Consider the following 57,671-nt stretch of genomic DNA (forward strand, 5'->3'; position numbering starts at 1 on the left):
CTAAACCATCCGGAACTCTTCGGGAACCGAAGTGGGAAAATACAATTCTCAGGAAAAAGCCTGGTGCCAAGGTATCTGACCTTACCTGTCGTGTTGAGTGTGTTATTATTCTGGAACCTTGAAGTTGTTCGTTATTATCAAGCCATGACCGTTGATAGGTCTTGGTATGGAGATAATGTTCCTCAGTCGATGCAGCCGCGCTTTTGGGCCCACGGGAATTTCCCAAGAAATCCTGAACTGATGCCTCAACGAGATGAGGAAGCGCCTTAAAGGTGAGGTGCTGATAAAGGGTATCCAGAGTTTATGAGAGATGTTGAGGCATCAGTCTTATCCACTACGTCTGCACATTAAAGTGGTTTTGCAACTTAAGTTTTGACAGTCTTTTTGCGTAAAGATAAATTCTGCACTGATAATTTCTGATGGAAGGGTTTAAGAAATGGGTAAAATCTCCACCTACTACGAAAAACAGAAAGCCGTAAAGCAACTTCAGGACGAACTCCAGAAGATGGAAGAGGATAAGGAGCTCAAGAAAGAGCTCGATTTCAAGGAGGAGTTGAACCAGTTGATGGAAAAATACGGTAAGTCCGGTAAGGACATGCTGGAGGTCCTGGCGACGCTGGATTCGAGTGTTAAGAACAAGCTGGAGCAGGGCGGTGGTTCGTCCAGTGGGAGTGATGGCCGCAAGAAGCGCCCGCTCAAGACTTACCGCAATCCGCACACCGGTGAAGTAGTCCAGACCCGTGGTGGTAACCACAAGACGCTGAATGCGTGGCGGAAGCAGTATGGCAAGGAAGAGGTTGCCCGCTGGCAGGAGAGCTGAGGCAGCTGCATTATGGCTGTGGGAGCGGGCTCTAAAGGCGGTCTATAAAAGATCGCGCGCGAGCGCGCTCCTACGGTCTGCATTTGATCCGGGATGGATTGTTTTCCCGGGCGTTTGGCTGCGGTACCCTTTGGGGCATCAGACAACAGGGAAGAATCATGCACGCAGTCATCCTTTCCGGTGGTTCCGGTACCCGTCTCTGGCCTCTGTCCCGTGAGGCTTACCCCAAGCAGTTCCTGGCACTGAACACCCACGAATCCCTTCTGGACGAGACCCTGCAGCGTGCCTGTGCGGTGTCCGGCTGTTCGAGTCTGTCCGTGATCACCAATGAGGCACACCGGTTCATTGTGGCGGCGCATCTGCAGCGCTACGGGCAGCAGGCGGAGGCCGGGCGCATTCTTCTGGAGCCAGTGGGGCGCAACACGGCGCCGGCCATTGCACTGGCAGCACTGCGGATTCAGGAGACGGATCCGGACGGTGTGATGCTGGTGTTGCCGTCGGATCATGTGGTCAAGGACACCCAGGCCTTTGCCCGCGCGGTTCAGGCGGGTGAGGAGGTGGCCCGCGAGGGTCGGCTGGTGACGTTCGGGGTTGTACCGAATTGTGCGCATACCGGCTATGGTTACATCCGGGCCGAGTCCGAGCAGGTCGCTGGCGGAGCACGGCCTGTGGCGGCATTTGTGGAGAAGCCGGATGCGGCTACGGCCCAGGGGTACCTGGATGACGGCCATTACTACTGGAACAGTGGTATGTTCCTCTTCCGGGCGAGTGACTACCTGGCGGAACTGGAGCGCCATCGCCCGGATATCCTGGAGGTCTGCCAGCGGGCCTGGGCTTCACGCCGGGATGATCAGGATTTCGTTCGGGTTTCAGATGCGGTCTTTGTGGAGTGCCCTGAAGAGTCCATTGACTATGCGGTGATGGAGCGGACAGAGCGCGCCGTCGTATTGCCGCTGGACGCTGGCTGGAGTGATGTGGGGTCATGGTCATCGCTTTGGGAACTCCAGGATCAGGATGACGATGGCAATGTTGTTCGCGGTGATGTGATCACTGAGGACGTCCATCAGTCCTATCTCCATTCCGAAGGGCGCCTGGTGGCGGCAATCGGCGTGGACAACCACGTCATTGTTGAGACGGATGATGTGGTGCTGGTTGCGGACCGCAGCCGGGTACAGGATGTGAAGAAACTGGTGAGCCGCCTGAAGGACCAGAATCGCGATGAGTACCGCTTCCACCGCAAGGTCCATCGGCCCTGGGGCAGCTATGAGGGCGTGGCCCGCAGCGAGCGTTTCCAGGTCAAGCGGATAACGGTGGATCCCGGAGCCACACTGTCACTGCAGAAACATCATCATCGCTCGGAACACTGGGTGGTTGTGAGTGGGAGCGCACTGGTTACACGTGGTAATGAGGAAACCTTGCTGACCGAGGATGAGTCCACGTATATTCCACTGGGCGTGACCCACCGTCTGTCCAATCCCGGGGTGATTCCCCTGGAGGTGATTGAGGTGCAGACGGGCAGCTATCTGGGAGAGGACGACATTGTCCGTTTTGAGGACAATTACAACCGCGTCTGACTGAGATTGACCCCGGGCGGCCGGATGCCGCCCCCACAGACCAGAGGGAATTGGTATGGAAGACTGGCATAACGCCACGGAACCCCTTCTCATCAACACCCCTAATGCTTATCCCGAGCGGATTGCGCCTGTTGGCGAAGCGGCACTGGCCCAGTCCCGGCGCCTTGCAGCGCTTGCCGGCTCCGTGCGCGGGCCGATTGAGCTGTGCCGTGGGGGCGCTCTTGCTTCCAGAGGCCTGGCGGAACACGCCCGTGAGGTGGCGGAAAAGGCCACGGGGTATGAGCATGAGCTCTGGGTAGTGCCCGTACTGGCGCTGATCCGCAATGGGGAGGCCGTATGCCGGACGATGGGGGAAATCCGGGCCGCCACTGATGCTGGTGTCTGCTGGTTCCTGCTGGAGTCCACAGGAGCTGAGCTGTTGGCATCCGTGGTTCAGGCGGAGGGACTTCTGGCGTGGTCGGAATTGATCGGTGACCCCTCGATTGCTTTGATGGTTGCCCACGACGGTCCTCCGGAGTCACGGGTGCCTGCCGGCACACCTCGAATGCGCCACAGCCTGCGGGTGCCTGCCTCCAGTGCGGTGGATGTACTGGCATGGTGCCGGCAGCGCCAGCCGGCGATGGAGGAGTGGCTTGGCATGCAGGTGGAGCAGTCGGCTATGGAGGTGGCGGTGAGCTCGGCAGCGACCTCCCAGGGAGAGCACAGAACCTTCGGCCCCATGGAAGAAGGACTTCTGGGCCAGGAAGCCGACCCGGGGCATGTGCTGTCCGTGCTCAGTGCCGCTGCGGCCATGGTCCGGTTTGAGTGGGCCTGTGGTCCCGTGCGGCTGGCCCATCTTACCCGCAGGCAGGCCATGGACGAGCAGGCGGAACTGGTGAGCCTGGCACGCGGCGATACCCCCGGGAAGGCCCTGAACCATGATGCCTCCGTGGAGCGTGCGGCTCTGGACGTGGAGTGGCATGAGACACCACCCGAGCTGATTCTGGATCAGGCTGCAGTGGTTTCCTGGCTGGAGTGTGCAGGGGCGGCTTCGTCAGCACAGGATGCGTTCTGGTATGATGCGCGCTGCCTGAACAAAGAGGTCACAAGAGAGTAACATCAACCATGCCAATCAATCGCAAAGCACTTTACGCATCACTGCTGGTCTCCCTGCCGGCGCCGCTCATCCTGGCGCTGATCCCCATGAACGGGAATATCGAGCTGTACCTGGAGACCTCAGCATCACTGGTGGACTACCTGCTCGCCTATCTTCTGTTTGTCATCGTGGCGCTGGTGGCGTCCGGTCTTGCCACACGCACGGGGAGCGGTCAGCAGAAGCAGGCCTCCAAAGGTGGTAAGAGTTCTGGTCGCAGGAAGGGCAAGGACTCGGAAGAAGGCACAGTCAAGTGGTTCAACGTCAAGAAAGGCTTTGGCTTCATCACCCGTGACAGCGGCGGCGACGTGTTCGTTCACTTCCGCGCTATCCAGGGCGAAGGCCGGCGGGTCCTCCGCCAGGGCCAGCGGGTGAGCTACACCGTGGTCGAAGCGGAAAAGGGCCTCCAGGCCAACGACGTAACGACCCTCGACGACGACTGATTCGTCTCCCTCCGCGGGTCAGGCTACCTGGCCCGCGAGCAGTTCCTCCAGAATCCCCTCGTAGATTCCTGAAAGCGCCTCCAGATCCGCAATCGATACACACTCATCCGCCTTGTGAATGGTGGCGTTGAGAGGGCCGAGTTCCATTACCTGGGCGCCGGTGGGCGCGATGAAACGACCATCCGACGTGCCGCCGCCGGTTGAAAGCGCGGGAGGCTGGCCTGTGGCCTGTTCGATCACGCGCACGGCCGCATCAATGAAGGCACCGCGTTCTGTGAGGAAGGGCTCGCCGCTGAGCTGCCACTCCAGCTTGTAGTCCAGCCTGTGACGGTCGAGCAGGGTGGTAACCCGTTCCCGCAGCCGGGCTTCGGTGACCTCCGTGGAGAAACGGAAGTTGAAGTCCACCTCCATGGAGCCGGGGACCACGTTGTTGGCGCCTTCCCCGGCTTCCACTCGGGTGATCTGGAAGCTGGTGGGCGGGAAGTGGTCATTGCCCGTATCCCATTCGGTGTTGATCAGATCGGCCAGCGCGGGGGCGGCCCGGTGCACCGGGTTGTCCGCGAACTGGGGGTAGGCCACATGGCCCTGGGTGCCTCGAACGCGCAGCTTGCCGGAGAGAGAGCCACGGCGTCCGTTCTTGATGGTGTCAGCCACCCGCTTGCTGCTGGAGGGCTCGCCCACCAGGCACCAGTCCGGGCGGATGCCCTTTTCGGAGAGGGCATCCACCACGCGGCGGGTACCGTCCCGCGCAGGGCCTTCCTCGTCACTGGTCAGAAGCAGGGCAATGCTGCCCCGGTGCTCCGGGTAACGGGCCACAAAGCGCTCCGTTGCCGTCACGAATGCCGCCACCGAGCCCTTCATGTCCGCCGCGCCCCGACCGTAGAGCATGCCATCACGCTCGGTGGGCTCAAAGGCCGGGGTGGTCCAGTCGTTTTCCGGACCCGGGGGAACAACGTCGGTGTGGCCTGCGAATACGAACAGCGGGCCGCCCCCGCCACGGCGAAGCCAGAGGTTGCGGACTTCCCCGAACGGGTAGTCTTCCCCTCTGAAGCCTGCCTCAGCCAGGCGTTCTGTCAGCATCGGCTGGCAGCCGGCGTCGTCCGGCGTGACCGAGGCCCGGCTGATCAGCTCCCGGGCCAGTTCGAGGGTGGCGCTGCGCGGCTCGCTCATTCGCTCACTCAGTTGTTGGCGTGGAGTTCTTCGTTCAGCGTAATCGCTGTCTTGTTGGTCCGGCACTCGACCGCCCCGGTCTCGGAGTTGCGGCGGAACAGCAGGTCAGCCTGCCCGGCCAGATCCCGCGCTTTAACGGTCTGAACATGCTCGCCACTGTCATCCAGCACCTGTACCTTGGTGCCGGCGGTGACATACAGGCCGGCTTCCACCGTGCAGCGGTCACCCAGAGGGATACCAATGCCGGCATTGGCGCCCAGCAGGCAGTTCTCACCCAGCGAGATGATGATGTTGCCGCCGCCGGAGAGCGTGCCCATGGTGGACGAGCCGCCGCCCAGGTCCGAGCCCTGCCCCACGACCACGCCGGCCGAGATACGGCCCTCGATCATGGACTTGCCTTCGGTGCCGGCGTTGAAGTTGATGAAGCCCTCGTGCATCACGGTTGTGCCTTCGCCCACATAGGCGCCCAGGCGCACGCGGGCGGTATCCGCGATCCGCACGCCTTTCGGGACCACGTAGTCGGTCATGGGCGGGAACTTGTCCACGGCCTTCACTTCCAGAACCCGGCCGGCGGCACGCGCCTGGAGCTGGCGCTGGGGGAGTTCCTCAAGGTCGATGGCTCCCTCGTTGGTCCAGGCCAGGTTCGGCAGCAGCGGAAAAATGCCCTTGAGGTTCACGCCATGGGGCTTCACCAACCGGTGGGAAAGCAGGTGGAGCTTGAGGTAGACCTCCGGGGTGCTGCTCGCCTCGGCGTCGGTGTCCAGAAGCGTTACAACCACTGGCAGCGAACTCTCACTGGCCTGATCGGCGAGCGCCCCAAGGTCCGCGTAGCCGGCTTCCTCCAGCCGGTCCGCCAGGGTCTGAAGCTGGTTGGCGTCGGCATCCGCGGCCGCGTTGCCTTCGCCCAGACCCTCAATGTTGTCGCGCACGATCCCGACCAGTGTACTGTCGGGGTCATGGATGGGCTGCTGGTAATACACCTCCAGCCATTCGTGTTTCTGGTTGCGGGTGCCGATGCCAATGCCGAATGCGAAGCTCATGGTCCTGGTTCTCTCCTGTTAGATGGATCCGTTCTGTGTCCGGCGTTCAATGAAGCGGGCGATGCGCTGCGCGGCTTCCACGCATTCCTCCTGAGAGGCGACCAGCGCCATGCGGACCCGGTTTTCGCCGGGGTTCACGCCGTCGCTGGTGCGTGACAGATAGCGCCCCGGCAGTACGGTGACATTTTCCTCGTTGTAGAGCGCTCTGGCAAAGGTCTCGTCGTCCATGGGCGTGCGTGGCCAGAGGTAGAAGCCGGCCTCGGGACGTGCCACGTCCAGCCAGGGCGCCAGGATGGGAAGTACAGCATCGAACTTGGCCCGATAGGCCTCGCGGTTGGCCTGGACGTGTGCTTCATCATTCCAGGCGGTGATGCTGGCCTTCTGGTGATGGATGGGCATGGCGCAACCGTGGTAGGTGCGGTAGCGCAGAAAGCGCGCGAGACAGTCCGCATCTCCGGCGGCGAACCCCGAGCGCAGGCCCGGCAGGTTACTGCGCTTGGACAGGCTGTGGAACACCACGCAGCGGCGGTAGTCGTCACGCCCGAGCTGGCGGCAGGCGTCGAGCATGCCCAGCGGTGGTTCGGCCTCCGGGTGGTGGATCTCCGAGTAGCATTCGTCCGCCGCAATCACAAAGTCATGCCGGTCCGCGAGTTCCAGCAGTTGGCGGTAGTCCTCAAGGCCCATGACGGCCCCGTTGGGGTTGCCCGGTGAGCACAGATAGACCACCTCACACCGGTCCCATATGCCAGACGGCACGTTACTGAACTCCGGCAGGCCCCCGCCATCCCGCGTGCTATTGACGAAATACGGCTGGGCGCCGGCCAGAAGGGCCGCCCCCTCGTAGATCTGGTAGAAGGGATTGGGGCTGACCACCAGTGAATCCGGGGTGCCGGACAGCATGGCCTGGGCAAAGGAAAAGAGGCCTTCGCGGGTGCCGTTGAGGGGCAGGAGCTGGGTGTCAGGGTCCAGGTTGCCCGTCCCGAGATTGAAGCGGCGCGTGGCCCAGGTCGCGATGGCCTCCCGCAGTTCCGGCAGGCCCTTTGTGGCGGGGTATCGGGCCACGTCCGCGAGGCTGTCACGCAGGGTATCCAGCACGGAAGCCGGCGCCGGGTGTTTGGGTTCGCCAATGGAAAGGGCGATGTGCGCCTGCTCTGGCGGTTGCGTCCCCTCAAACAGCTGGGCCAGCTTCTGGAACGGGTAGGGGTGGAGGTCGTCGAGCCTCGGGTTCATATCGTGATTTCCTGTTCGCTGTGGCCATTGAGACCGGCCACTTCGTCCAGCTGCTGGCACAGCGCCTGACGCACGGACTCACAGGCTTCCGGGTCTTCCACCGGGTTGCCGCGTTCATCGGTCACGAAGAAGATGTCTTCCACCCGTTCGCCCAGGGTGGCGATCTTGGCGCTGACCAGCCGCATGTGGTGGTCCAGCAGGATGCGGCCGATGCGCGCCAGAAGGCCGGGGCGATCCGGTGTGACCACTTCCAGCATGGTGCGGTGGTTGGCCGTGTCCGTTGAGATGGTCACTTCCGTGGGGAAGGCGAAGTGCTTGAGCTTGCGCGGCACACGGCGCTCGATGATGGCCGGGTAGTCGTCCGGGTCGTCCAGCTCCTCCACCAGCCGGTCCCGGATGTGGTCCCGGCGCTCCGGGTCCTTGCCCAGGGGCTGGCCCTGCTCGTCCACCACCACGTAGCTGCTCAGGTTGTAGGGGCCTTCGCCCGAGAGGATGCGGGCGTCGACGATGTTCAGGTGCAGCTGCTCCAGTACCGCCGTGGTGGCGGCGAACAGCGCGGCGCGGTCGCGCATGTAGATGATGATGTGGGTGTAGCCGTCCGTCGGGCCACCCGTGGTGTCCCGGATCATCACCAGCGGGTCCGGGTTGTCGCCGTGGCGGATGATGGCGGCGCTCTGCCAGACAATGTCGACCGTGGCGTCCTGCAGGAAGAAGTCATCGTCCAGGGTGTTCCAGACCCGGTCGATCTGCTCGTTGCTGTAGCCCTGGCTGCGCAGCATGTCCCGGGCCTCCTCGCAGGTCGCGCGGATCCAGTCGTTGCGGTCGAAGGGGCTGTCGATGCCCTGGCGCAGGACCCGGCGTGTCTCGATGTAGAGCTGGCGCAGCAGCGAATCCCGCCAGGTGTTCCACAGGTTCGGGTTGGTGGCGGCGATGTCGCACACGGTCAGGATGTAGAGATAGACCAGGTGCACCTTGGACGGGATCTTGCGCGCAAACTCGCGGATGATGGCCGGGTCTGAGATGTCGCATTTCTGCGCGGTGAGCGACATCAGGAGGTGGTTTTCGATCAGCCAGGCCACCAGTTTGGTGTCCCGGTCGCTCAGGTGGTGCTGTTCGCAGAAGCGGGCGGCATCGATGGCGCCGAGCTCCGAATGATCGCCGCCACGGCCCTTGGCGACATCGTGGAACAGGCCGGCCACGTACAGCAGTTCCGGCTTGGGCAGTTGGTGGCTCAGCCGTGAGGCCAGCGGGAACTGCTCACGGCCCTCGGTGGTCTGCATGTGCACCATGTTGCCGATTACCCGCAGGGTATGGGCGTCCACCGTGTAGACGTGGAACAGGTCGTACTGCATCTGTCCGATGATGTTGCCGAACTCCGGGAGGTAGCGCCCGAGGACGTTGTAACGCTTCATGTAGGACAGGGTGGTGTCCAGTTCGTGGGGCGTGCGCAGCAGTTCCATGAACAGCGTGGTGCAGGCCAGGTTCTGGCGGAAGGCATCGTCAATCAGGTGCCGGTGGGCCCGGATGGCCCGGATGGTCGGAGCCCGGATGCCTTTCACTTCCGGGTGCTGGGCCAGAACCACGAAGATCTCCAGCAGCGCGTAGGGCGCATAGGCGAAGACCTGGGTGTTGGTGGCCTCAAGATAGCCATTACGGATCTGGAAGCGGCGGTTGACCGGCTGGATCTGCTCCGGTTCGTCCGCACGCAGGATCTCTTCATCCAGATGCTGCAGGATCACATCCGTGAGCTCCGCCAGTGCCAGCACCCTGCGGTAGTAGGCCTGCATCATCAGTTCCACGCCCAGGCGCCCATGGTGTTCCTCGAAGCCGAGCATGCGGGCGAGATCCGGCTGATAGTCAAACAGCAGCCGGTTCTCGTTGCGTCCGGCGAGGATCTGCAGACCGAAGCGCAGCTGCCACAGGAACGTCTCACCCTCGCGCAGGATCTCGAATTCCTCGTCCGAGAGGATGGCGAAGTGCATCAGGTCGGATGGGTCATCCAGCCCGAAGTGGCGGCGGGCCACCCAGATGATGGTCTGGATGTCGCGCAGCGCGCCGGGTGAGGCCTTGAGGTTGGGCTCCAGATTGTATTCGGTGGCCCCGTACTTGCCGTGGCGCTGCTGCTGCTCGCGGCGCTTGGCGGCGAAATACGCACGGTCGGAGAGGGTGTCGCTCGAGTACACACGCTTGCGGAGCTGCCTGGGGAGCTCGGTGTTGCCGGCGATCAGCCGGGTTTCAAGCATATTGGTGAGGATGGTGGCGTCCTCGCGCGCGGTGGATACGCACTCTTCAATGCTGCGCACACTGTGGCCGATGTCCAGGCCCAGATCCCAGAGCAGGGTCAGGAAGTCAGAGAGGGCTTCTTCGTGCGCCTGGGCGCCGGCTTCCCCGGTCAGGATCAGAAGGTCGATATCCGACCAGGGGTGCAGTTCGCCACGGCCATAACCACCAACGGCCACGAGGGAAAGGTCCTGCGCTTCGCCCAGGGGGGAGTGCTCCCAGAGCAGTGCCAGTACGGTATCCATGATGCGGGCACGACCGTGCACCAGTGAGCGCACATCGGTACCGGCACGGAAAGCATCCGCCATGACCTTCTGAAGGCGCTCAAGATGGCGGCGTACCGGCACACCGGGGGAGGCCGCATTCTGGATTTCGTCCGCCAGCGCGGTGGCATCCAGGTGCTGGTCCGGATCGAAAACGGGCGCCGAGTGATCCATCGGTGACTGCCTCATGGGTCAGGGTAGGAGCGGCCATGGCCGCGATGGTCCTTTCACGGTGCTCTGATCGCGGTTCAGGCGCGGTTCGCGCGAGCGCGCTCCTACGGGATTATGCGGGCTCCTCACCGTTGCGCAGGGTAAGGATCTCATACCCCTCGGCGGTGACCAGGACCGTGTGCTCCCACTGTGCGGACAGTTTGCGATCCCGGGTAACCACTGTCCAGCCATCCGGCAGTACCTTGCTGTGGCGTTTACCCTGATTGACCATGGGCTCAATGGTGAAGGTCATGCCCTCCTGCAGTTCCAGGCCGGTGCCCGGCTTGCCGAAGTGCATCACCTGGGGCTCTTCGTGGAAGCCCTGGCCGATGCCGTGACCGCAGTACTCGCGGACGATGCTGTAGTGGTTGGCCTCGGCGTGCTTCTGGATGGCGGCGCCGATGTCGCCGAGCTTCGCGCCCGGGCGCACCATCTCGATGCCGCGGAACAGGCATTCCCGGGTGACCCGGTTGAGCCTTTCGGCCGCGGGGTTGGCCTTGCCGGCGACGAACATCATGCTGGTATCGCCGTGATAGCCGTCCTTGATGACGGTGACGTCGATGTTGAGGATGTCGCCGTTCTTCAGGGCCTTCTTCTCATTGGGAATGCCGTGACAGATCACTTGATTGACGGAGATGCACACGGACTTGGGGAACCCCTTGTAGTTCAGCGGTGCCGGGGTCGCCCCATGCTCAACGATGTACTCATGGCAGATCCGGTCGAGTTCCTCGGTGGTGACGCCCGGCTTCACATGCTCGCCGATCATCTCCAGAACACTGGCGGCCAGCCGGCACGCCACCCGCATCTTCTCGATTTCCTCGGCGGTTTTGATCTGAACGCTCATGCCGCTCCCGCAGTCTGTTGATTCAAAGGCAGCCTATTCTACCGGCTCAGGCCCGGAGATTGAACCTGCTCAATGCCACAGCTTAGCTTCTGTGGGAGCTTGCCTTGCAAGCGATAGGGCTGAGGGAATCGCGAGCAGGGCTCGTTCCTACAGGTATGGCCTCAGACCGGCCGCGCAGGCAACTCATTCGGCGGTGTAACTTCCTTTTGGGCGCGTTTTATGGTAAAAATTCGCGCGCCGTTCCGGGGAGTTCCAGGCGGATCCACCGGAAGCGGTAAAAACCAAATACACACACGTATCGGCACATTGTCCCGGGTGCTCCGGTGGCCAGGTGGCCCCAGAGTCGGATAATGGGATGCGTGGAGGCGTAACCCAACCAGACAAAGGTGATAGCAATGGCACAGGTGAGCATGCGCGACCTGCTCAAGGCGGGCGCACACTTCGGACACCAGACGCGCTACTGGAACCCGAAGATGGGCAAGTACATCTTCGGCGCGCGCAACAAGATCCACATCATCAACCTCGAACATACCGTTCCGGCACTGAACCAGGCGCTTGATCAGGTTCAGAAGATGGCCGAGAACAAGAACCAGATCCTGTTCGTGGGCACCAAGCGCTCCGCCAGCAAGATCGTGAAGGAAGAAGCGGAACGCTGCGGTATGCCGTTCGTTAACCACCGCTGGCTTGGTGGCATGCTCACCAACTACAAGACCATCCGCCAGTCCATCCGCCGCTACCGCGATCTGGAGCAGCAGGATCAGGATGGCACGCTCGACAAGCTGACCAAGAAAGAGGCGCTGGACCACCGGCGCGAGATGGAAAAGCTTGAGCGCCACATTGGCGGTATCAAGGACATGGGCGGTCTGCCGGACGCGCTCTTTGTCATTGACGTGGATCACGAGGACATCGCCATCAAGGAAGCCAACAAGCTGGGTATTCCGGTGATCGGTGTGGTGGATACCAACAGCGATCCCAAGGGCGTTGACGTGGTCATCCCGGGTAACGACGACGCCATCCGTGCGGTCCAGATCTACGTCCGTGCCGTGGCCGATGCCGTGATCGAAGGCACCCAGGCAGGTGGCGGTGCCGCTGATGAGTTTGTTGAAGTCAGCGAAGACGAACCGCAGGCGCCGGCGGCTGAATAAGCCCCGGCCCGCTCGAACGGCAACAACCGAATTGATTCAAGTGGGGAACCGATAATGGCTGCAATCTCTGCCGCACAGGTCAAGGAGCTGCGTGAGCGCACCGGCCTGGGCATGATGGAATGCAAGAAAGCGCTGGTGGAAGCGGAAGGTGACGTTGAAACCGCCATCAGCAACCTGCGCAAGAACTCCGGCCTCAAGGCTGCCAAGAAGGCGGGTCGTACCGCCGCTGAAGGCGTTGTACGCCTGAAGGTGACCGATGACGCCAGCGTCGGCATGATGGTCGAGGTCAACTCCGAGACCGACTTTGTCGCCCGTGATGAGGGTTTCCTTGCGTTTGCGGATCGGGTGCTGGACGCCGCGTTCCAGAACGGCGAAACCGACATCGAGAAGCTGGTCGTTGATGATCTGGAGAAAGAGCGCGAAGAGCTCGTCCAGAAGATCGGCGAAAACATTACGGCACGCCGTGCTGTCCGCCTTGAGGGCGACGTTGTGGGTGGCTATGTTCACTCCACCAACGGCATGGGCGCGCTGGTGGCGCTCAAGGGCGGCTCCGGTGAGCTGGCCCGCGATCTGGCAATGCACGTCACGGCCGTGAACCCGCGGGTTGGTACGCCGGACGACATGCCGGAAGAGGAAGTCGAGAAGGAGCGCGAGGTCATTCGCTCCCAGCCCGACATGGAAGGCAAGAAGCCGGAAATCGTCGAGAAGATGATGACCGGTCGGATCCAGAAGTTCCTGAAGGAGAACAGCCTGGTGGAGCAGGGCTTCGTCAAGAATCCGGATCAGGCCGTCAAGGATCTTCTCAAGGAGCATGGCGCCGAGCTCGTGAGCTTTGTACGCTACGAGGTGGGCGAAGGCATCCAGAAGGAAGAAACGGACTTCGCCTCCGAGGTTGCGGCGCAGCTCAAGGGCTGATCCCTACGCAGCCGGCGGGCATGACCCGCCAATAACTCGGGCCGCATCTCCCGGCGCATGGCGCGTTGGGGAGACTGCGGCCGGTTTGTATCCAGAACACCGGTCAGGAGGTCACAGGCCATGCCCACCCAGAGTACGACACAGACCCGATACAAACGCGTTCTGCTCAAACTCAGTGGCGAGGCCCTGATCGGTGATCACGAATTCGGGATCGATCCCAAGGTTCTTGACCGCATGGCGGTCGAGATCGATTCGCTTGTAAGCATCGGCGTGCAGGTGGCCATCGTCATCGGTGGCGGCAATCTCTTCCGGGGAGCCGTTCTGAACGAGGCCGGCATGGACCGGGTGACCGGTGATCACATGGGCATGCTGGCCACCATGATGAATGGGCTGGCCATGCGCGATGCACTCGAGCGCTCCAATATCCAGAGCCGGGTCATGTCGGCCATTCCCATGAGTGGCATCGTGGAGCACTACGACCGCCGTGAGGCCATGCGTGACCTCAAGGGTGGCGATGTGGTGGTCTTCACCGCGGGTACCGGCAATCCCTTTTTCACGACCGATTCGGCGGCGTGCCTGCGGGCCATTGAGATTGACGCCGACGTGGTGCTGAAGGCGACCAAGGTGGACGGCGTCTACAACGACGATCCGGTCTCCAACCCGGAAGCCTTCAAGTACGATCGGCTCACTTACGATCAGGTGCTGGAAAGCCGTCTGGGTGTGATGGACCTCACCGCCATCTGCCTGTGCCGGGATCACAACATGCCGGTCCGTGTGTTTAACATGGGCAAACCCGGTGCTCTGCGTGACATCGCACTGGGCGGCAACGAAGGAACACTCATTGAGGAAGCCTGAACAAGAGGGCGGAAACCGTGTTAGACGAGCTCAAGCAAGACGCTGAAGAACGCATGCAGAAGGCGGTGGATTCCGTCAACAAGGCCTTTGCACGTATCCGGACAGGGCGGGCGCATCCCAGCATTCTGGATGAGGTGACGGTGGATTATTACGGCATGGAGACACCGCTCAAACAGGTCGCCAATGTCTCCGTGGAGGACGGGCGTACACTGGCTGTATCGCCCTATGAGAAGAACCTGGCGCCCAAGATTGAGAAAGGCATCATGAAAGCCGATCTGGGGCTCAATCCGGCGACCACGGGCGAGGTTGTGCGTGTCCCCATGCCCACCCTGACCGAGGACAGCCGTAAGGAATACGTTCGCCATGCGCGCAACGAGGCTGAGCAGGGTCGGGTCGCGGTGCGCGGCGTACGCCGGGATGTGAACAGCGACATCAAGGATCTGCTCAAGGAAAAGGAAATCACCGAGGACGAAGAGAAAAAGGCTGAGGGTGATATCCAGAAGCTTACGGACAAGTACGTCGCCAAGATCGACGAGCTCCTCAAGAACAAGGAAAACGACCTGATGGCCATCTGAGGCCCGGGTTGCTGGGGCAAGCATGAGCGAGACGGATCAGGAAAAGGACATGCCGCCACTGGCGGGTTGCCCGCGCCACGTGGCGGTGATCATGGACGGCAACAACCGCTGGGCCCGGGCCAGGGGCCAGCGTGGTATCAGTGGTCACCGCGCGGGTGTGAAGTCCGTGCGCGCGGCCATCGAGACCTGCGGCAAGTCCGGTGTTGAGGTTCTTACCCTGTTCGCCTTCAGCAGTGAGAACTGGCGCCGTCCTGACGAGGAAGTCAGTGCCCTGATGACGCTGTTTCTGCGCTCGCTGCGAAAGGAGGTAAGGCGGCTCCGGGATAACGATATTCGTCTGTCCTTCATCGGCAGCCGCGAGCGGTTCAGCCATACGCTCCAGGAGCATATGGCCCGGGCGGAACAGGAAACCGCGCACTGTGGCAGCATGGAACTGGTGATTGCGGCGGACTACGGCGGGCACTGGGATGTGGCCCAGGCCAGCCGTCGCATTGCGCAGGAGGTGGCGGCGGGGCGTCTTAGCCCGGACGAGGTGGATGAAAACCTGCTCCAGCGTTACATCAGCCTGGGCGACCGGCCCATGCCGGATCTGCTGATCCGCACCGGTGGGGAGCAGCGCATCAGCAATTTCCTGCTGTGGCAGCTCGCTTATACCGAATTCTATTTCTCTCCCTTGTACTGGCCTGACTTCCAGCATACTGCCATGCGTGAGGCGCTGGCGGACTTCGCGGGCCGTCAGCGCCGCTTTGGGCGTACTGGTGAACAGGTTGCCGAGCCCACCATGCCCCAGAGGCAGTATGGATAAGGAGGCGCAGTGCTGAAGCAGCGGGTGATCACGGCTGTCATTCTGGCGCCCATTGTTGTGGGTGGTCTTTTTCTGCTGCCTCCGATGGGGTTTGCTGTATTTACCGGCGCTCTTCTGGCCATTGCCGGCTGGGAATGGGCCAACCTCTCTGGATTTGAGGGAAGGCTGCAGCGGTGGGCTTTCGCGCTGGTGCTGGTTGTTCTTATGGCCGTCTTCCAGGCGTTGCCGGTCGTGCCCCTTCTCGGGGTGCTGGCGATGTTCTGGCTGCTGGTGGCAGCCATGGTTGCCGCCTATCCCGCAGGTACAGGGCTCTGGCATCCGCGGCCGGTACGGCTGGTCCTGGGCATTCTGGCGCTCGTCGGGGCGTGGCTGGCGCTCAACCACCTGCGTGCTGGCGACCTGTCGCTGGGGCATACCGGCAACAACCTGCTGCTGATCCTGTACACCTTTCTTGTGGTCTGGGGCGCGGATATCGGCGCCTATTTCGCCGGCCGTGCCTTCGGGCGCCGCAAACTGGCGCCGGCCGTCAGCCCCGGTAAGACATGGGCGGGCGTCTGGGGTGGCCTGGCAGTGGTGGCGGTACTGGCACTGGCCGTGGCCCGGTGGCTTGACCTCGCCAGCATCGCGGTGATTCAGTTCGTCCTTGCCTCGGTGCTGACCGCGCTCGCGTCGGTGCTGGGGGATCTGTTTGAGAGCATGCTCAAGCGCCATCGCGGCATCAAGGACAGCAGCCAGCTGCTGCCCGGGCACGGTGGTATCCTGGATCGCATCGACAGCCTGGTGGTTGCGATCCCGGTGCTGGCATCCTGTTTTACCCTCCTGGGCTGGCTGACGCCGGTTCAGTAACGCTTCGATACGGACTGGAACCCGGATGGGTGAAATCTCACCACAGACCCTTACAATCCTTGGAGCTACCGGCTCCATCGGCACCAGCACGCTGGACGTGGTTGCGCGTCATCCTGAGCGCTTCCGCGTGCACGCCCTGAGTGCCCACGCCAACGTGCAGGAGCTGGCACGGCTCTGCCGACAGTTCCGACCCCGGATTGCGGTCATTAGTGATGCTGCCCGCGAGACCGAGCTCCGGGAGGCGCTCGGGGAGTTGGACATTACGGTTCTCAGTGGCGAGGCGGGGCTGTGCGAGGCCGCTTCGGATGCCGATGTGGATACGGTGATGGCGGCCATTGTGGGCGCTGCCGGCCTCGCTCCGACGATGGCGGCCATTGAGCAGGGTAAACGGGTGCTTCTGGCCAACAAGGAGGCCCTGGTGATGTCCGGAGGGCTCTTCATGGAGGCTGTTGAGCGCCATGGTGCCACGCTGCTGCCCATAGACTCCGAGCACAATGCCATCTTCCAGTGCCTGCCCCGGGCCGGTGCCGGCGTTGGGGAATCGGGCGTCACGCGTATTCTCCTGACCGCCTCCGGTGGCCCCTTCCGGACCACACCGGCCAGCGAACTCGAGCACGTGGGGCCGGATCAGGCATGCGCCCATCCCAACTGGGCCATGGGGCGCAAGATCTCGGTGGACTCGGCCACCCTGATGAACAAGGGGCTGGAGCTGATCGAGGCCTGCTGGCTGTTCGGTACCACGCCGGAGCATGTGCAGGTCCATGTGCACCCTGAGAGCATCATCCACTCCATGGTCGAATACCGGGATGGCTCCGTGCTGGCGCAGCTGGGCAGTCCGGATATGCGTACCCCCATTGCCAACGCTCTGGCCTGGCCGGAACGTATTGAAGCAGGGGTGGCACCGCTGGATCTTTTCGAGCTGGCATCCTTTCATTTTGAGCGCCCGGACCTGGAGCGATTCCCGGCCCTGCGCCTGGCTGCTGAGGCCTTCCGGGCCGGAGGCACGGCGCCCGCCATCCTGAACGCGGTCAACGAAGTGGCCGTGGATGCCTTCCTTGGTGGGCGCATCGGCTTTACCCGCATCGCCGGTCTCGTGGGCGAGGCTCTGGCGGAGCTGGCGCCGCGCCCAGCCGACTCCATTGAGGCGGTCATGGCCTGTGATGGGCGCGCCCGTGAATGGGCCATGAACCGACTCAACGTCGCGGAGAACGCCTCATGAGTGTAATCCAGACCATTCTGGCGCTGATCGTCACCCTGGGCATCCTGGTGACCGTGCATGAGTTCGGCCACTTCTGGGTGGCGCGCCGCCTGGGTATCCGGGTGCTGCGTTTCTCGGTCGGCTTCGGCAAGCCACTTTTCATGCGCCGCGATCGCCATGGCACCGAGTACGCCGTGGCTGCGATCCCGCTTGGCGGGTATGTGAAAATGCTGGATGAGCGCGAAGGCGAGGTGCCGGAAGAGGAGAAACATCTGGCCTTCAACCGCCAGACGCCTGCGCGCCGTATCGCCGTGGCGGCCGCCGGTCCCATCGCGAACTTCATCTTTGCGGTTTTCGCCTACTGGCTTCTGGCCGTGATCGGGTTCACAACGATTGCGCCTGTGGTGGGCGATGTGGAGCCTGGCACCCCTGCGGAGCGGATGGCGCTTGAGTCCGGCATGGAGGTGCTGGAGGTCGACGGGCGCCAGACCCCTTCCTGGCGCCATGTGGGCATGGCGCTGCTGCAGCGTGCCGGTGAGCAGGGTGAGGTGAGCCTTACCCTGCAACAGGAGGGCCGCCGTCTTGAGCGCAGTACGGCTCTGGACGGTTGGCTGGGTGGCGCCCGGGACCCGGACCCGGTCAGGGAATTCGGTATCGAACCGTGGCGGCCTGACATTCCTCCTGTTCTGGGCGAGATCCGGCCTGGATCTCCTGCAGAGGAGGCCGGTCTTCAGCCCGGCGATCGCATTCTGGCTGTGGAGGGCGAGGCGGTTGCGGACTGGTTGGCGCTGGTGGATCGCATCCAGGCGGCGCCTGGCGAGGCGCTTTCCATGCGCATTGAGCGCGATGGCAGCGAGCGCGCCATCACCGTGACGCCGGCCGCCCGGACGGATGGGGAAGGTGAGCGCATCGGCCGTATCGGGGCCGGTGTGCAGTCGGTATCCTGGCCTGAGGACATGCGGCGTCAGACCCAGCTGGGGCCGGTCCGGGCGGTGCCGGAGGCGTTTAACCAGTTCTGGAATGACACCCGAACCACTCTGGTGGCTGTGGGCAAGATGGCCAGCGGGCTGCTTTCCGTGCGCAATATAAGCGGTCCCATCACCATCGCACGTGTGGCTGAGACCACGGTTACCACGGGTTTCGAGTCGTTCGTGCGGTTCCTGGCGTATCTGAGTATCAGTCTGGGGATCATCAATCTGCTGCCCATTCCCATTCTCGATGGCGGTCACATCCTGTTCTATGCGTGGGAATGGGCGCGCGGACGCCCGGTTTCAGAGGCGGTCCAGGGGCTATGGCTGCGGCTGGGCCTCCTGCTGATCGCGATGCTGACAGTCCTTGCGCTTTACAATGACGTGCTCCGATTGTGAGAATTGCCCGGCTCTGTCGGCGCCCGGTCGCCATGACATTTTCGTAATGGGGCGGCGTGTTCGCCGAACTGATGGTATCCGTTAGGCTGTCAGCCCTGTTTTCCAAGTCACGAGATCAGAAGGCGTTTAGCGAATCCATGAAAGGCCTTTTACGGACGTTGCTGCCGGCGGTAGTACTGGCACTGGCCAGCCTGTCGGCTCCAGCCGAGACCTTCGAGGTTTCGGACATTCAGGTGGAAGGTCTTCAGAGGGTCTCGGCGGGCAACGTCTTCAGCGCTCTGCCGATTGAGGTTGGTGACCGGATCAACGACGCTACGGTCGCCGACGCCATCCGCAATCTCTTCCAGACCGGCCTCTTCGCCAACATCCGTCTTGCCCGTGAGGACAGTGTCCTCATTGTCTCCGTTGAGGAGCGTCCCTCCATTGCCCGGATTGAGGTCGAGGGGAACCAGAACATCAAGACGGAACAGCTCAAGGAGGGCATGCGCCAGGCCGGGGTGGAGGAAGGTCAGATCTTCCAGCGCGCCACCCTGGAGCGTCTCGAGCTTGAGATCCTGCGTTCCTATGTCGCTCAGGGCCGCTATAACGCCGATGTGAATGCCGAAGTTGAAGAGCTCGAGCGCAATCGCGTTGCCATCAACTTCAACATCAGCGAGGGCGAAGTCGCTGCCATCCAGCACATCAACATCATCGGTAACGAAGCGTTCACAGAGGAAGAACTGATCAGCCTCATGGAGCTGCGGGAAACGGGCTGGTGGAACTCCATCACCAACGCGGACAAGTACGCGCGCGAGAAGCTCTCCGGCGACCTAGAGAGCCTGCGTTCCCATTACCTGAACCGCGGCTATGTCGAGTTCAGTGTGGAGTCCACCAATATCTCACTGGCCCAGGACAAGAAGCAGGTATTCGTAACCCTTGCGGTGGATGAGGGCGAGCAGTTCAAGGTCCGTGAGGTCACGCTCAACGGCAACCTGATCGTGGACGAGGAGGAGCTGCGCGAGCTGGTGGTGCTCGAGGAGGGGGAACTCTTCTCCCAGGAACGTATGACCATGACCACCGACCTGATCACCCGCCGGCTCGGGCGCGAGGGCTACAGCTTCGCGAATGTGGAGGCCACGCCGCGCACCCATGATGACGGCACCGTGACGGTCGCCGTGGACGTTCAGCCCGGCAAGCGCACCTACGTGCGCCGCATCCGCTTCAAGGGCAATACGGCCACCCACGATGAGGTTCTGCGCCAGGAAATGACGCAGATGGAAGCGGGTGTGGCCTCTTCGAGCCGGATCGAGACTTCACGCAACGAGCTGGAACGCACCGGTTTCTTCGGACAGGTCAACGCCGATACATCCCCTGTGCCGGGCACGGACGACCAGGTGGATGTCACCTACTCAGTGGAAGAACAGCCAACCGGCAGTCTCTCCGCCAACATCGGCTTCTCCCAGACCTCGGGGCTGATCTTTGGTGCCAGTGTTTCGGAGAAGAACTTCCTGGGCAGCGGCCGGCGCGCCTCTCTGGGCCTGAACAAGAGTGATTCGGTGACCAGCGCCAATCTGTCCTACACCAACCCCTTCTACACTGTGGATGGTGTCAGCCGTGGTTTCAGCTTTCAGGCGCGCGAGACCGACTACGCGGAGGAAGAGGTGTCCTCCTTCGTTCTGGATACCCTCAGCGCGCGCATGAACTTCGGTTACCCCATCAGCCAGTACACACGGCTGAACTTCGGGCCAGGGTATGAATACAATCGGATTGATCCCGGGCGTTATCCGGCCCAGGAGGTCACCGACTTTATTGAGGAAGAAGGCAATTCCCAGAGCGCCTTCCTGCTTAGGGGTTCCATTGTACGCAATACCCACAACCGGGGGCGCATGCCCACATCAGGGTCACGCAACAGCCTGACGGTGGAGACCGCAGTCCCCGGCAGTGACCAGACGTACTACAAGATCACCCAGAGAACCGATGCCTACTACCCGCTGACCAGCAACCAGCGCTGGGTGGCACGGCTGCGGACCAAGTTCGGTTACGGTGATGGGTTTTCGGATACCGGCTCACTGCCATTCTATGAGCATTACTACGCGGGTGGTTACCACTCGGTGCGCGGCTTCGAGGCCAACAGTCTGGGTAATCGGGCGACTTCGACCGGTCCGTTTCAGGATGATCGCCCCTTCGGCGGCAACGTCCTCGCGGAGGCCAGCGCCCAGCTGATCTTCCCGGTGCCGTTCGCGGCGGACAGCCGCAGCATGCGCTCCTCGGTGTTCCTGGACGGCGGTAACGTCTTTGATACCGCGCGTGGTTTTGACCCGGCGGTCGATGAGATCCGCTATTCCGTGGGCATCGGTTTTGAATGGATCACCGCCATCGGCCCGCTGGGCTTCAGTTTCGCGGAGCCACTTAACAACGAGGCGGAAGACGACACGCGCCGCTTCCAGTTCTCACTCGGTCAGCAATTCTGAGTGGGGCTCTGGAAGAATCCCGCCCAGGCGGGCACAATGGGCGGCATTCATTCAGCATGACAAACATCAACATGGGGAGGCGATCCATGAAACGGACGCTGACAGTCGCTGCGGCTCTGCTGATGCTGGCAGCATCGGTGCCGGCACTGGCACAGGAACGCATTGGCGTGGTCAACCTGCGTGAGGCGGTATTCTCCTCGGATGCGGGCGCCGAATTCGGTGACGTGATTCAGGGCCAGCTGAAAGAGGAACAGAAGGCCATCAGCCAGCTCGAATCGGAAGCCAAGGAGATGCAGACTCGGCTGGAAAGCGATGGCGCCATGATGAACGAATCCGAGCGCTCAGACCTGCAATCCCGCTTTGAGAAGAAAGTCCAGGAGTACCAGCAGCGCCGAGCGCGCTTTCAGCAGGCTGTGAACCAACGCCAGCAGCAGTTCCTCCAGCAGTCCCGGCCGGCGGTGGATTCAGCAATGGAAACGCTGCTGGAAGAGCATGATCTGGACATTGTCATTCCGGCCGAGGCGGTCATCTACGCCAAGCCGGATATGGATCTGACCGACGAGATGATCGAGCTGCTCAATGAGCAGGCCGGTAACGGTGACACAAACAACAATTGAGCGGCGCTGATCCGCGGCGGGAGTGTGGATGCACAGCGTGGAACGACCCCTTTCCGAACTGGCTGACCTGCTGGGCGCTGAACTCCGGGGCGATGGCAGTAAACGGGTCACCGGCCTGGCGACTCTGGCCAGTGCCGGTGAAACCGACATCAGTTTCCTGGCCAATGAGAAATACACGCGTCAGCTTGGTACAACCCGGGCTGGCGCGGTTCTCGTTCGGCCGGCGGAGGCCGATCAGTGCCGGTGCAGTGCGCTGGTGACGGACGACCCCTATCGGGCGTTTGCCCGATTGAGCCACCTTTTCAATCCGGAGCCGGTACGCGAGGCAGGTATCGACCCCTCGGCATCCGTGGCGGAAAGCGCCTCTGTGGCCGATACTGCCTGGATCGGACCGGGTGCCGTGATTGATAGGAATGCAGAGATCGGTGAACGGGTGCGGGTAGGGCCGAACAGTGTTGTGGGTGCGGGGTCACGCGTGGGTGCGGATACCGTGCTGGCAGCCAACGTGACGCTCTACCACGGTGTCACCATGGGTGAGCGCTGCCGCATCAGCAGTGGTGCCGTGATTGGCAGTGATGGCTTCGGGTACGCGCACACCGGCAGGAACTGGGAGCGGATTGCCCAGATTGGCGGTGTCCATATCGGTGACGACGTGGACATAGGCGCCAATACCACCATCGATCGGGGCGCTCTGGACGATACCGTCATCGGCAATGGTGTGAAGATCGATAACCTTGTGCAGGTGGCCCACAATGTGGAGATCGGTGACCATTCCGCCATGGCGGCCCTGGTCGGCATCTCGGGCAGCACGCGCATCGGGCGGCACTGCGTTTTCGGCGGTGCCTCCGGAATCGGTGGCCACCTGACCATCGCCGATGGCGTGCAGCTTACCGGTATGACCATGGTTACCCGCAGCCTCAGGGAAGCGGGAGTGTATTCCTCAGGGACAGGGGTGGAACCCAATCGTGATTGGCGTCGCAGTGTGGTCCGGTTTCGTCAGCTCGACGATATGGCTCAGCGCCTGCGCCAGATTGAAAAAAAACTCAGTGAATGACGTCGAGGCTGTGGCGCATGCAGATTGAAGACATTAAACAGTACCTTCCACACCGATACCCTTTCCTCATGGTGGATCGGGTGACCGAGGTGCGCGCCGGTGAGTATATTGCCGGAATCAAGAACGTCTCCGTCAACGAACATTACTTTGAGGGGCATTTCCCCACCAAGCCCATCATGCCGGGCGTCATGATCGTCGAGTCGATGGCGCAGCTCTCCGGTGTACTCGGATTTGTCACGGTTGGGCGCTCACCGGCGGATGGCTTCACCCATTACTTTGCCGGCTGCAACAAGGTCCGCTTCAAGCGCCAGGTGGTGCCTGGGGATCAGCTCGCGCTGGAGGCCACGCTGATAGCTGACAAGCACAATATCTGGAAGTTCGACTGCAAGGCCTGGGTCGGTGACCAGCTGGCCTGTGCCGGCGAGATCACGACCGCCGAGGGAGCGATCTGATGACGGCCGATGCTCATCCGGGAGTGCATCCCCAGGCCATTGTTGATCCCGGAGCCCGGCTCGGGGAGGGGGTAACTGTTGGCCCCTGGACCTGGATCGGGCCTGATGTGGAGATCGGTGACCATACCGAGGTGCGCTCCCATGTGGTGATCAATGGCCCCACCCGGATCGGCGCCAGCAACCGCATCTTCCAGTTCGCCAGTGTCGGTGAGGAATGCCAGGACCTGAAGTATGGCGGTGAGCCCACCACCCTGGTGATCGGTGACGGCAATATCATCCGCGAGAGCTGCACCCTGCACCGAGGCACTGTGCAGGACCGTGGCGAGACGCGGGTCGGCAGTAACAACCTGTTCATGGCTTATGTCCATGTGGCCCATGACTGCATGATCGGCAACAACACCATCCTGGCCAACTGCGCCACCTTGGCCGGCCATGTGGACGTGGACGACCATGCCATTCTCGGTGGCGGCACCATGGTGCATCAGTTCTGTCATCTAGGGGCCCATGCCATGACCGCCGGGGGCAGCATCGTGCTCAAGGATGTGCCCGCCTTCGTCATGGCCGGTGGCCAGTCCGCCGGCGCCCATGGACTCAACATCGAAGGCCTCAAGCGTCGTGGTTTCAGCAAGAGTGCGCTGCATGAGCTGCGCCGTGCCTACCGCATCGTCTACCGTGAAGGCCTCACCCTGCAGCAGGCGATTGAACGCCTGGATCAGGAGTTTGAGGGCAGTGACGAAGTGGCGCTTTTTGCCAGTACCCTGCGGCGGGCGGAACGCGGCATCGTCCGCTGATTGGCCATGGACGCGTTGCTTCCCCGGGGCTCAGCCCCCGCGCCCGGCCCGGTCATTGTCCTGGTGGCGGGAGAGGTCTCCGGAGACCTTCTGGGCGCGGACCTCATGCTCAGCCTGAAACGCCATTTTCCCCATGCCCATTTTGTCGGTATCGGCGGTGAGCGCATGATGGCCGCAGGCCTCCACTCCATCGTCCCCATGGAGCGCCTATCCGTGATGGGACTGGTGGAGGTGCTGGGACGCATCCGGGAGCTGTTCGATGTCCGCGCCCGGGTGCGCGAGTACTGTCTGAACAATCGGCCTGCCGCGCTGATCGGGATCGACTCGCCGGATTTCACCCTGGGGCTGGAGCGCCAGGTGCGGGCAGCCGGCATCCCCACGGTGCATTACGTGAGTCCCTCCGTCTGGGCCTGGCGGCGCGGGCGCCTGAAAGGCATTGCGAAATCAGTGGACCTGATGCTGACGCTGCTGCCGTTCGAGGCCAGCGTCTATCGGGACCATGGCATTCCGGTGCGGTTCGTGGGCCACCCGATGGCCGACCAGATCCCCGAGGAACCAGACCGGCAGGCGGCCCGCAGGGAGCTGGAGCTGCCCGAAGCCGGCCAGATGGTGGCGCTGCTTCCCGGCAGTCGGGGCAGTGAGGTGGGCGGCCTGGGCCCGCTGTTCCTGGAAACCGCCGAATGGCTGGCTGATGCCATGATGCCGCCGCCCACTTTCGTGATTCCCTGCATCAACCGTCAGCGCCGGGAACAGATCGAAGCGATGATCCATGGGAAGGAGGCCTGGCAGGCGCTGGACGTGCGGCTGGTGGACGGCCAGTCTCGCACCGTGATGACCGCCGCGGATGCCGTTCTTCTGGCTTCCGGCACCGCCACACTGGAAGCGGCCCTGCTGAAGCGGCCAATGGTGGTGGCTTACCGGGTGAACGCGCTGACCTTCTGGGTCGCTTCACGCTTGGTCTATGTGGACCATGTGGCATTGCCCAATCTGCTGGCCCCGGAACCGGTGGTGCCGGAGTTCCTGCAGGAGGCTGCCACGGCGGAGGCCCTGGGGACGGCACTGAAAACCCGGTTGACCGCGCCGGAGACCATTGAGCACGAACGTGCCATCTTTTCGGAAATCCACCGGCAGCTGCGCCGCAATGCCAGCGACCGCGCCGCTGAATCCGTGGCGGCACTGATCCGTGGGGAACCCCTTCCTGAGGACCTGGAGAACACATGATCCTGGATGATGTATCAGTACCCTATGAGGGGCTGTATCTGGCCGGCGTGGATGAAGTGGGCCGCGGGCCCCTTGCCGGCCCGGTGGTGACGGCGGCCGTGATCCTGGACCCGGACCATCCGGTGGAGGGGCTCAGGGACTCCAAGAAGCTCAGTGAGCGCAAGCGCGAGGCCCTGTTCAGCGTCATCCAGGAGCGGGCCCTGAGCTGGGCGCTGGGGCGTTGCGAGGTGGCGGAGATCGACGAACTCAACATCCATGGAGCCACCATGCTGGCCATGGAACGGGCAGTGGCCGCCCTGGCGCCGCCAGCCGAATACGTGCTGGTGGACGGTCACCGCTGCCCGGACTGGCAGTGGCCCTCCTCGCCCGTGGTGAAGGGCGATGGCCGCGTGGATGCCATTGCGGCCGCCAGCATTCTGGCCAAGGTCACCCGGGACCGGGAAATGGTCGAGCTGGACCAGCAGTATCCGGGCTACGGTCTGGCCGGGCACAAGGGCTACCCCACGAAGGTTCACATCGAGGCCTTGCATGCCCAGGGCGCGAGCCCGGTGCACCGGCGCTCCTTCTCGCCCGTCAGCAAGCTCTGAGGGGCGCGTTCAGCCCCCGACCAGCTGATCGAAGATCCGGAAACCGGCGATGTAGGTACCGGCCGCCGACCCCACCGAGGAAAGGATGAAGATCAGCAGGGTGCGCGCCACCCGGTTGCGCCACCACCCCCTGACCTCGATCACGTCATGGCGAAGGTTCGAGAAATCCGCCACCTTGGGCCGGCGCAGCAGCAGTTCCACGCCCGCCGCCACAAAACCCGCACCAACCGTCGGGTTGAGCGACGTCAGTGGGGCCGCCAGGAAGGTCGCCACAATGGTCAGCGGGTGGGCCAGGGCAATGGCTGAGCCCAGTGCCGACAGCGCGCCATTGATCAGGAACCACTCCGAAACGAGCTTGACCCCCAGTTCCGTATCCCGGCTGAAACCGATCACGAAACCGGCAATCACCAGGGCCGCCACGACCCAGGGCAGGTAGCGCAGGAAGCGCCCGCTGGGTGGCACCTGCTCCAGGCTTTCGCGCTCTGATACGGGGTCGGCGGCGGGCTCGCCTTCAAGGTGGCCGCTCAGCCCCTTCAGGTGGCCGGCGCCGATCACCACAAGCACATTGTTGTAACCCTTGCCGGCCATGGATTCCATCAGCCTCAGGGCCATGTAGCGGTCGCGTTCGGAAATCAGTGGCCGGTAGAGCTGCTCGGATTGCTCCGCGAACTCGGCAAAGGTGGATTCCAGCACGTCACCTTCCTTGAGCTGTTCAATGCTCTCGGGGCTGACCGTTTCCCGGGTGAGCAGGCTGGCGAACAGACCACTGCCCAGCTGCATGCGCTGCCACCAGGACACGCCGCGCCAGACCCGGCGCAGGGTGGTGCCGATGTCGCGGTCGATCATGGTCACGGGCAGGCCGGCGCTTTCCGCTTCATGCAGGGCCGCCTTCATCTCAGCGCCCGGCTCGATGCCGGACTGGTCTGCCACCCGCTGCTGGAAGGCGCCCATGGCCAGGTGTGCCGCTACCATGCCCGCTTGGCCGTTACGCAGCACCTCGAACAGATCCATCTTCGCCATCCGGTCCGGATCGGCCAGGTTCTGGTAGCGGGAATCGCACAGCTCCAGCGCCACGGCATCATAGTCGCCGGAGCGGATCAGCTCCGAGACTTCATCCGCCGAGGCTTTCGAGACATGGGCCGTGCCCACAATGGTGAAGGTGGTTCCGGCGTGCTCGACTACGGCGCGCGGGCCCTGATGATCCTGTTCGCCCATGGGCAGCGTACTCACTTGGACAAAGCCGCGATTGTCACCTGTAGGCGCCTGCCCCGCAAGCGAATCAGGGCCCATCGTGCGCAAGGTGCGCTCCTGCAGGTTTTGCCTGGTCGCAGCCATGGCTGCTCCTACAATGTTGCTCCGTCCCGGGTGGCTGCAGAGTATGAGCGGCCATGGCCGCGAAATCCTTAAACCGGCCCACGCCCACGATGGTTTGACGGGCCGGTGGGGTGAGGCGCATTATCGCGGCGTGATTGATATCACACTAATTAAAGACGAGGAGCGATAGTCATGGCCAATACCAAAGCCTACGCCGCCACGGCACCGGATTCCGGTCTTGCACCCCACGGCATTGATCGCCGGGAGCTGCGAGCGGATGACGTTGCCATCGAGATCGACTATTGCGGGGTCTGCCACACGGACATCCACTTCGCCCAGAATGACTGGGGGGTCACCAAGTACCCGCTGGTGCCCGGGCATGAGATTGTCGGGCGCGTCACGGCCGTTGGCGACCAGGTCAAGGGTTACGCCGTGGGTGACCGCGTGGGCGTGGGCTGCATGGTGGATTCCTGCCGTGAGTGCGAGGCCTGTAAGGACGGACTGGAACAGTACTGCCTCCAGGGCATGACCCCCACCTACAACGGCGAGGATCGCTATGACGGCTCCGTCACCTTCGGCGGTTACTCCGAGAAGGTGGTCGTGAGTGAACACTTTGTGGTCAGCATCCCGGAGAAGCTGGCAATGGCCCACGCAGCGCCCCTGCTGTGCGCCGGCATCACCACCTATTCACCGCTGCGCCACTATGGCGTGAAGGCCGGCCACAAGGTGGGCGTGATCGGTATGGGCGGCCTTGGCCACATGGGGGTGAAATTCGCCCGGGCACTGGGCGCCGAGGTCACCATCTTCACCCGTTCCGAGAGCAAGGTCGCGGAAGCGAAGCACCAGGGGGCTCATCACGTCATCGTTTCCACGGATGAACAGCAGATGAAGGATGCGGCAGAGAGCTTCGATTTCATGCTCGACACCGTTCCTGTGCAGCACGATCTCAACCCCTACCTGAACTGCCTCAAGTACGACGGCACCCACATCCTGGTGGGACTTCTGGAACCGGTGGACCCTGCCGTGAATGCCGGCGCCCTCGTGGGCAAGCGCCGCGTACTCGCCGGGTCACTCATTGGTGGTATGCCGGAGACCCAGGAGATGCTGGACTTCTGCGCCGAACATGATGTGCGCTGCGATATCGAGATGCTCGATATGCAGCACATCAACGAGGCGTACGAGAAGGTGAAGAAGGGCGAGGTCAAGTACCGGTATGTGATCGATATGGACAGCCTGAAGCAGGCGGGCTGACGCCGCAGGAGTAGCCACGGCCGCGACAGGGGGCAAAGAACCACTGCCCCATGTTTCGCACGTGTTTCGCAGCCATGGCTGCTCCTACGGGTTATCCGCTCCAAGAGGCCGCCCGATGAAGGCGCTTGCGCACGGCGTGGCGCTGAACTTCAGCGGGTGGCCGGGCTGCTTCTGGGTGGTGCCGTCCCCCCGGTCCACCTCGATGACCATGTGGCGGGCCTGGATCTGGGGGTGCTCTGTGGCTTCTCTCAGGGTCAGGACCGGCTCCACGCAGGCATCCTGCTCACTGAAGATCGCCTGCCATTGCGCCAGTGTCTTCCCGGCTATGGCCTCCCGGAGTGCGCTCTTGAGTACTTTCTGGTCTTCAGGTTTCGGGCTCAGCCCCCTGGCGCCCAGTTCCGGCTGGCCGATCACGCTGAACAGCTGCTTCGCGAACGGCGGCTCCAGACTGCCGACCGAGAGCCAGCGTCCGTCCGCCGTGCGGTAGTAGTCGTAGAATGAACCGCCATTGAGCATGCCACCTTCCGGCTCCGGTTCTTCGCCGGCGGCCAGCCAGGCAGCGCCGGCCATGGCGTTCATGGCGAAGGCGGCATCGGTCATGCTGATATCCACGTGCTGGCCCTCGCCGGTCTGGCGCTGGTGCGTGACCGCCGCCAGTATGCCCATGACCGCGTGGTGTGAGCCACCGGCCACATCCGCTACCTGGACGCCCAGCGGTGGCGGCCCGGTCTCCGCGCGGCCGCTGTGACTGGCCACACCGGACAGTGCCAGATAGTTGATGTCGTGCCCGGCCCGGTCCCGGTAGGGGCCGGTCTGGCCGTAACCGGTGATGCTGCAGTAGACCAGCCCCGGGTGCAGGGCGCTCAGGCTGTCATAGTCCAGCCCGAAGCGCGCCATCACCCCGGGGCGGAACTGTTCCACCAGCACATCGTACTCGTGAATCCGTTCCTTCACCCATGCCACGGCCTCCGGCTCCTTGAGGTTCAGCGTCATGCTGCGTTTGCCGCGGTTCAGGTACGCGTGCGCGGTGGAGACGCCGCCGTCGTGGGGCGGCGTCATGCGCGTGAGGTCCATGCGGTCCGGGGATTCCACCCGCAGGACCTCGGCCCCCATGTCCGCCAGCATCATGGTGGCGTAGGGACCGGGGAGCAGGGTGGAGAAATCGAGTACCTTGAGCGACGTAAGCGGTCCCGTCATCTGGGTTTTGTCCTCTGTTGCGGATGGCTCTACCATACGCACCTGTGAACAGGCGTCCACCGGCGCCGATGCTCAGATCCATTGACCAATCCGCTCACCGACACGGACGCTCATGGCACGCCTTACTGTCTCCGCCCATTTTGTAACCGCAGCTCTGGCCGGCGCCAGGCGCCAGGGGTATGACACCCATGCCATGATGCGTGAGGCGGGGATTGAGCCGGAGCTCATCGAGCAGGATCAGGCGCGGGTGACCGGTAACCAGTACACCCGGCTGATGCAGGTGATCTGGGCCACCATGAAGGACGAGTTCATGGGCTTCGCCCCGGCACGCAGTCGCCCCGGAACCTTCGCGACCCTGTGCCAGCTGGTGATCCACTGCGACAACCTTGACTGTGTGCTGCGCCGTGCCAGCCATTTCTACGGCCTGTTCGAAACCGGCATCACCATGCCGCTGAGTATCCATGGCGAGGAGGCCCTGATCACGCTCGAGACGGAAGCACCGCTCAGCGAAGACAGTCACCACTTTCTCCGGGAATCGCTGCTGGTGATCTGGCACCGGCTCAGCTCCTGGCTCATTGGCCAGGGCATACCGTTAACCCGGGTCAGCTTTGACTACCCGGAGCCGGCCCACAGCCATGAATACCGCGGCATCTTCCATGCGCCGATGCTGTTTGACCAGCCGCAGACCGGCCTGGCCTTCCCTATGCGTTACCTGCAGGAGCCGGTAATCCGGGATGAGCTGGAGATGCGCCACTTCCTGATGACCTCGCCGGCGGACCTGATGGCCCGGCCTGATGACCGCAACAGCTACACCGCCCGTATCCGGGCCCTGATCGGGCGGGACTTCACCCAGCCCATACCGGATTTCGAGGCCATCGCCCAGCAGCTCAACACCAGCCCCCAGACCCTGCGCCGGCGACTGCGGGCGGAGAACACCTCGTTCCAGGAGATCAAGGACAACCTGCGGCGGGACATCGCCATTGTCCACCTCACGCGGGATCAGTTGTCCATCAACGAGATCGCCCACCGAGCCGGGTTCACGGAGACCTCCACCTTCCATCGGGCCTTCAAGAAGTGGACGGGGGTTACACCCGGGGGCTATCGCTCGCGCTTCTGCTCGTAAAGACGCTGGTCCGCGTGGCGCAGCAGGGCGCGTGAGTCGTCCAGGCCTGGCTGCTCGTTGCCCGCCACGCCCACGCTGAATGCCAGGGGAATCGAGTGGCCCACCCACTCAAGTGGCTCATCCGCGAGCCCCTGCTGCAGGCGGGTGGCGATGTGCGTGGCCGCCTGCACGCTCTGGTTGGGCAGGACCACCACGAACTCATCCCCGGCAAAACGGAAGACGCTGTCGTCCTCACGCAGCTGGCGGCGCAGGCATTCGCCCAGGTGGCACAGGTAGGCATCGCCGCACTCATGGCCGTGCCCGTCATTGATCCGCTTGAAGCCGTCACAGTCAATGAACAGAAGCGACAGCGGCATCTGGTAACGGCGGGAACGGCTCAGTTCCTTCTGCAGGACTGTCTCCATCTCGCGGCGGTTGCGCAGACCGGTCAGGGCATCCCGGGTCGCGAGACGGCGAAGCTGTTCCCGGGCAAAAGCGGAATCCAGCCCCAGGGAGGCTTTGACCGCCAGCTGCTCAAGGAAAAACGCCCCCATATCCCGACTGTAACGCCCTGCTGTGCGGGTCCCCAGCACCAGGCCGCCGGCCAGTCTTTCCTCGACCAACAGCGGCAGTATGGCCATGGACTGGATGCTGCTCTGCCAGACGGGTGGGATCAGGTACTGGCAGCTGCGGGTGTCCGGGATCAGTATGGGCTTCTGGCTGCTGCCGGTAAGGCGGAGGAAGTCCGCAGCGGGTGCATTCACACGCAGGCTCAGGGCGCCGTCCTCGCTCAGCATCTCCCATAGTGGCTGGTTGGCCTCCACGTCCGTCAGGACCAGCCAGACCTCATCCAGGTCAAAGCGATCGCGCACGCGGTCCACCAGCCGGTCCAGAAAGGCGGCGCAGTCGCGACACCCCATGATCTCCCGCTCAATCTCGAACAGGTTGCGGGCGATGCGCTCATTGCGGCGGGCATGCTCGAGCAGGGACTCGAGGGAGATGTCGTCAGGGTAGTGCTGGAAGGCTTCCGGCATGGCGGTTTGTCATCCCGCTGACAGTGTGCTTTAGAGACCACGTGAGCTCAGCGCTGAAGCCTACCATGGGTGGTTCGCGCCGTCAGTCCACCACGTCCCACGAAGCCTCCTCTCGGGAACTCTGTTTTGTTGTGTGATCTGTGTCACACACGTGCCTCATTTAACAAAATGCAACGCTGGGCAACACTCGAGCAATGGCGTGCCCACCGGATTTAAGTTATTGATATTAGTCAAGGGTGAGCCGGCAGGCCGGTAATGACTGGTACAGACTGCCTTCTTTGACACAAACGGACGTCGGTTTGGCCAAAGTGTATGCGCGGAAGGGCTATAGAATTGCAAGTGTAACGAACTGTAAATGACCAAGTGAATCACACTTCATAAAACACGATCGCCTGGAATCAGGCTCGGATAACAAGAGCAGTAGGAGCCTCTATGCAGACCACGCACGGAACCGCAATTCGACGCCTCGCACTTGGCATTGCACTGGCCAGTGCCAGCGCGGGCACCCATGCCAGTATGGGCAATATCGGCACCAGCTACGGCATATTCCCGGAGGACCTGGCCACCGCCCAGGCACTGTCCATGTTCAATTCCCAGGTCTCAGCCAACTACTACAACCCGGCTGCCCTGGTGAAAGACGAGCGTGGTGAGCTGACCCAGGCGATCATGCATGCGGAGCAGGAGCTGCGCGCGGAAAGGCCAGGCATTGAGAATGACGTGCTCTCCGATGAGCCGAGTCAGAGCGTGCTGGTTGGCATGAAGACCAACATTGGCTCTCTGCTCCAGTCTGGGCACCCCATCCATCTTGGGTTCATCGCGGGTGTTGAGGAATATGGCAAGGAAATGCTGGCGTTCAGCTCCGAAGCCTCGGAAACCGGCCAGTTCATGCGTTATGGAAGGGAACCACTTTTCCTGAGTGTAGGGGCCGGAACCCGTATCTGGCGGGGGATCAGTATTGGCGGTGCTTCCCGGATTACACTGGATTCCACCGCAGAACTGAACACAACCTCCAATTTTGCGGGGGAAACTGAGAACACCGAGTTGAAGGTTGGCGCCGAGCCAGCCATTCGCTCGATTCTGGGCCTGACTCTTAACTGGGGTGACACCTTTTGCCCAGAAGGCTGCTTTCTGTCAGGGCTTGAGACAGGCATGACCTATCGCAACAGCTCTGCCTCGTCGACAACTGTTAATTCCAATGTCGTGGTGCCCGGGCCGTTCCCGCCCAGTGACCCGCTCAATCTCGCGGTATCCACAATCGACTCCTACCAGCCTGAGATCTATGCCTTTGGCACCCAGTATGCTGGGGATGGCTGGCGCTTTGGGTTCACGGTCGAGCAGCGCAAGTGGTCAGCGCTTGAAGAGGAACTGGAAAAGGACACCGTCAAGGATCAGCAGGATCTTTCAGGGAATGCATCCACCTATGCGGAGTTTGACGACACTGTTGTACCGCGGATTGGTGGCGAAGTGGACCTCTTCGGTCATTTCAGTGTGCTGTTCGGTGCGGCTTACGAGGAGTCTCCACTGCAGAGTGAGCAGACACCCAAGCTGAACTATTTCGATAACGACCGGATCATTGGTGGGCTCGGACTCAGTGCAACCTATGAGCGTACGCGCTTTTTCACCTATCCGATCCGGTTCGATATTGGTTATCAGTATCAGCAGCTCCAGGAGCGTGACTTCACAGTGCAGCGGGCCGGCAATACTGAAACGGTAACGACGGATGGCGACATCCACGTCGTCAGCGGCTCGATCACGTTCAAGTTCTGAGGAGGGGAGGAGCCATGAAACGCACAACAATAGGTATTACCGTCCTTACCCTTGCGCTGGCGGGCTGCATGGGAAGTGAAGAAACGCAGGAGCAGGAGCTGCAGGCGGAAGCCAAGGCGCAGGCTGCCTCCTCCAATTCCGGACTGCAGTTCTCCTATCCCATAAAAGGGCAGGCAGGATTCCCTACTTCAGCTCCCATGATTGTCCAGTTTGGCATGCCGATTACCGCATCGGAAGGCGAGTTGGGCCCGAGCAACGTCATACTGGAGCAGGTATCGGGCGATGGTTCGGAGAAAATGGATGCAATCATCGGAGATATGCAGATCGTTGGTGATGGCCGGACACTTCGCATCAATACCACCGAAGATCTCCAACCCGGAGCCCGTTATCGCCTCCAGGTGACAGGAGTGAGTCTTGAGGAAGGGCTTGCGGATACTTCACGCATTGAGTTCACAACCGCCTCCAACCGCAGCACAGGCACCGTGAACCAAAGACTGGATGCTGAGGCGGAAGGTATTGATGACTTCAGTGTAGCGCGTCTGGTGCCGTTTTCTTCTGAAGTAGAAGGCAGCTCTCTCGGAGAGGGATCCAGCAACTTCCCCTTCACCAACTTCAATACGCTCCGCGTCCAGTTCACGCAGCCGGTTGACGAAAGCTCGGTAACCTATGGCGAGAATGGATCGGTCAGGCTCCAGGACAGTGACGGAAACCTTGTCTCCGAGGCGGAGGTTTGGGTTCGCGGTAACCGGATGGTCATTGATCCGGAAGGTGTCCTTAAGGCTGGCGATACCTATGAGCTGAACTTCACAGAAAAACTCACCAGCAGTCTGACTGGAACTACCATCACTGGCGATACGAGCTGGACATTCACGCCTCAGGAAGCCCGTATCCTAACGGAAGATGGCCTTGTTGAGCGGGATATCCTTGCTCAGGAAGCGGTTATGGGCAGTAACGAGTCCATGGACTACACCGGAGAGGACTACAACAGCGTCGTCCTTGGTGCGACAACGCTGGGCCAGGGCAACAAGACCGTACAGCGGGGCACGGTCAATGCCTACATGGGGCATACCAAGCGCTTTGAGCGTGAAGACAAAGCGATTCCGCTGACCGTTAAGCAGGGCACCCTGATGAAGGGAACCAGCGTCGATGTGCTGGTTGGCGGTGCGCTACAGACGGAGTTCGAGGAATCCGGTGAAATCGATGTCCGTTTCCTCTCAGATGCGAATGGTTACATGATGATGAATCCGTACTCGGATTCACCGAGTGCGCCCAGGGTCGTCCGGCTTTTCGCAGACCTCGCCATGAATACCGAGAAGCCCAGGGCCAACGGCGCGCTTGCCCAAGAGCTTCTGCATGTTGAGCTGGTGGGTACGGCAACCGTTGAGGACGACAAGCTGACTCTCAAGGCGGTTAGTGTTATTGAGCCGGATGTGCTTGGTGTGGACAAGGCTTCAGGCCTGATCTCCTTCCGGCTTGAAGCCTATAACGATCCTGAGGATGCTCCAACTGGTCTCTCGGATTCCACAGGGCCCCAGCTTAAGGCGTGGACGCCTGGTGGAGACAGCGCAAGCGGTCTTGCCTTCGAGAACAACCAGGACAAGATGCAGCCCCAGGACCCGATTACGCTGTTCTTTGATGAACCGCTTCTGCCGGGAACTGTGAACAGTGACAACGTTGCTCTGACTGATGGTGACGGTAACGACGTTGCGGCGTCAGTCCGACTTAATGGACCCAACGTGATTGTTGATCCCAGGAATCCGCTTAGTTATGAGAGTGACTATAAGCTGACCGTCAATGGCGTGACAGACCTTTCCGGAGCTCCGCTGGAGGCGGGGATGCTTACGCTGCCGTTCTCCCTGCCTGAGAGCAGCGATATCGGCCAATCAGCTCCTGAGCGTGCGCCCATGCTGGTGCTGACAACACGGCCGGGTTATCCCTGCGAAAAGGTATTCGATAGTGATCCGTCTTCCAGGGCGCCAGACGATAATGGTCAGTGTGCTGGTGGTATAACTTCGAATGGGGAGAAAGTTCATCAAAGTGATGATCCGACGACTGATGAAGATGAATCGGAGACGCTTCCATACCGTGACGAAGACGACCAGTTGCCTATCGAAAAGCATGAGGCAGATAAGCCCCTGATCGTACGGTTTTCCCAGGAAATCGACAACACCACGATTACTGAATCAACGGTGAAAGTCAGTCACTGGGCTGATGGCGGATGGGCTGACATAACCGATGATGTCGAAGTTGAAATTCGTGACCGGCAGATTCGGATTATTCCACGGACCCAGTGGTCAACTGATGAGGGTAAAAACCTTTACCGTTACAAACTGGTTGGTGGAACCAGTGGAATTAAGTCGGAGCATGGGGCGCCGATTTACACCCAAATTCTCAAACAGTATCCGGAGGAACCGGTTAGCGCAGAAGCTGATCTTAAGGACCGCATGGGGGGCGCTTTCTACGGCGATGGTGCCCGGAGTAATCAGCTCACGAACCGCTTCCGGGCTGTTGAGCCGAATGACCGGGTACTCACCGCCCTCAGTAATCTGGCCACACCTGATGCGAATTCGGACCTGGAGCTTGGCGAGTTTGATCCGTCCGTTGCTGTAGAAAGTGGCCGTCAGGTCGGCGCTGAAGTTGATGCTCTCGTACAGCAGCTTCGGAAACAGCGCGATAGTGCCACAGTAAAGGATGCCAGAGACCTTGTAAGAAGTGGGCAGGATGAGAGTTACATTCCTCAGAACGCGGCCGCCATGTTAATGGAGAACATAGACAGTGAGGTACTTGTCGGAACTGGCGCGGTTGGCTGCAAGCTTGAGGGCGACCCTGCCAGTAAGGTTGACTGCCGAGCTGACCGGAAGATGATTTTCAAAACAGCGAAACTGGATGTGGAAGTACTCAGACCTACGCCTGAGAACTCCGAGCTGGATGGCGACAAGGGCGTTCCGGTAAAGCTTGACCCTTCAATCCTGTTTACAAGCTCCAGCGATGTTGCCGTACGCCTGAACAATGACCTTCTTGCCGCTCTCGCGACAGAGGATGGTAATGCCGACCAGTTGATTCCGACTGGACCGATGGTCATGCGGATGCGTTATGAGAATGAGTCCAGGGGAGATGCTGAAACAAATCGGAATCAATCGATCTCCGGCCTGATTTACAAGGAAAATGGACAATTGCGGTTTAAGACGGCATTGGATGTGTATCTGGATGCGCCTTTCCTTCTTTCACAGCTTAAAGGGGGAGGAACGGAAACTAATCTTGAAGATAATATGCGAAGCTTCCCCATCGACAACTTGGTTCTTGATGGCCCTATAAGGTTCCTCGAGGATGGGAGGATGCAAATCACTCAATTCAATACAGATGATATCCCTCTCGATGTGACTCTTAAGGGAGAGATCAGTGTCACGCTTACGGAAAAAGGGTGTGAAGACTCGTTGACTGACTTTGGGGAGTGGATGTGCGAGCAAATCACCGACGTCGCGAGTGATTTGGTGGGTAGTGTTTTAAATACCGATACAGATATGAAATTGGTTATCCCGAAGAATGCGCTTCACTTGAATTACATTACACCCTATACCCAACAAAGGGAGTGATCTTAAGGGCCAGCCTCCGGGCTGGCCTTTTTAGTGAAAATCCGCCCCCAAGCCCTTGACGGGCGGGGCGCGATTCCATAGGATACGCACCACATCGACGGGCCAAGGCCCAGCGGTGACAAAGCAGTTGCGGGGTGGAGCAGTCAGGTAGCTCGTCGGGCTCATAACCCGAAGGTCGTTGGTTCGAATCCAGCCCCCGCTACCAGATTCCGAAAAGGCAGGTCGACGAAAGTTGACCTGCCTTTTTTCATTTCGGGCCAACCATTCCAATACCTTGCAGGGGCAGTGCTTCTCGGCGAGTATGAACAGGAGTGGGGAGGAATTGTCCATGCGCCTGAGTCAGCATCAGCAGCAGACTATCCGCCGGATCGTGGGCGAAGTGTTCAATGAGCCTGTAACCATCCTGCTGTTTGGTTCCAGGGTGGATGATGATGCCAGAGGCGGTGATATCGACCTGCTTGTGCAGTGTACTGAGCCCGTGGAACATCCCGCGGTAATGGCAAGCAGGCTCAGCGCCCGTATCAGTCGGGCGCTTCAGGGTCGTAAGGTCGATGTGGTGCTCGAGGCGCCTTCGCTCCAGTACCTGCCCATACACGATGTAGCCCATAGGACGGGAGTGCCACTGTGAGTCATGATCTGGTAGAGCGGCTCCGTTTTCTGGCTGATGTGATTGAAAAGGAAAGGGATCACCTTGCTTTTACGTCAACACGGTTGTTTCCGGAGGGTGGCCCGCTGACCGCCGAAACCGTTAAGAAGTGGGTGGCTGATCCAGAGGTGGCCGAACGTATGGACGCCTTTGTTGCCCGATTCTCCAGGCTGCAGGATACCCTGGGGGATAAGCTGATTCCTGCCCTTTTGCGCTTTACCGGTGAGCACGTTGGACCGGCGGTTGATAACCTTAACCGGGTGGAAAAGTTTGGCTGGATTGATTCGGCTGAAGACTGGATGCTGTATCGCCAACTCCGTAACCAGATGGTCCACGAGTATATTGAGGATTACGCGGTTCTGGCGGATTCTCTGGAGGCCGGTCGTTTATACGTTCCAAAGCTTCTGACAATGGCTGACCGGTTGGTTGCAGAAGTTCGTCAGCGCATTGCCGCTTCTTTTTCCCAGAAAGATTGAAACAATGGAGCAGTTCGAATCCGTACTACTTTGCACCCATCCCCCCATCAATCCGGAAGGTGGAGCCGGAGATAAAGCTGGATTCGTCGGACGCCAGGAACAGCACGCAGTTGGCCACGTCGATGGATTCGCCATAGCGGCCCAGCGGAATGTTCTGTTCCAGCATGCTCTTCGCTTCCTCCGCGTGGCCGGGGCTGAAGCCTTCCTCGAGGGAGCGCATCATGCGCGTATTGACCGGTGAGGGGTGCACTGAGTTGACCCGCACGTTGTAGGGGCCGGCCTCCAGTGCGGCGGTCTTGGTGATGCCCACCACCGCGTGCTTGGAGCCGACATAGGGCGCGACACCGGCGCTGCCCATGAGTCCCGCCACCGAGGACATGTTGATGATGGACCCGGACTGCTGGCGGAACATCACTGGCATGACGTGTTTCAGGCCCAGGAAGGCGCCGCGCACGTTCACACCCATGACCTGGTCAAAATCCTCAACGCTCTGTGCGGTGATGGGAGCAACATTGCCTTCGATACCGGCGTTATTGAAGAACACATCGATCCGGCCGAATTCGCTCACGGTCTCATCTACATACCGCTGTACATTCGCTTCCTTCGTCACGTCCGCCTGAATAGCCCGGACCGGGCCGAGGCTGCCAAGTTCCTTCTTGACCTCCTCAAGCTGCTGCTGATCCAGGTCCACAATCACAACGCTGGCCCCTTCCTCCAGAAAGCGCTGGGCAGTGACACGGCCAATGCCGCCGGTGCCACCTGTGATCACCGCTGTTTTGTTCTGGAGTCGTGCCATAGGGGTATCTCCTGCGTCTGCGTTTCCCGGGGCGGATACTTCGAGCATACGGCAGCTCGGGGAGGGAGGCGATGATATAGGTTCAGAAATCTGAAAGCTGGGATTCTCCAGTGCGGTCAATATGACCTTTTTCACTGGTTCTGCTGGTTTACCATCTCTTTGAGTACTTCGTCGATCCGTGTCTGCCAGCCCGGTCCCAGGCTCCGGAAATGCTCCAGGACTTCGGGCGAAAGGCGTATGGTAATACGCTCTTTGGTCACTTCCGCTTTGGGACGCCCCATGCGTTTGAGTTGTGAGAATTCCCGCTCGGAAAGCTCGCGGGTATCCGGGTCTGCCTCAATACCCTGCTGGATACGCTGATCCTCTTGAGGGGTTGGTTGATCCAGGGTGCGGTGCTTCTTACTGGTGCTCGACATAGCGTTTTACTTCTCTGCTGTTGGCCTTACGCAGACTGATGATTCGACGGGTCAGACTGCGGTCGGTGAAAACCACGCAGTACAGGCGTCTCCCGATTGGTGCATAACCTATATAGCGTTGTTCCCCATAGTCATCACGTTTATCCGGGATGGCCAGAAGTTCTTCCCACTCCAGTTCTTCCGCCTGCGCCAGAGATACACCATGTTTGGCCTGATTCGTGATGTCCTTCCCTGGGTCAAAATCAATATCCATATATTTATTGTATGCACAGAAAGTTCTGTATACAAGAATGGGAGCGGGAGGGGGGGCAGAGAAAGGAAGGGAACCGTCTGGAGAGTGGGAGAGGGTACCGGAAGCGGATCATTCCGCCTCCGGTATCAGGTCCGGCAGGGATCAGTTCATGCGGTACATGCTGTTGCGTGTGCGCTGGACGTCCTTGTGGAACTGGTCCATGTCCATGATGTCCTCGTCGTTCTCGATCCACTCCTGCTGCTCGTCTTCGCAGGCCCTGGGCGAGAACCAGCCGGCGTAGGCATAGAATATGCCGATCAGCGGTGACAGCCAGCAGGCGAAGGCCAGCGGGATGTAGAGCAGGTCGGTCATGTCCGCGCCGGAGACGGTCAGCCCGAGTGAGGTGATCACCACGGCACCGCCGGCGTTCCAGGGAATCAGCGGCGAGATCAGTGTGCCGCCTTCCTCGGTGGCGCGGGAGAGGTTGAGCATCGAGTACCCCTTGCCACGGTAGGCGGGGCCGAACATGCGCCCTGTCAGGGTGATGGCGAGGTAGGGGTCGCCGGCGATGAGGTTGGTGGCCATGGAGCTGCCGATGGCGGAGGTCTGCAGCCTCGGGAAGCTCTGTGCCCGTGTGACCAGTGCCTCGATGAGGGCCTTCATGCAGCCGGTGCGCTCCAGGATGCCGCCAAAGGAAAGTGCGATCAGAAGCAGCGTGATTACCCATGTCATGGACTGGATGCCGCCCCGGTTGAGCAGGTTGTCGATCTCACTCACCCCCGTGCTGATCTCATAGCCGGAGAAAGCGAAGGCGAACAGGTTCTGGACCGAGGCCCCCTGGAAGATTACGGCGGTCAGGCCACCCAGTAGCACACCGGTGAACAGCACCGGCAGCGCGGGCAGGCGCTTGACGGCCATGGCGATCACCAGGATGACTGGCAGCACCGTCCACCAGGAGAGGGTGAAGCTGCTGGAAAGCCCCTCGTTGATGGCGGCGATACGCTCGAAGGACGCGGCCTGGTCGTCAATCAGCCAGAAGCCGGCAATACCGTAGAGCACCAGGGCAATCACCATGGCCGGGAGCGTGGTGGGCAGCAGGTTCCGGATGTGGGAGAACAGGTAGACGCCCGTGACGGCCGGCGCCAGGTTGGTGGTGTCGGAAAGGGGCGAGAGTTTGTCGCCGAAGAACGCGCCCGAGACCACGGCCGCTGCCGTCCAGTGGGCGGGCAGACCGAAACCGGCACCGATGCCCATCAGGGCCAGACCCACGGTGCCCACGGTCCCCCAGGAGGTGCCCAGGGACACGGAGACCACGGCGCACAGGAGAGTCGCTGCAGCCAGGAAGATGGTCGGGTCCAGCAGTTCCAGACCGTAGAAGATCAGGGTGGGCACGGTGCCGCTGGCGATCCAGACACCGGTGATCATGCCCACCAGCATCAGAATGCCCACCGCGGGCAGGCCCAGGCTCACCACCTGCAGCATGCCTTCTTCCATATCCTTCCAGGTGAGGCCGATGTAGCGGCCCATCAGGGCGGTTATGGCGATCCCCAGGACCAGGGGAACGTGCGGGGTGAAGGTGTCGAACACAAACAACTGGATGCCCAGCACCACAAAGGTCAGTGCGATGGGCATAAGAGCCAGGCCAAGGCCTGGTTTTGGATCATCAGAGCTCATAGTACTTCTCCATGACGTTTATCCCGGCGTTGCGGCCAGGGTCTGAACGTTGCGGGACAATGAAGTTCTGGATCAGACAGGTAGTGCGCCCCGTTTGGGGTGGCATACCTTATCAGGGTAGGGAGCTAATAAAACCGCTTATGGATTTGAATTGCTGATGCGTCCATAAGGAAAACAAATGGCGCCATTCACGCTGGGCGCTGCCAGTGCCGCAGGCGCGCAGATGAACCGGGTGGCCGGCCGGGCATTGCGCCAGGCGGGCGCGGGCAAGGGGCGTGAGGGTGCCAAGGCGCGGGTAGCCGCCGATGGTCTGGCGGTCGTTCATCAGGCAGATGGGCTGACCGTCGGCCGGAACCTGCACGGCGCCAGCGGGAATGCCTTCGGAGATCATGGCGGTGTGGCGGCAGACCAGTTCCGGCCCGGTGAGGCGGATGCCCATGCGGTCCGTGCGGGTATCGACCGTCCATTGCCGGTTGAAGGCCTGGTAAAGGCTGTAGCCGTCAAACCGGGCCGCCTGACCGCCGGGGATGAGCCCCAGCCGGGCCGGTTGCTGGTAATCCATCCGCTGGGCTTTCGGAACATGGGTTTCCGCGGGAAGGCGGCCGGCTTCCTGTTGTGGGAATGCCAGCCGGTCGCCGGACTCCAGGGGGCGCCCGCCGCCTTTGTGTCCGCCCAGTCCCTCGCGCGTGACGCAGGCAACGCTGCCAAGGCTGGTTTCCCCCTGCCAGCCACCGGGGATGCCCAGGTAGGCACGCATGCCGGCGCGGGGCAGGTCGAATGCCAGCCGGTGGCCTGGATGCAGCTCAAACCGCTGCCAGGGCGTCAGCGGCTGGCCGTTGACGGTGGCGCCCAGGTCCGCCCCGGTGAGCGACAGGGTGGTACTGGTTTCGGCGACCAGTGAGAGCCCGCCAATGGTGATTTCCAGAACCGGGGCAGCCTGAGCGTTGCCGAGCAGGGCGTTGGCCCAGCCGGCGGCGTACCAGTCCATGGGGCCACCCTGGGTCATCCCCAGATGCCGTACCCCGAAGCGCCCGGCATCCTGCAGCAGGGCCAGGGGGCCGGCTTGCTCGACACGCAGGGCACCGGCGCGGCTCATGGGGTTGCCTCCGCAACGGGCGTGGGGTCGCCGCCGAGCTCGATGAAGCGCTGCCGGGAGATCGGCACAAACCGGACCCGGTCCCCCGGCTCAAGGACCGTCATGGGCTCGCGGGTGGCATCGAACAGCGTGAGGGGCGTTCGCCCGATCAGGTTCCAGCCCCCGGGCGTCACCTGGGGGTAGGCCGACGTCTGGCGCTCGGCAATGGCGATGCTGCCGCGCGGGACCTGCTGCCGGGGTGTGGCGAGCCGTGGCGTGGCCAGCGCCGGGTCCACCAGCCCCATGAACGCGAACCCCGGCACAAACCCCAGCGCGAAGACCTGGTACTGCGCGGTCGCGTGCGCGGCTGCAACCCGCTGCGGGGACCAGCCGTTACGCTCCGCGATCAGGCTCAGCTCCGGGCCCACGCTGACGTCGTACCATACCGGCAGTTTGATCAGGCGCCCCCCGGTATCCTCGCTGCTGGGTTCCAGCCGTTCCAGGACGCTTTCCAGCAGTCTCCGTGACACAGTGTCCGTGAGCTGCCAGGGGTCGTACTGCACCAGAACCGTGGTGTAGGAGGGCACCATCTCGACCAGTGCGTCACCCAGTACAGCACGGCAGTCCCGGCAGAACGCGGTGATCCAGTTCCGGTTGGCGGGGTCGATCCGGTCGGAGAACCGCACCACCCAGGCATCAATGCCGGCGTTTTCCACCCGGGGTGTCATCATGGCGCTGGCTGATGAATGGCGTCGCGGATGCGGCGGATGGCGGCGATGGATTCCGGGTTGTCGCCATGGACGCAGAGGGTGTCCGCTTCCAGAACCAGTTCGCCGCCGCCGCTGGTGGTGAGTGTATCGCCCCGGGCGATCCGGCGGGCCTGTTCGATGATGGTTTCCGGCTCTGCGTGTACGGCACCGGGCTTGCCCCGGCTGAGCAGGTGGCCGTCGTCGTCGTAGGCGCGGTCGGCAAAGGCTTCCAGCCAGAGGGGAATGCCGTGGGCCGTGGCCAGGGAGCGGACCGGGTGATTGTCCCGGGTGGACAGGGTCATGAGCGCCACCCCCGGGTCGAACGCCTTAACCGCGCGCATGACCGCCGCGAGGATGTCATGGTTTTTCATCATGTCGTTGTAGAGCGCCCCGTGCGGTTTGACGTAATGCACATCGGTGCCGGCTGCATGGCAGAAGGCACTCAGGGCCCCGATCTGGTAGAGCACGAGGTTTTCGATCTCGTCCGCCGAACAGGCCATGGAGCGCCGCCCGAAACCCATCAGGTCCGGGTAGGCGGGGTGGGCGCCGATGGTCACGCCATGGCTCACCGCCAGCTGCACGGTTCGCCGCATGTGGTCCTGGTCCGAGGCGTGGAAGCCGCAGGCGATGTTGGCCAGATCCACCACCGGCATAACGGCCTCGTCCATCCCCATGGCCCAGGGGCCGAAGCTTTCACCCATGTCCGCATTCAGTCGCAGTCCTGTCACGGTTGTTTCCCACCTCAGCGTTGACGATCAGTGCTGGTACAGGTCAAGGATACTGTAATAGGGGCGGAACGGGAAAAGCACGGGCCCGGCTTTTGGGGAGCCGGGCCCTGATAGCCCCCTTCAGGTGGAAGAGGTTCCGGAGAGGTTCATGTTGCTGGAGGCATCGCCCGCGTGGTTGCGGTCAGTCAGCAGCGATACACCGACGTAGCACGCGGACGACACGGCACAGCCGGTGAGCGGGCCGATCAGCCAGCCCACCTCCATGAACAGCATCATATAGCCGCTGGTGAAAAAGCCTACGATCATGGCCGTGAGCGCGCCCCAGCCGCTGCCCTGCCAGAAGGTGGAGATGAACACCGGACCGATCATGCTGGCCATGAGTGTGCCGGAGCCCAGTATGCCCAGCCAGGAAAGCATGAATGGCGGTGCGTAGAGCATCATCAGCAGGCCCACAATGCCCAGGATCACCACCGCGATGCGGTTGATGGTGAGGGCTCCATGGTCACTGTGGTGCTCACCGAACAGCGCCAGGCGCAGGTCATGGGAGGTGGCCGAGGCCACGGTGTGCAGCAGGGAGTTGGCTGTGGACTTCATGGCGAACAGGATGAACAGGGTGATCAGCCCCTGGATGGCCGGGTGCATGAAGTGCTCCAGGTACATGGGCATGGCCCGGTCCGGGTCCTCCAGCTCGGGGAACTGCATGCGCATGTAGAGCCCGACGATCGGGATCAGGCTGAGCAGTGCCCCGAGAATGGCCACATAGACGCCGACCTTGTGGAACTTGATGCCCGGTTTCATGGCCAGGAAGCGGATGGCCATGTAGGGCAGCACCGCGGAGAACAGGAAGGCATAGGGCAGGACCAGGAAGACGGTTGCCACGTTGTCACCGTAGTGTGCACCAGTGGTAGGGTTGAGCAGTTCCGGGTCGATGTTGTTGAGCGAGCTCTGCCAGGCGGTCAGGTCCACACTGGTGAAGATCTGGATCATGATCAGCACAGCAGCCAGGGCCATGCCGCAGACCATGATGGTGTCTGTCCAGGCCACGGCCGCCAGGCCGCCAAGCATGGTGTAGATGATGATCACGGCAATCATCAGGGTGGCGCTGGTGCCCAGTTTGATATCGAGCCACTCGGCGCCCAGAAGGCCCACCGCCTTGATCTGGCTGGTCAGGAACACCAGCAGAAGCAGAATGGTGATGATGCCGGCAACGCCCTGGAGCACCCGCCCCATGATGCCGCCACCGTGGCTCTGTGCCACGTATTCGGGAATGGTGTTGCTGCCCATCTCCAGGGCACGACTCTGCAGGAAACGCGCAAAGTACAGTACGGCAATCATCATCGCGGGGGCGAAAAAGAAGTTCCCCAGTACCTCGATGGCGCCGAACTGGTAGGTGACACCAGGGGAACCAATGAATCCCCATCCGCTGAAGCCGGTTGCTACAATGGTGCCCGCTGCCACAAAGGGGCCGAGCGAGCGCCCGGCCACCAGGAAGCCGCCTTCGGAGTCCTTGGTAATGTAGCGGGATGAGAGATAGCCGATAACGATGAGAAGAACGAAGGTGAGGGCCAGAAGCCCCCAGTTGAAATACGTGTACGGATCCATGGTCAACTCCGCGTTGAGGTGTTGGCCGGCTTCCTGTCCAGTTCACGTTTGACGAAGGTGGCGGCGGAATGCGCGAGCATCACGCCGGTGAGGATGGCGAATGTTGCAAGAACCCAAGAATTCATCTGTCACAACTCCTGTCGTTTCTGAAAGACATGCTTTTCTTTCGGGCGGCTGGAACTGCTGAAAAGCTTCTTGCTAAGTAGTTCCACGTATGCCGGGTGCACACCTTACCAAGATGCGGCGCTAATAAAACCGGCTCTGGATTTGAACTCCTGATGGCGCCATAACATGACCAAATGGGCATAGACACCGATGACCAACATACCGATCGACTTTCTGCGGACTTTCGTGACCATCAAGGATCTGGGGGGATTCACCCATGCGGGGGAGCTGCTGGGCCGTTCCCAGCCGGCCATCAGCCTCCAGATCAAGAAGCTGGAGTCCACGCTGGGGACGAACATCTTCTCACGCGGCAGCAGCCTGGAGCTGACCGAGGATGGGGAGTACCTCTATGAAGCGGCCCAGCAGATCCTGCAGATCAATGATCAGGTGGTGGCCCGCATCAAGGGGGAGAACGTCTCGGGCCGGGTGCGGCTGGGGATTCCCAATGACTTTGAGCTGGCCTTTCTGCCGCGTGCACTGCGGGAGCTGTCGAACATCTACCCCAACATCACGGTGGAGGTGGACAGCGACATCAGCAAGTCCATTCATCAGCGCTTCCAGCGCAACTATTACGACGTCTGCCTGGTGATGGAGCCCGAAGGCGAGGCGGCGCCTCTGGATGAACAGGATCAGCGTGTGGATCAGCTGGCGTGGGTGGTGAACGATTCCAGCGTGGCGGAGGCGGATATTGTGCCCCTGGTGACCTACCCGCAGGGCTGCATCTACAGGGCCATGATGGAGACCGCGCTTGAGGAGGCCGGGGTGCCGTATCGCATCGCGTACACCAGCCCCAGTCTTCTCGGGATCATGTCCGCCGTGGAGGAAGGGTTGGGTGTGACGGCCCTGGCGGCCTCAGTGGTACCGGCCAATGTACGGGCCCATGAACAGACCGAGGTCCTGCCGCCGCTGGGGGCGGTTAGTGTCAGCCTTTACTACCGCCAGAATGAGCTGAACGTGGCCACCCAGCAGGTGCTCGACTTCCTGCGCAGTGGGCTGGCGGAACTCTCGCCGGTGCCCGCTCTGGGTGGCCGTCAGCGCTGATCACTGCACGATGTTGTGCTCGGGGCCGTAGGGGAAGCGGGTGATGTTCTCAGCCCCATGCTCGTTCACCACCAGGATGTCATGCTCCCGGTAACCGCCGGCGCCCGGCATGCCTTCCGGGATCGTGATCATGGGCTCCATGGAAACCACCATGTTTGGCTCCAGCACGGTTTCCACATCCTCGCGCAGTTCCAGACCCGCCTCGCGTCCGTAGTAGTGGCTGAGGGTGCCGAAGGAGTGGCCGTAGCCGAAGGAACGGTACTGCAGCAGGTCGTGCTCCGCGTAGATTTTGTTGAGTTCGTGGGCGATGTCGCAGCAGCGCACGCCGGGGCGGATCAGTTCCTGGCCGCGTTCGTGCACCTGGCAGTTGATCTGCCACAGGCGCAGGTGCTCGTCGGAGGCGTGGTCGCAGAACAGGGTGCGCTCCAGTGCTGTGTAGTAGCCGGAGATCATGGGGAAGGTGTTCAGGCTCAGGATGTCGCCCTTCTGCACCCGCCGGCTGGTGACCGGGTTATGGGCGCCATCGGTGTTGATGCCGGACTGGAACCAGACCCAGGTATCCATCAGGTCCGTGTGCGGGTAGGTCCGGGCGATCTCGCGCACCATGGCCTGCTCGCCGGCCAGTGCCACCTCGTATTCGGGAACCCCTGCGGCGATGGCGTCGCGGACTGCTGAGCCGCCCAGATCCGCGATGCGCGCGCCCTGTTTGATCAGCGCAATCTCCTCCTGGGATTTGAGCATCCGCATCTGCATGGTCGGTACGCCGATGTCCACGAGTTCGACCTTCCCGAGCGCATCCTGGAATTTGGTGTGGTTCTGCAGGGTGACGTGGTCGTACTCGATGCCCACGCGCCGGCAGCCGCCGCACAGCTCCCGCACGGCCTTGAAGAAATTGTCCTTCTGCCAGTCGGTGTAGATGATGTTGTCGCCCAGCTGGTTGCGACGCCAGGGCTGGCCGCCGTCGATGTTGGCGGTGACGGTGGTGTAGCGCTCCTGGGTGACCACCAGCCCGTAGTCCCGCCCGAACCGGCAGTACACGAAATCACTGAAGTAGTTGATGTTGTGGTAGGAAGTCAGGACAACGGCGTCCACGTTGTTCTCGGCCATGTGCTTGCGCAGCTTGCCGAGGCGCCGCTGCAGTTCATCAATGGAAAAGGTGGGCGTTACCTTTTCACCGTTGGGGATCTCGATCAGTGATGGCAGTTCCATGGAAGCACTCCGTGTTCATTGCTTGCAGGCGGAGCGGAACACTATCTTTGCATGGAGCGCCACAGGCAAATGAGTAGTTCAAATGCCATCATTGGAATGGGAAATGGTGGCCGTCAGCTAATGGGACATTTGCCTGTTGATAAATATCAACTACATAATGTGGAGTGTATGATGACCCCTCATGACCAGAATCCCGGGTAGCCCTTGATGACCACGCAGCAGCCGCTTCTCCAGACCCAGCAGAGAATCCAGGAAATGATTGCGGAGCAGCGGCCTCTGAAGGAAGTGCTGACCGAGATCACAGCCTTTGCCGAGGAGATGCTGCCGGGGGCCCTGGTGTCACTCATGTGTTACGACGAGCAGCGGGGTACGCTCAGTCTGGTCCCCAATGATCGGTTCTCCGCCCGTTTTACCGAAGCCCTGCGGGATCTGCCAGTGGCTGCGGGTGTGGGGGCCTGCGGCAGTGCGGCCTACCACCGTTCCATGATGGTAACCACGGATATCCAGACGGATGACCGCTGGGAGGGATACCGGTCGATCGCACTGGACGAGGGGCTGCGGGCCTGCTGGTCCGTTCCCGTCCTGTCTGCGGAGGGCGAGACACTTCTGGGAACCTTCGGCACCTATTATCGGGAGCCCGCCAGTCCTTCGGATGCGGATCGTTTCAATCTCCAGCAGGCGGCGGCTCTGGCGGCGCTGGCCATTATCCGGGATCGCGACTGGTACCGTTATCAGGATCTGACAGCCCGTTATCAATCCCTGTATGAGCACCATCCCGATGGCGTCTATGAATTCGATCTGGACGGCTATCTGAGGCGGGGTAACGCGGCATTTGCGCGCATCACCGGCTACTCACAGGCGGAGTACGCGGGGCGCCATTTCAATGAGTTCGTGGCGGAACCGTTCCAGGAAAAGACCCAGGAGGCGTTTGACGAAGCCCGGGCCGGAGGGCACGTCACCTATGAGACGCGGGGCGTGTTTTCCACCGGAGAACCGTACGACCTTGAGGTAACCAATTTCCCGATTCAGGTGGAGGGCGAGATTGTCGGGGTCTTTGGTGTCTGCCGGGACATTTCGCTCCGCAAGGAGCATGAGCGGCTGATCGCGTTCCACAACAGCTACGACGCCGTAACAGGGCTCGTTAACCGGGTGGTTTTTGAGGAGCAGCTTCTGCACACCCTGAATGAGCGCCGCCGTGAGAGGCGCTCTGTAGCGGTGATGTACCTGGACCTGGATGGCTTCAAACCCATCAATGAGGGTTTCGGTCACCGTGTCGGGAATACACTGCTGCAGCGGGTGGCGGAGCGTCTCCAGCAGCTTCTGGGACAGGACTGCGTACTCTCACGGCTTGTGGCTGACGAGTTCGTCGTGCTGCTCCCAGAGGTTGAAGAGCCGGCGATGGTTGAGCGCAGGGCGGAGGCGATACTCTCAGCACTTGAGGACCCCTTCGAGGTGGAGGGGCACGCGATTCATCTCAGCGCCAGCGCCGGCCTGGCAATGGATGATGGCGAATCCGAGGCGCCCATTCTGATCCAGCATGCGGACATTGCCATGGAGGTGGCGAAAAGTCGGGGGATGAATACCTGGCACTGGTATGAGCAGGAGCGCCGCCCCGCCACACAGGACGAGATTATTCTGCGCCATGACCTGCGTCTGGCAATGGAGCGCAATGAGCTGGAGCTGCATTATCAGCCAGTGATTGATGCGGTGAGCGGTTCCTGGCGTGGAGTGGAGGCGCTGGTGCGCTGGCACCATCCGCAGCGGGGAATGATATCGCCGGGGGTGTTCATTCCCCTTGCTGAGCAGACGGGCCAGATCATCGAGGTGGGCCGCTGGGTACTCAGGCGAGCGTGCGAGGATGGTATGCAGCGCTGGCGGGAAGGCTGCCAGGTGGTTCCGGCGGCGGTGAACATTTCCACTCTGCAGTTCCGGCGCCGTAATTTTGTGGAAGAGGTCCGGGCCATTCTGGCGGAAACCGGTCTGCCGGGCCATCTGCTGGAACTGGAGGTGACTGAGGGGGTGCTTATGGAAAACGCCCAGGAAACCATTGAGCTCATGAAGCAGCTCAGGGAACTGGGTGTGACGGTCTCCATTGATGACTTCGGCACTGGTTACTCCAGCCTGCGCTATCTCCGGGATCTGCCTGCCAGCAAGGTCAAGCTCGATATTTCCTTCATCCGCGATATCCTCACCAATCCCGACAACATGGCGATTGTCCAGGGCATCATTACCATGGCTCACCACATGGGGCTGAAGGTGGTGGCTGAAGGGGTTGAAACCGGGGAACAGCGTGACGACCTGATTGCGCGGGGCTGCGATCTTCTTCAGGGATTCCTGTTCTCCAGGGCCCTGCCTGTTGCCGAACTGGACTCTCTTCCGGCCCGGTTTCCAGACCGCGGCTGAACCATGTGCATTCGTGATTCTGTGGTTATACTACATTACGTAGTATCCACACTTTGATCGGCTCGTGACTCGCGTACATTGACTGTGACTGATCAGTCCGAGGTCCTGGAGTGAAGTATGGGGCAGCCCCCAGTTTCTGGAGATCGGGTTTCCGCACTCGAAACCATCATTGATGTTGCTGAACTTGGAACCTGGATCTGGAACGTGCAGACCGGAGAGACCGAGTTCAACGACTATTGGGCCAGAATGCTGGGTTACACCCTGGCGGAGCTTGAGCCCACCTCCATCGATACATGGCTTTACTTTCTCATTGAAGAGGATCGCCCGGTCTCGGAACAGGCACTGAAGGCGCACTTTGATGGTGAGGCCTCCGTCTATGACTGCGAAGTGCGTGTACGCCACCGGGATGGCCGCCTGATCTGGATCCGGGATTTCGGCCGTGTGGTCAGCTGGACCCCGGAGGGGCAGCCCGAATGGGTCAGTGGTGCCCATCTGGACATCACCTCGCACAAGGACCTTGAGCAGAGCTTACGCGAAGAGTCGGAGGCTAACCGCGAGCTCATCCAGACCCTCGAGAGGGCGCAGGAAATCGGCAATCTCGGCTACTGGAAGGCGAACCTGGATGCTGGGGACCTGTACTGGTCGGAAAAGGTTTTCGAGATTTTCGGGGTTTCCAGTGATACGTTCACGCCTTCGGTAAATGCCTTCCGCACCTTTATCCATGCGGAGGATCTGGCGCTTGTTGATGCCATGGAGGTGCAGGCGAGGCAGACTGGCCTTTTCGATGTTGAACATCGCGTTGTTCGCCCGGACGGCTCGGTGAGGTGGGTTTATGAGCGCGGGGATTACACGCCTGTCGGTGGTGGTCATGTCTTCATCGGCACGGTCAGGGACATCACCGAGCAGAAGGAGCAGGAGGCTCGTCTCCGTGAACTGTCTTTCACAGATCCACTGACGCAGATTCCCAACCGGCGGGTTTTCATGGAGCGGCTGAACGAGAGCTATGAGCTGTTCAGCCGTCGTGAGATCCCGGCCTCGGTTGTCATGATTGATATTGACCATTTCAAGGCTGTTAACGACACCTATGGTCACGGTGCGGGGGATGAGGTGATCGGGAACGTGGCACGCACTCTGGCTGACCGTGTGCGGGAGAGCGACGTACCCTGCCGTCTTGGTGGCGAGGAGTTCGGGGTTCTGCTCCCGGGAACGGGGATCGAGGAGGCCATGGATCTCGCGGAGCGCCTGCGAGTGGAAATTGCGGGGTATGCCTGCACAACCTACCGGGGCGAGGTGTTCCAGGTGACCGTCAGCGCTGGTGTCAGTCGCTTCAATAGGGAAGATGAGCACCCTGAGCAGGCTCTTCAACGGGCCGATGCGGCGCTTTACCTGGCCAAGGCGACCGGCCGTAACCGAGTAATGAAGGGCGCATGAGCTGGATTGCATAGAGCAAAAACTCTAGACCTGATGGACAACTGGATAGGGGATGGTGTATCACGGGCTGCAACTGAAGAGCCTGAGTGGAGAACCATCACATGCGACGCTGGAACGGCTGGGGTGACGCCAGCTTCCATCTGCCCCTGCCGGCTGCGGGGCAGGATTTTCTGAAAGCCCGCCTGGGCGCTGCCTCGCCACTGTCTGAAGCGACCCTTGAGCAGGTGTGTGCCGAAGTCCCGGAATCCCGTATCCCGGAGCGCCCCGGGGTTCACACGGACCCGGAGACCAGGGTGCGGCATGCCCGGGGGCAGAGCCTGGCGGACTGGCTGGCCATGCGCAGCGGCGATTTCGGGCTCTTTTCGGACGCAGTAGCGTTGCCCGAGCACAGTGAGGAGGTAGCGGAGCTCCTGCAATGGGCCCGGGAACGGGATCTTGTGGTGATTCCCTACGGTGGCGGTACCAGTGTGGCCGGGCATATCAACCCGGAGGATTCCGGCAGGCCCATTCTCACACTCTCGCTGGAGCGCATGAACCGTCTGATGGATCTGGACGCCGAGAGCCAGATCGCCACCTTTGGTGCCGGTACGCCGGGCCCGCTGGTGGAATCCCAGCTCCTGGCCCATGGCTACACCCTCGGCCATTTCCCCCAGTCCTTTGAACTGTCCACCATTGGCGGTTGGGTCGCCAGCCGCTCCAGTGGCCAGCAGTCCCTGCGCTACGGCCGCATTGAACAGCTTTTCGCGGGCGGCCGTATGGAGACCTTCCAGGGCGCCTGGGAGGTTCCAACCTTCCCCGCCTCCGCCGCCGGCCCGGACCCCCGTGAGATGGTGCTGGGCTCGGAAGGGCGCTTCGGTGCCATCACTGAAGTGAAGGTCCGCGTCACGGCGGTGGCGGAGCATGAGTCCTTTCATGTGCTTTTCTTCCCGGACTGGGAGCGCGCACGTCTGTGTGCCCGCCAGCTGGTGCAGAACCGTACGCCGCTTTCCATGCTGCGGTTGAGTAATGCGGTGGAGACGGAAACCCAGCTGGCCCTGGCGGGCCACCCGACAATGATCGGGATGCTGGAACGCTATCTGGGCTGGCGTGGCGCGGCTGAAGGGAAATGCATGATGACGGTCGGTCTGACGGGGACAAAGGCCCAGTGCCGAACCGGGCTGCGCGAACTGAAACGGATCAGCCGCGGCAATGACGGTGTCTACACCGGCACCTACCTGGGCAGGAAGTGGGAACAGAAGCGCTTCACCATGCCCTACCTGCGCGAGACGCTGTGGGAGCAGGGTTATGCCGTGGATACTCTGGAAACGGCCACGGACTGGGACAACGTGGATACCCTGATGGAGCGCATCGAGACCACGCTGCGCCACGGCCTTCAGTCCGAGGGCGAACCGGTGCATGTGTTCACCCACCTGTCCCACGTCTACGGCCAGGGCTGCAGCATCTACACCACTTATGTGTTCCGGTGCGCGGGCAGCTACGAGGCCACCCATGAGCGCTGGGCCCGGCTGAAGCAGGCTGCCTCGCAGGTGATCGTGAACAACCGGGGAACCATCAGTCATCAGCACGGGGTCGGCAAAGACCATGCGCCTTACCTGCCCACGGAGAAAGGGCCGGTCACCATCGGCATGCTGCACGCCATGAGCCGCTACATGGACCCGGACCAGCGTCTGGCCCCGGGCGTATTGTTGCAGCATGAGCCGGAGGAGCAGGCATGACGGAAGCGAGCAGTATCCACGAGGAACGCCGTGACACAGCAGCCCTGCTCGGCGGGGACGAACCCTGGGACATGGTGATCATCGGTGGTGGCATTACGGGTGCCGGCATCCTGCGCGAGGCCGCCCGGGAAGGCTACCGGGTCCTGCTGGTGGAGCAGCGGGACTTCGCCTGGGGAACTTCCAGCCGTTCCTCCAAGATGGTGCATGGGGGGTTGCGCTACCTGGCCAGCGGGGATTACCGCCTGACCCGGGATGCGGTGCATGAGCGCGAGCGTATGATGAACGAGGCGCCGGGGCTGGTGGATAACCTCTACTACATCATGCCGCACTTCAATCGCCAGTTCCCCGGGCCGGGTCTGTTCGGTCTGCTGCTCAGGGTTTACGACTTCCTGGCGCAGCGCCGGACCCGCCGCTTCTTTCCGGGCGAGTCCGTTCTGCGCTGGGTGCCGGGGCTGCGCCGTGAGGGCCTGCGCGGTGGTACCCGTTTTTCGGACGCGGTGACTGATGACGCCCGCCTGGTGCTGCGCATCCTGCAGGAGGCCACGAACGCCGGGGGCCGGGCGGTCAACTACGTGCGGGCTGAGGCCGTGACACCACCGTCTGACGGCGGTGAAGGGCGCGTGACCGTCCATGACGAGCTGGCTGACAGAGGTTATGACCTGCGCGCACGCCACATCGTCCACGCCACCGGTGCCTGGACGGATCGCCTGCGCAGCCAGCTCGGTGGCGACCAGCGCATCCGCCCCCTGCGTGGCAGTCACCTGGTTTTCCCGTTCTGGAAGCTGCCGGTCTCGGTGAGCCTGTCACTCATCCATCCCCGGGATCACCGCCCCATGTTCGTCTATCCCTGGGAAGGGGTGACCGTGGTCGGTACGACGGATCTGGATCATGACCAGGATCTCCAGAAAGAGGCGGTGCTCAGCCGGGCGGAAATGGCGTATCTGCTGGAAGCCGTGCACGATGCCTTCCCGGATGCACATCTGGGCGAGACGGATCTGATCAGCACCTGGTCCGGTGTGCGGCCGGTGGTGTCCGACAGCGCGGGCCGGAAGAAAAAACCCTCAAAAGAGAAACGGGAACACGTCATCTGGAACGACCAGGGGGTTATCAGTGTTGCCGGTGGCAAGCTGACCACATTTCGTTTGATCGCGCTGGAGGTGCTGGACCATGTGCGTACAGACAACGGCATTCGCCGTGACCTGGATGAGCAGGTCTTCTCGCCGGCTCCGGCAATGGCCCGGCCCAATGCCCTCACAGCCTGGCAGTGGCAGCGCCTGTGTGGCCATTACGGCAGTAGGGTGGAAGAGGTCCTGGAAGCCGGCCCGCTGATGCCCATTGGTCATACGGATACGCTGCTGGCGGAACTGGTGTGGAGCTGCCGGAATGAGCGGATCGGTCATCTGGATGACCTGTTGCTGCGCCGGACCCGGCTGGGGCTGTTGCTGCCGGAGGGCGGTGCGCCCTGGCTGGAGGTTCTGCGTGAGCACTGCCAGGCGCCGCTGGGATGGGATGATGCCCGCTGGCAGCAGGAATGCACACGCTATCGCGAGCTCTGGCGCGCCAGCTACCACCTGCCGTCGGAGTCCGGGGCATGAGTGTTGAGCCGCTCATCCTTGCCATCGACAACGGCACCCAGAGCACGCGGGCACTGCTGTTCAATGGCCGGGGCGAGCTGGTGGGCAAGGGGCAGGACGGGATCGAACCCTACCGCTCTCCGGAGCCGGGCTGGGCGGAGCAGGATCCGGACTACTACTGGCAGAGTATTGGTCGGGCCTGCGCCCAGCTCTGGGACAACACGGCCATCCCGCGGGAAGCTGTTGCCGGCGTGGCCCTGACAACCCAGCGCGGCACGGTGGTGAACCTGGATGCCAGTGGCATGCCCCTGCGCCCGGCGATTGTTTGGCTGGACCAGCGCCGTGCCCCCGGGCCTGTGCGGGTGCCGCCTTTCTGGCGTGTGGTGCTCAGGCTGCTGGGCCTGTCCGGGACCATCCAGAAGCTGGGGGAGCAGACACAGGCCAATTGGATCGCTTACAACCAGCCGGATGTCTGGGCCCGGACCAGCCGTTACCTGCTGCTCTCCGGTTATCTCAACTGGCGGCTGACCGGGCGCTTCGTGGATTCCATCGGTAGCCAGGTGGGCTACCTGCCGTTCGACTACAAGCGCCATGACTGGTGCCGACCGAATGACCTCAAATGGCAGCTGATGGCAGTGAAGCGCAGCATGCTGCCGGAACTGGTTCGGCCTGGGAAGCGCATGGGTGGCCTCACTCCGGAGGCTGCAACGCATCTTGGGTTGCCCTCTGGCGTTCCCGTACTGGCTGCTGCCTCGGACAAGGCGTGTGAAATACTGGGATGTGGTGGCCTCTCACCGGAAACCGCCTGTATGAGCTATGGCACCACGGCCACCATCAATACCACCAACGACCGCTACGTGGAGCCCACCCGCTTCCTGCCACCTTACCCTTCAGCGGTGCCGGGGCGTTATTCCGGCGAGGTGATGATCTACCGGGGCTTCTGGATGGTGAGCTGGTTCAAACGCCAGTTCGGGCAGCGGGAACAGGCGATTGCCGAGGAACGGGGCATTGCCCCGGAAGCCCTCTTCGATGAACTGGTGCGTGAGGTGCCGCCCGGTTCCATGGGCCTGATGCTGCAACCGTACTGGTCACCGGGGGTGCGCCAGCCGGGGCCAGAGGCCAAGGGGGCGATCATCGGCTTCGGGGATGTGCATACCCGTGCCCATATCTACAGGGCCATCCTGGAGGGGCTGGCCTATGCGCTGCGTGAGGGCAAGGAGCGGCTTGAGCGACGCAACCGTGTGCCGGTGCAGTGCCTGCGTGTGGCGGGGGGAGGGTCCCAGAGCGATGAGGCCCTGCAGCTGACGGCGGATATCTTCGGTCTGCCCGCGGAGCGGCCGCATACCTATGAAACGTCAGGGCTGGGGGCAGCGATCAACGCGGCCGTCGGGCTGGGCTGGTACGCGGATTACGATTCGGCAGTGGCAGCCATGACCCGGCTTGGGGAGCGCTTCGATCCGGACCCGGAGCGTCAGGCGCTCTACGATCGGTTGTACCGGGAGGTGTATCAGCGGATGTATTCGCGGCTGTCACCACTGTATCACCGGATCCGAGCGATTACCGGGTATCCCGAATAAAAAAAGGCGGACCAAGGGTCCGCCTGAAGAAGAAGTCGTAAGGGAAGAATGAAAAGCCTGAAAAATTCATAATCCCTGGGATCCTGTTGCAGTGCCCGGTTGCCGGCGAAAGTACTGCTGCCTCTTCCGCCCCGGGGGATACTGCTCAAATCCACGTGCTCAGTATGCGTTGGAGGAGGACCGGCGTCTGTTGAATGACGGTGAGCGCGCGTAACGGAATGTGAACACGGTCACAGTACTAACCGGTCTCCGGCTTGCTCCTGGGGGCTGCTGCCTGGGCCCGTGTGAGCGTCCGTGACTGGCGGGCGTTGCTGAGCCCCTCCTCCACAGCGGCTTCCATTGCATCGGCCGTGGGCGTCACTTCCCTTTCACTGGCAATGCAGAGCGTTGCGTCGGCTTCCACGGAAATGAAGCCACGGCTGGTCTTGAGCGCCTTGTGGTTGATGCCGTCATGCAGGCGGCGGAAGGCGGCTGGTCGGCAGTGATCCGCGTCCGGAAAGTGTGCGATGACCGCGTAGCGATCATGCCCGATCCGGCACAGGGCATCCAGTGGCCGGATCAGCCCGGTCATGCGCCGGGCAAGTGTCTCCAGGAGTTCATTCTGAACCGGGGCGGGCTGTTCGCGGCAGTGGCGTCCCCAGTGGCGGATGCCGATGAGGACATAGCCCACGGCACCGCCGCGCGACTCGGTGTAGTCCAGTGCCTGCTGCAGGCGCTGACGGGCGTAGCGGGCATTCCCCAGTCCTGTCTCCGGGTCGACCACGTTGTGGGCTTCAAGCTGCCGGTTTTCTTCCATCAGCAGTTGATTGGTATGGAGCAGGGTGTTGTGGCGCTCCGCCAGTCTGTCCGCCGCGAAAACCCGGGGCAGGAGCTGTTTGGTCATGTCGGATTTGTAGATGAAGTCGTCCACACCGCGGTCGAACGCCTTGCTCAGGGCTTCGACGCTTTCCTTGCCGGTCAGCAGGATGATGTAGGTGTAGTGGTTGGTCTGCTCATCCTGCTGGCGGACCCGGTCCGTCA

At 61.8% G+C, this 57,671-nt stretch carries 51 protein-coding genes and 1 tRNA gene (1 of these 52 running past the window's edge); 33 read left to right on the forward strand and 19 right to left on the reverse strand.

Annotated elements, in window-relative coordinates; all coding sequences use genetic code 11:
- The 5 genes from F3089_RS15995 to F3089_RS16130 all read left to right on the forward strand — a co-directional run.
- Positions 1-270, forward strand: a 270-nt coding sequence (locus F3089_RS15995) for a hypothetical protein (RefSeq protein ID WP_225741622.1), incomplete at its 5' end; no start/stop codon positions are given.
- 166 nt (positions 271-436) lie between these two features.
- Positions 437-820 carry a histone-like nucleoid-structuring protein, MvaT/MvaU family gene (locus tag F3089_RS00065; protein ID WP_151438855.1) on the forward strand — a complete coding sequence of 128 codons (384 nt, stop codon included), beginning with the start codon at positions 437-439 and terminating at the stop codon, positions 818-820.
- Between the two features lie 158 nt (positions 821-978).
- A complete protein-coding gene (locus F3089_RS00070) occupies positions 979-2,394 on the forward strand; it encodes a mannose-1-phosphate guanylyltransferase/mannose-6-phosphate isomerase (protein WP_151438856.1) in 1,416 nt (471 codons plus the stop codon).
- A gap of 55 nt (positions 2,395-2,449) precedes the next feature.
- Entirely contained in the window at positions 2,450-3,490 is a 1,041-nt protein-coding gene (locus tag F3089_RS00075) for a hypothetical protein (RefSeq protein WP_151438857.1), read from the forward strand.
- Positions 3,491-3,498: 8 nt separating this feature from the next.
- Positions 3,499-3,969: a cold-shock protein gene (locus F3089_RS16130; RefSeq protein ID WP_151438858.1), complete on the forward strand. Its 471-nt coding sequence runs from the start codon at positions 3,499-3,501 to the stop codon at positions 3,967-3,969.
- A gap of 18 nt (positions 3,970-3,987) precedes the next feature.
- Here F3089_RS16130 and dapE read toward each other — a convergent pair whose 3' ends face one another.
- The 5 genes from dapE to map all read right to left on the reverse strand — a co-directional run bounded on the left by dapE (position 3,988) and on the right by map (position 11,006).
- Positions 3,988-5,139 carry a succinyl-diaminopimelate desuccinylase gene (dapE, locus tag F3089_RS00085; RefSeq protein ID WP_151438859.1) on the reverse strand — a complete coding sequence of 384 codons (1,152 nt, stop codon included), beginning with the start codon at positions 5,137-5,139 and terminating at the stop codon, positions 3,988-3,990.
- Positions 5,140-5,147: 8 nt separating this feature from the next.
- Positions 5,148-6,179, reverse strand: coding sequence for a 2,3,4,5-tetrahydropyridine-2,6-dicarboxylate N-succinyltransferase (gene dapD / locus F3089_RS00090; protein ID WP_151438860.1), 1,032 nt, complete (start codon positions 6,177-6,179; stop codon positions 5,148-5,150).
- Between the two features lie 18 nt (positions 6,180-6,197).
- Positions 6,198-7,409, reverse strand: coding sequence for a succinyldiaminopimelate transaminase (gene dapC / locus F3089_RS00095; protein ID WP_151438861.1), 1,212 nt, complete (start codon positions 7,407-7,409; stop codon positions 6,198-6,200).
- Positions 7,406-10,087, reverse strand: a complete 2,682-nt coding sequence (locus F3089_RS00100; RefSeq protein WP_502707321.1) for a [protein-PII] uridylyltransferase — start codon at positions 10,085-10,087, stop codon at positions 7,406-7,408. The genes dapC and F3089_RS00100 overlap by 4 nt, the downstream gene beginning before the upstream one ends.
- A 148-nt stretch (positions 10,088-10,235) precedes the next feature.
- Entirely contained in the window at positions 10,236-11,006 is a 771-nt protein-coding gene (map, locus tag F3089_RS00105; protein ID WP_151438863.1) for a type I methionyl aminopeptidase, read from the reverse strand.
- Between the two features lie 395 nt (positions 11,007-11,401).
- Here map and rpsB point away from each other — a divergent pair, with 395 nt between their 5' ends.
- From rpsB to rnhB, 15 genes are all read left to right on the forward strand, one after another.
- The gene (rpsB, locus tag F3089_RS00110; RefSeq protein ID WP_077530678.1) at positions 11,402-12,151 is read left to right on the forward strand and encodes a 30S ribosomal protein S2; all 750 of its coding nucleotides are present in this window, start codon (positions 11,402-11,404) and stop codon (positions 12,149-12,151) included.
- 54 nt (positions 12,152-12,205) lie between these two features.
- Positions 12,206-13,066, forward strand: a complete 861-nt coding sequence (gene tsf / locus F3089_RS00115; protein ID WP_151438864.1) for a translation elongation factor Ts — start codon at positions 12,206-12,208, stop codon at positions 13,064-13,066.
- Between the two features lie 120 nt (positions 13,067-13,186).
- A complete protein-coding gene (pyrH, locus tag F3089_RS00120) occupies positions 13,187-13,921 on the forward strand; it encodes a UMP kinase (RefSeq protein WP_095618244.1) in 735 nt (244 codons plus the stop codon).
- A gap of 53 nt (positions 13,922-13,974) precedes the next feature.
- The gene (gene frr / locus F3089_RS00125; protein ID WP_202405535.1) at positions 13,975-14,496 is read left to right on the forward strand and encodes a ribosome recycling factor; all 522 of its coding nucleotides are present in this window, start codon (positions 13,975-13,977) and stop codon (positions 14,494-14,496) included.
- 22 nt (positions 14,497-14,518) lie between these two features.
- Positions 14,519-15,301, forward strand: coding sequence for a polyprenyl diphosphate synthase (gene uppS, locus F3089_RS00130; RefSeq protein ID WP_151438866.1), 783 nt, complete (start codon positions 14,519-14,521; stop codon positions 15,299-15,301).
- Positions 15,302-15,310: 9 nt separating this feature from the next.
- Positions 15,311-16,147: a phosphatidate cytidylyltransferase gene (locus F3089_RS00135; RefSeq protein ID WP_151438867.1), complete on the forward strand. Its 837-nt coding sequence runs from the start codon at positions 15,311-15,313 to the stop codon at positions 16,145-16,147.
- A 25-nt stretch (positions 16,148-16,172) separates the two neighbouring features.
- Positions 16,173-17,366 (forward strand): 1-deoxy-D-xylulose-5-phosphate reductoisomerase, encoded by a 1,194-nt coding sequence (ispC, locus tag F3089_RS00140; RefSeq protein WP_192497225.1) that lies wholly within the window; start codon positions 16,173-16,175, stop codon positions 17,364-17,366.
- Complete coding sequence (gene rseP / locus F3089_RS00145) at positions 17,363-18,712, forward strand: RIP metalloprotease RseP (protein ID WP_151438868.1); 1,350 nt, start codon at positions 17,363-17,365, stop codon at positions 18,710-18,712. The genes ispC and rseP overlap by 4 nt, the downstream gene beginning before the upstream one ends.
- Positions 18,713-18,849: 137 nt before the next feature.
- Positions 18,850-21,162, forward strand: a complete 2,313-nt coding sequence (bamA, locus tag F3089_RS00150; protein WP_151438869.1) for an outer membrane protein assembly factor BamA — start codon at positions 18,850-18,852, stop codon at positions 21,160-21,162.
- 86 nt (positions 21,163-21,248) lie between these two features.
- Entirely contained in the window at positions 21,249-21,779 is a 531-nt protein-coding gene (locus F3089_RS00155) for an OmpH/Skp family outer membrane protein (RefSeq protein WP_192497226.1), read from the forward strand.
- Positions 21,780-21,807: 28 nt separating this feature from the next.
- Positions 21,808-22,833, forward strand: coding sequence for a UDP-3-O-(3-hydroxymyristoyl)glucosamine N-acyltransferase (gene lpxD / locus F3089_RS00160; RefSeq protein WP_151438871.1), 1,026 nt, complete (start codon positions 21,808-21,810; stop codon positions 22,831-22,833).
- A gap of 17 nt (positions 22,834-22,850) precedes the next feature.
- Positions 22,851-23,285: a 3-hydroxyacyl-ACP dehydratase FabZ gene (fabZ, locus tag F3089_RS00165; protein WP_151438872.1), complete on the forward strand. Its 435-nt coding sequence runs from the start codon at positions 22,851-22,853 to the stop codon at positions 23,283-23,285.
- Entirely contained in the window at positions 23,285-24,076 is a 792-nt protein-coding gene (gene lpxA / locus F3089_RS00170) for an acyl-ACP--UDP-N-acetylglucosamine O-acyltransferase (RefSeq protein ID WP_151438873.1), read from the forward strand. Before fabZ ends, lpxA begins: the two co-directional genes overlap by 1 nt.
- A gap of 6 nt (positions 24,077-24,082) precedes the next feature.
- Positions 24,083-25,297: a lipid-A-disaccharide synthase gene (lpxB, locus tag F3089_RS00175; protein WP_151438874.1), complete on the forward strand. Its 1,215-nt coding sequence runs from the start codon at positions 24,083-24,085 to the stop codon at positions 25,295-25,297.
- Entirely contained in the window at positions 25,294-25,884 is a 591-nt protein-coding gene (gene rnhB, locus F3089_RS00180; protein ID WP_151438875.1) for a ribonuclease HII, read from the forward strand. Before lpxB ends, rnhB begins: the two co-directional genes overlap by 4 nt.
- A gap of 9 nt (positions 25,885-25,893) precedes the next feature.
- Here rnhB and F3089_RS00185 read toward each other — a convergent pair whose 3' ends face one another.
- Complete coding sequence (locus F3089_RS00185; RefSeq protein ID WP_151439247.1) at positions 25,894-27,099, reverse strand: TraB/GumN family protein; 1,206 nt, start codon at positions 27,097-27,099, stop codon at positions 25,894-25,896.
- A 291-nt stretch (positions 27,100-27,390) separates the two neighbouring features.
- Here F3089_RS00185 and F3089_RS00190 point away from each other — a divergent pair, with 291 nt between their 5' ends.
- Positions 27,391-28,449, forward strand: coding sequence for an NAD(P)-dependent alcohol dehydrogenase (locus tag F3089_RS00190; RefSeq protein WP_151438876.1), 1,059 nt, complete (start codon positions 27,391-27,393; stop codon positions 28,447-28,449).
- An 84-nt stretch (positions 28,450-28,533) separates the two neighbouring features.
- Here F3089_RS00190 and F3089_RS00195 read toward each other — a convergent pair whose 3' ends face one another.
- Complete coding sequence (locus F3089_RS00195) at positions 28,534-29,646, reverse strand: CaiB/BaiF CoA transferase family protein (protein ID WP_151438877.1); 1,113 nt, start codon at positions 29,644-29,646, stop codon at positions 28,534-28,536.
- A 112-nt stretch (positions 29,647-29,758) separates the two neighbouring features.
- Between F3089_RS00195 and F3089_RS00200 the strand changes: the two genes are divergently transcribed.
- On the forward strand, positions 29,759-30,769 hold the full coding sequence (locus F3089_RS00200; protein WP_151438878.1) for an AraC family transcriptional regulator: 1,011 nt from the start codon (positions 29,759-29,761) through the stop codon (positions 30,767-30,769).
- On the opposite strand, the gene F3089_RS00205 is transcribed toward F3089_RS00200, so the two are convergent.
- The gene (locus F3089_RS00205; protein WP_151438879.1) at positions 30,745-31,782 is read right to left on the reverse strand and encodes a GGDEF domain-containing protein; all 1,038 of its coding nucleotides are present in this window, start codon (positions 31,780-31,782) and stop codon (positions 30,745-30,747) included. The two genes, F3089_RS00200 and F3089_RS00205, sit on opposite strands and share 25 nt — an antisense overlap.
- A 432-nt stretch (positions 31,783-32,214) precedes the next feature.
- On the opposite strand from F3089_RS00205, the gene F3089_RS00210 reads away from it, so the two are divergent.
- From F3089_RS00210 to F3089_RS00230, 5 genes are all read left to right on the forward strand, one after another.
- Positions 32,215-33,549, forward strand: a complete 1,335-nt coding sequence (locus F3089_RS00210; RefSeq protein ID WP_151438880.1) for an aromatic hydrocarbon degradation protein — start codon at positions 32,215-32,217, stop codon at positions 33,547-33,549.
- Positions 33,550-33,563: 14 nt separating this feature from the next.
- A complete protein-coding gene (locus F3089_RS00215) occupies positions 33,564-37,142 on the forward strand; it encodes an Ig-like domain-containing domain (RefSeq protein ID WP_151438881.1) in 3,579 nt (1,192 codons plus the stop codon).
- 128 nt (positions 37,143-37,270) lie between these two features.
- Positions 37,271-37,347 (forward strand) — tRNA-Met (locus tag F3089_RS00220).
- A 123-nt stretch (positions 37,348-37,470) separates the two neighbouring features.
- Entirely contained in the window at positions 37,471-37,770 is a 300-nt protein-coding gene (locus F3089_RS00225; protein ID WP_151438882.1) for a nucleotidyltransferase domain-containing protein, read from the forward strand.
- Positions 37,767-38,264 (forward strand): hypothetical protein, encoded by a 498-nt coding sequence (locus F3089_RS00230; RefSeq protein WP_151438883.1) that lies wholly within the window; start codon positions 37,767-37,769, stop codon positions 38,262-38,264. Before F3089_RS00225 ends, F3089_RS00230 begins: the two co-directional genes overlap by 4 nt.
- A gap of 25 nt (positions 38,265-38,289) precedes the next feature.
- On the opposite strand, the gene F3089_RS00235 is transcribed toward F3089_RS00230, so the two are convergent.
- From F3089_RS00235 to F3089_RS16135, 9 genes are all read right to left on the reverse strand, one after another.
- Positions 38,290-39,060 carry an SDR family NAD(P)-dependent oxidoreductase gene (locus F3089_RS00235; RefSeq protein ID WP_151438884.1) on the reverse strand — a complete coding sequence of 257 codons (771 nt, stop codon included), beginning with the start codon at positions 39,058-39,060 and terminating at the stop codon, positions 38,290-38,292.
- A 131-nt stretch (positions 39,061-39,191) separates the two neighbouring features.
- Complete coding sequence (locus F3089_RS00240; protein WP_151438885.1) at positions 39,192-39,476, reverse strand: BrnA antitoxin family protein; 285 nt, start codon at positions 39,474-39,476, stop codon at positions 39,192-39,194.
- Positions 39,460-39,729 carry a BrnT family toxin gene (locus F3089_RS00245; RefSeq protein ID WP_151438886.1) on the reverse strand — a complete coding sequence of 90 codons (270 nt, stop codon included), beginning with the start codon at positions 39,727-39,729 and terminating at the stop codon, positions 39,460-39,462. Before F3089_RS00245 ends, F3089_RS00240 begins: the two co-directional genes overlap by 17 nt.
- A gap of 141 nt (positions 39,730-39,870) precedes the next feature.
- Positions 39,871-41,382, reverse strand: a complete 1,512-nt coding sequence (gene nhaC / locus F3089_RS00250) for a Na+/H+ antiporter NhaC (RefSeq protein ID WP_151438887.1) — start codon at positions 41,380-41,382, stop codon at positions 39,871-39,873.
- A 112-nt stretch (positions 41,383-41,494) separates the two neighbouring features.
- Positions 41,495-42,478: a 5-oxoprolinase subunit C family protein gene (locus F3089_RS00255; RefSeq protein WP_151438888.1), complete on the reverse strand. Its 984-nt coding sequence runs from the start codon at positions 42,476-42,478 to the stop codon at positions 41,495-41,497.
- A complete protein-coding gene (pxpB, locus tag F3089_RS00260; protein ID WP_151439248.1) occupies positions 42,475-43,185 on the reverse strand; it encodes a 5-oxoprolinase subunit PxpB in 711 nt (236 codons plus the stop codon). The genes F3089_RS00255 and pxpB overlap by 4 nt, the downstream gene beginning before the upstream one ends.
- Positions 43,185-43,934 carry a 5-oxoprolinase subunit PxpA gene (locus F3089_RS00265; protein WP_151438889.1) on the reverse strand — a complete coding sequence of 250 codons (750 nt, stop codon included), beginning with the start codon at positions 43,932-43,934 and terminating at the stop codon, positions 43,185-43,187. The genes pxpB and F3089_RS00265 overlap by 1 nt, the downstream gene beginning before the upstream one ends.
- 120 nt (positions 43,935-44,054) lie before the next feature.
- A complete protein-coding gene (locus F3089_RS00270) occupies positions 44,055-45,536 on the reverse strand; it encodes a sodium:solute symporter family protein (RefSeq protein ID WP_151438890.1) in 1,482 nt (493 codons plus the stop codon).
- Between the two features lie 2 nt (positions 45,537-45,538).
- The gene (locus F3089_RS16135) at positions 45,539-45,661 is read right to left on the reverse strand and encodes a hypothetical protein (RefSeq protein ID WP_269844205.1); all 123 of its coding nucleotides are present in this window, start codon (positions 45,659-45,661) and stop codon (positions 45,539-45,541) included.
- A 190-nt stretch (positions 45,662-45,851) separates the two neighbouring features.
- On the opposite strand from F3089_RS16135, the gene F3089_RS00275 reads away from it, so the two are divergent.
- Positions 45,852-46,742: a LysR family transcriptional regulator gene (locus F3089_RS00275; RefSeq protein ID WP_151438891.1), complete on the forward strand. Its 891-nt coding sequence runs from the start codon at positions 45,852-45,854 to the stop codon at positions 46,740-46,742.
- Here the strand turns inward: F3089_RS00275 and F3089_RS00280 are convergent, their stop codons facing one another.
- Complete coding sequence (locus F3089_RS00280; protein ID WP_151438892.1) at positions 46,743-47,951, reverse strand: M24 family metallopeptidase; 1,209 nt, start codon at positions 47,949-47,951, stop codon at positions 46,743-46,745.
- 207 nt (positions 47,952-48,158) lie between these two features.
- Here F3089_RS00280 and F3089_RS00285 point away from each other — a divergent pair, with 207 nt between their 5' ends.
- The 5 genes from F3089_RS00285 to F3089_RS00305 all read left to right on the forward strand — a co-directional run bounded on the left by F3089_RS00285 (position 48,159) and on the right by F3089_RS00305 (position 56,651).
- Positions 48,159-50,354, forward strand: a complete 2,196-nt coding sequence (locus tag F3089_RS00285; protein WP_151438893.1) for a putative bifunctional diguanylate cyclase/phosphodiesterase — start codon at positions 48,159-48,161, stop codon at positions 50,352-50,354.
- A 117-nt stretch (positions 50,355-50,471) separates the two neighbouring features.
- Positions 50,472-51,785: a sensor domain-containing diguanylate cyclase gene (locus tag F3089_RS00290; RefSeq protein ID WP_151438894.1), complete on the forward strand. Its 1,314-nt coding sequence runs from the start codon at positions 50,472-50,474 to the stop codon at positions 51,783-51,785.
- A 101-nt stretch (positions 51,786-51,886) separates the two neighbouring features.
- The gene (locus F3089_RS00295; protein WP_151438895.1) at positions 51,887-53,500 is read left to right on the forward strand and encodes an FAD-binding oxidoreductase; all 1,614 of its coding nucleotides are present in this window, start codon (positions 51,887-51,889) and stop codon (positions 53,498-53,500) included.
- Positions 53,497-55,095 carry a glycerol-3-phosphate dehydrogenase/oxidase gene (locus tag F3089_RS00300; RefSeq protein ID WP_151438896.1) on the forward strand — a complete coding sequence of 533 codons (1,599 nt, stop codon included), beginning with the start codon at positions 53,497-53,499 and terminating at the stop codon, positions 55,093-55,095. Before F3089_RS00295 ends, F3089_RS00300 begins: the two co-directional genes overlap by 4 nt.
- Positions 55,092-56,651: an FGGY-family carbohydrate kinase gene (locus F3089_RS00305; protein ID WP_151438897.1), complete on the forward strand. Its 1,560-nt coding sequence runs from the start codon at positions 55,092-55,094 to the stop codon at positions 56,649-56,651. The genes F3089_RS00300 and F3089_RS00305 overlap by 4 nt, the downstream gene beginning before the upstream one ends.
- A 238-nt stretch (positions 56,652-56,889) precedes the next feature.
- On the opposite strand, the gene F3089_RS00310 is transcribed toward F3089_RS00305, so the two are convergent.
- Positions 56,890-57,671: the 3' portion of a GGDEF domain-containing response regulator gene (locus F3089_RS00310; RefSeq protein ID WP_151438898.1), read on the reverse strand. Its footprint extends 199 nt past the window's final position; 782 of the gene's 981 nt are visible here — the last part of the coding sequence; its start codon lies off the right edge, out of view — the gene reads right to left on this strand; it ends in the stop codon at positions 56,890-56,892.

Origin of the sequence: Halospina sp. K52047b (assembly GCF_008709855.1) — a bacterium.
Lineage (GTDB): Bacteria > Pseudomonadota > Gammaproteobacteria > Pseudomonadales > Oleiphilaceae > Halospina > Halospina utahensis_B.

Excerpts from the sequence above, each read along its gene's own strand:
- F3089_RS00200 (WP_151438878.1), top strand. The coding sequence starts at position 29,759 with ATGGCACGCCTTACTGTCTCCGCCCATTTTGTAACCGCAGCTCTGGCC.
- uppS (WP_151438866.1), top strand. The coding sequence starts at position 14,519 with ATGAGCGAGACGGATCAGGAAAAGGACATGCCGCCACTGGCGGGTTGC.
- F3089_RS00070 (WP_151438856.1), top strand. The coding sequence starts at position 979 with ATGCACGCAGTCATCCTTTCCGGTGGTTCCGGTACCCGTCTCTGGCCT.
- F3089_RS00295 (WP_151438895.1), top strand. The coding sequence starts at position 51,887 with ATGCGACGCTGGAACGGCTGGGGTGACGCCAGCTTCCATCTGCCCCTG.
- F3089_RS00255 (WP_151438888.1), bottom strand. The coding sequence starts at position 42,478 with ATGAGCCGCGCCGGTGCCCTGCGTGTCGAGCAAGCCGGCCCCCTGGCC.
- F3089_RS00240 (WP_151438885.1), bottom strand. The coding sequence starts at position 39,476 with ATGTCGAGCACCAGTAAGAAGCACCGCACCCTGGATCAACCAACCCCT.
- dapD (WP_151438860.1), bottom strand. The coding sequence starts at position 6,179 with ATGAGCTTCGCATTCGGCATTGGCATCGGCACCCGCAACCAGAAACAC.
- lpxB (WP_151438874.1), top strand. The coding sequence starts at position 24,083 with ATGGACGCGTTGCTTCCCCGGGGCTCAGCCCCCGCGCCCGGCCCGGTC.
- dapE (WP_151438859.1), bottom strand. The coding sequence starts at position 5,139 with ATGAGCGAGCCGCGCAGCGCCACCCTCGAACTGGCCCGGGAGCTGATC.
- F3089_RS00305 (WP_151438897.1), top strand. The coding sequence starts at position 55,092 with ATGAGTGTTGAGCCGCTCATCCTTGCCATCGACAACGGCACCCAGAGC.
- map (WP_151438863.1), bottom strand. The coding sequence starts at position 11,006 with ATGAGCGTTCAGATCAAAACCGCCGAGGAAATCGAGAAGATGCGGGTG.
- F3089_RS00190 (WP_151438876.1), top strand. The coding sequence starts at position 27,391 with ATGGCCAATACCAAAGCCTACGCCGCCACGGCACCGGATTCCGGTCTT.
- F3089_RS00300 (WP_151438896.1), top strand. The coding sequence starts at position 53,497 with ATGACGGAAGCGAGCAGTATCCACGAGGAACGCCGTGACACAGCAGCC.
- F3089_RS00215 (WP_151438881.1), top strand. The coding sequence starts at position 33,564 with ATGAAACGCACAACAATAGGTATTACCGTCCTTACCCTTGCGCTGGCG.
- F3089_RS00235 (WP_151438884.1), bottom strand. The coding sequence starts at position 39,060 with ATGGCACGACTCCAGAACAAAACAGCGGTGATCACAGGTGGCACCGGC.
- pxpB (WP_151439248.1), bottom strand. The coding sequence starts at position 43,185 with ATGACACCCCGGGTGGAAAACGCCGGCATTGATGCCTGGGTGGTGCGG.
- F3089_RS00280 (WP_151438892.1), bottom strand. The coding sequence starts at position 47,951 with ATGGAACTGCCATCACTGATCGAGATCCCCAACGGTGAAAAGGTAACG.
- F3089_RS00285 (WP_151438893.1), top strand. The coding sequence starts at position 48,159 with ATGACCACGCAGCAGCCGCTTCTCCAGACCCAGCAGAGAATCCAGGAA.
- F3089_RS00195 (WP_151438877.1), bottom strand. The coding sequence starts at position 29,646 with ATGACGGGACCGCTTACGTCGCTCAAGGTACTCGATTTCTCCACCCTG.
- tsf (WP_151438864.1), top strand. The coding sequence starts at position 12,206 with ATGGCTGCAATCTCTGCCGCACAGGTCAAGGAGCTGCGTGAGCGCACC.
- F3089_RS00290 (WP_151438894.1), top strand. The coding sequence starts at position 50,472 with ATGGGGCAGCCCCCAGTTTCTGGAGATCGGGTTTCCGCACTCGAAACC.
- F3089_RS16135 (WP_269844205.1), bottom strand. The coding sequence starts at position 45,661 with ATGAATTCTTGGGTTCTTGCAACATTCGCCATCCTCACCGGCGTGATG.
- ispC (WP_192497225.1), top strand. The coding sequence starts at position 16,173 with ATGGGTGAAATCTCACCACAGACCCTTACAATCCTTGGAGCTACCGGC.
- F3089_RS00210 (WP_151438880.1), top strand. The coding sequence starts at position 32,215 with ATGCAGACCACGCACGGAACCGCAATTCGACGCCTCGCACTTGGCATT.
- bamA (WP_151438869.1), top strand. The coding sequence starts at position 18,850 with ATGAAAGGCCTTTTACGGACGTTGCTGCCGGCGGTAGTACTGGCACTG.
- F3089_RS16130 (WP_151438858.1), top strand. The coding sequence starts at position 3,499 with ATGCCAATCAATCGCAAAGCACTTTACGCATCACTGCTGGTCTCCCTG.
- lpxD (WP_151438871.1), top strand. The coding sequence starts at position 21,808 with ATGCACAGCGTGGAACGACCCCTTTCCGAACTGGCTGACCTGCTGGGC.
- F3089_RS00075 (WP_151438857.1), top strand. The coding sequence starts at position 2,450 with ATGGAAGACTGGCATAACGCCACGGAACCCCTTCTCATCAACACCCCT.
- F3089_RS00275 (WP_151438891.1), top strand. The coding sequence starts at position 45,852 with ATGACCAACATACCGATCGACTTTCTGCGGACTTTCGTGACCATCAAG.
- nhaC (WP_151438887.1), bottom strand. The coding sequence starts at position 41,382 with ATGAGCTCTGATGATCCAAAACCAGGCCTTGGCCTGGCTCTTATGCCC.
- rpsB (WP_077530678.1), top strand. The coding sequence starts at position 11,402 with ATGGCACAGGTGAGCATGCGCGACCTGCTCAAGGCGGGCGCACACTTC.
- dapC (WP_151438861.1), bottom strand. The coding sequence starts at position 7,409 with ATGAACCCGAGGCTCGACGACCTCCACCCCTACCCGTTCCAGAAGCTG.
- F3089_RS00245 (WP_151438886.1), bottom strand. The coding sequence starts at position 39,729 with ATGGATATTGATTTTGACCCAGGGAAGGACATCACGAATCAGGCCAAA.
- F3089_RS00205 (WP_151438879.1), bottom strand. The coding sequence starts at position 31,782 with ATGCCGGAAGCCTTCCAGCACTACCCTGACGACATCTCCCTCGAGTCC.
- F3089_RS00270 (WP_151438890.1), bottom strand. The coding sequence starts at position 45,536 with ATGGATCCGTACACGTATTTCAACTGGGGGCTTCTGGCCCTCACCTTC.
- F3089_RS00065 (WP_151438855.1), top strand. The coding sequence starts at position 437 with ATGGGTAAAATCTCCACCTACTACGAAAAACAGAAAGCCGTAAAGCAA.
- pyrH (WP_095618244.1), top strand. The coding sequence starts at position 13,187 with ATGCCCACCCAGAGTACGACACAGACCCGATACAAACGCGTTCTGCTC.
- frr (WP_202405535.1), top strand. The coding sequence starts at position 13,975 with ATGCAGAAGGCGGTGGATTCCGTCAACAAGGCCTTTGCACGTATCCGG.
- fabZ (WP_151438872.1), top strand. The coding sequence starts at position 22,851 with ATGCAGATTGAAGACATTAAACAGTACCTTCCACACCGATACCCTTTC.
- rseP (WP_151438868.1), top strand. The coding sequence starts at position 17,363 with ATGAGTGTAATCCAGACCATTCTGGCGCTGATCGTCACCCTGGGCATC.
- F3089_RS00225 (WP_151438882.1), top strand. The coding sequence starts at position 37,471 with ATGCGCCTGAGTCAGCATCAGCAGCAGACTATCCGCCGGATCGTGGGC.
- F3089_RS00155 (WP_192497226.1), top strand. The coding sequence starts at position 21,249 with ATGAAACGGACGCTGACAGTCGCTGCGGCTCTGCTGATGCTGGCAGCA.
- F3089_RS00185 (WP_151439247.1), bottom strand. The coding sequence starts at position 27,099 with ATGGGCGAACAGGATCATCAGGGCCCGCGCGCCGTAGTCGAGCACGCC.
- rnhB (WP_151438875.1), top strand. The coding sequence starts at position 25,294 with ATGATCCTGGATGATGTATCAGTACCCTATGAGGGGCTGTATCTGGCC.
- lpxA (WP_151438873.1), top strand. The coding sequence starts at position 23,285 with ATGACGGCCGATGCTCATCCGGGAGTGCATCCCCAGGCCATTGTTGAT.